Annotated in this window: 54 protein-coding genes, 2 pseudogenes and 1 riboswitch; of the genes and pseudogenes, 18 read left to right on the forward strand and 38 right to left on the reverse strand. The window is 43.2% G+C overall.

Annotated features, from left to right (window positions below; translation table 11 throughout):
* Positions 1-218: 218 nt before the first annotated feature.
* The 12 genes and pseudogenes from tnpA to PGQ38_RS12885 form a co-directional block, all read right to left on the reverse strand.
* A complete protein-coding gene (gene tnpA / locus PGQ38_RS12830; RefSeq protein ID WP_270432022.1) occupies positions 219-695 on the reverse strand; it encodes an IS200/IS605 family transposase in 477 nt (158 codons plus the stop codon).
* Positions 696-1033: 338 nt separating this feature from the next.
* Positions 1034-1375 carry an arsenate reductase family protein gene (locus PGQ38_RS12835; protein WP_148462480.1) on the reverse strand — a complete coding sequence of 114 codons (342 nt, stop codon included), beginning with the start codon at positions 1373-1375 and terminating at the stop codon, positions 1034-1036.
* Positions 1376-1517: 142 nt separating this feature from the next.
* Entirely contained in the window at positions 1518-2552 is a 1035-nt protein-coding gene (locus tag PGQ38_RS12840) for an alcohol dehydrogenase (RefSeq protein ID WP_270432023.1), read from the reverse strand.
* A 37-nt stretch (positions 2553-2589) separates the two neighbouring features.
* A pseudogene (locus tag PGQ38_RS12845) lies at positions 2590-3898 on the reverse strand (Na+/H+ antiporter NhaC family protein).
* Positions 3899-4076: 178 nt separating this feature from the next.
* On the reverse strand, positions 4077-4829 hold the full coding sequence (locus PGQ38_RS12850; RefSeq protein WP_118583868.1) for an ABC transporter ATP-binding protein: 753 nt from the start codon (positions 4827-4829) through the stop codon (positions 4077-4079).
* Positions 4830-4943: 114 nt separating this feature from the next.
* A complete protein-coding gene (locus tag PGQ38_RS12855) occupies positions 4944-5951 on the reverse strand; it encodes an ABC transporter substrate-binding protein (RefSeq protein ID WP_204453902.1) in 1008 nt (335 codons plus the stop codon).
* Positions 5944-6726 carry an ABC transporter permease gene (locus PGQ38_RS12860; protein WP_118583866.1) on the reverse strand — a complete coding sequence of 261 codons (783 nt, stop codon included), beginning with the start codon at positions 6724-6726 and terminating at the stop codon, positions 5944-5946. Before PGQ38_RS12860 ends, PGQ38_RS12855 begins: the two co-directional genes overlap by 8 nt.
* Complete coding sequence (locus PGQ38_RS12865; protein ID WP_118583864.1) at positions 6695-6991, reverse strand: thiamine-binding protein; 297 nt, start codon at positions 6989-6991, stop codon at positions 6695-6697. Before PGQ38_RS12865 ends, PGQ38_RS12860 begins: the two co-directional genes overlap by 32 nt.
* 145 nt (positions 6992-7136) lie before the next feature.
* Positions 7137-7243: riboswitch (TPP riboswitch) on the reverse strand.
* A gap of 204 nt (positions 7244-7447) precedes the next feature.
* The gene (locus PGQ38_RS12870) at positions 7448-7954 is read right to left on the reverse strand and encodes an NUDIX hydrolase (protein WP_204453904.1); all 507 of its coding nucleotides are present in this window, start codon (positions 7952-7954) and stop codon (positions 7448-7450) included.
* Between the two features lie 92 nt (positions 7955-8046).
* Positions 8047-9531 carry an AAA family ATPase gene (locus tag PGQ38_RS12875; protein ID WP_118583860.1) on the reverse strand — a complete coding sequence of 495 codons (1485 nt, stop codon included), beginning with the start codon at positions 9529-9531 and terminating at the stop codon, positions 8047-8049.
* 451 nt (positions 9532-9982) lie between these two features.
* On the reverse strand, positions 9983-10654 hold the full coding sequence (locus tag PGQ38_RS12880) for a YkgJ family cysteine cluster protein (RefSeq protein WP_118583858.1): 672 nt from the start codon (positions 10652-10654) through the stop codon (positions 9983-9985).
* A gap of 214 nt (positions 10655-10868) precedes the next feature.
* Positions 10869-13067, reverse strand: coding sequence for a DNA topoisomerase III (locus tag PGQ38_RS12885; protein ID WP_270432025.1), 2199 nt, complete (start codon positions 13065-13067; stop codon positions 10869-10871).
* 305 nt (positions 13068-13372) lie between these two features.
* On the opposite strand from PGQ38_RS12885, the gene PGQ38_RS12890 reads away from it, so the two are divergent.
* From PGQ38_RS12890 to PGQ38_RS20775, 3 genes are all read left to right on the forward strand, one after another.
* Positions 13373-14305 (forward strand): diacylglycerol/lipid kinase family protein, encoded by a 933-nt coding sequence (locus PGQ38_RS12890; protein ID WP_270432027.1) that lies wholly within the window; start codon positions 13373-13375, stop codon positions 14303-14305.
* Between the two features lie 69 nt (positions 14306-14374).
* Positions 14375-15064, forward strand: coding sequence for a phosphatase PAP2 family protein (locus tag PGQ38_RS12895; RefSeq protein ID WP_148462491.1), 690 nt, complete (start codon positions 14375-14377; stop codon positions 15062-15064).
* A gap of 75 nt (positions 15065-15139) precedes the next feature.
* Positions 15140-15211 carry a DUF6783 domain-containing protein gene (locus PGQ38_RS20775; protein WP_368072542.1) on the forward strand — a complete coding sequence of 24 codons (72 nt, stop codon included), beginning with the start codon at positions 15140-15142 and terminating at the stop codon, positions 15209-15211.
* A 7-nt stretch (positions 15212-15218) separates the two neighbouring features.
* Here PGQ38_RS20775 and PGQ38_RS12900 read toward each other — a convergent pair whose 3' ends face one another.
* The 3 genes from PGQ38_RS12900 to sfsA all read right to left on the reverse strand — a co-directional run bounded on the left by PGQ38_RS12900 (position 15219) and on the right by sfsA (position 18076).
* Positions 15219-16235, reverse strand: coding sequence for a glycosyltransferase family 2 protein (locus PGQ38_RS12900; RefSeq protein ID WP_118583852.1), 1017 nt, complete (start codon positions 16233-16235; stop codon positions 15219-15221).
* A 111-nt stretch (positions 16236-16346) separates the two neighbouring features.
* On the reverse strand, positions 16347-17387 hold the full coding sequence (mutY, locus tag PGQ38_RS12905) for an A/G-specific adenine glycosylase (protein ID WP_118583850.1): 1041 nt from the start codon (positions 17385-17387) through the stop codon (positions 16347-16349).
* Complete coding sequence (sfsA, locus tag PGQ38_RS12910) at positions 17384-18076, reverse strand: DNA/RNA nuclease SfsA (protein ID WP_118583848.1); 693 nt, start codon at positions 18074-18076, stop codon at positions 17384-17386. The genes mutY and sfsA overlap by 4 nt, the downstream gene beginning before the upstream one ends.
* A 309-nt stretch (positions 18077-18385) precedes the next feature.
* Between sfsA and PGQ38_RS12915 the strand changes: the two genes are divergently transcribed.
* The gene (locus PGQ38_RS12915) at positions 18386-19000 is read left to right on the forward strand and encodes an HAD family hydrolase (protein ID WP_195991409.1); all 615 of its coding nucleotides are present in this window, start codon (positions 18386-18388) and stop codon (positions 18998-19000) included.
* 212 nt (positions 19001-19212) lie between these two features.
* Here PGQ38_RS12915 and PGQ38_RS12920 read toward each other — a convergent pair whose 3' ends face one another.
* The 3 genes from PGQ38_RS12920 to PGQ38_RS12930 form a co-directional block, all read right to left on the reverse strand.
* Positions 19213-19509, reverse strand: a complete 297-nt coding sequence (locus tag PGQ38_RS12920) for a DUF3784 domain-containing protein (RefSeq protein ID WP_226855285.1) — start codon at positions 19507-19509, stop codon at positions 19213-19215.
* Positions 19510-19650: 141 nt separating this feature from the next.
* Positions 19651-21681, reverse strand: a complete 2031-nt coding sequence (locus tag PGQ38_RS12925) for a L,D-transpeptidase family protein (protein WP_270432028.1) — start codon at positions 21679-21681, stop codon at positions 19651-19653.
* Between the two features lie 321 nt (positions 21682-22002).
* Positions 22003-23346 (reverse strand): MATE family efflux transporter, encoded by a 1344-nt coding sequence (locus tag PGQ38_RS12930; protein WP_173715630.1) that lies wholly within the window; start codon positions 23344-23346, stop codon positions 22003-22005.
* Positions 23347-23677: 331 nt separating this feature from the next.
* Here PGQ38_RS12930 and PGQ38_RS12935 point away from each other — a divergent pair, with 331 nt between their 5' ends.
* Together PGQ38_RS12935 and gpmI are read left to right on the forward strand one after the other, a co-directional pair.
* Positions 23678-24979 (forward strand): homoserine dehydrogenase, encoded by a 1302-nt coding sequence (locus PGQ38_RS12935; protein WP_204453910.1) that lies wholly within the window; start codon positions 23678-23680, stop codon positions 24977-24979.
* Positions 24980-25243: 264 nt separating this feature from the next.
* Positions 25244-26785, forward strand: coding sequence for a 2,3-bisphosphoglycerate-independent phosphoglycerate mutase (gene gpmI, locus PGQ38_RS12940; protein WP_173769744.1), 1542 nt, complete (start codon positions 25244-25246; stop codon positions 26783-26785).
* A 237-nt stretch (positions 26786-27022) separates the two neighbouring features.
* Here the strand turns inward: gpmI and PGQ38_RS12945 are convergent, their stop codons facing one another.
* Positions 27023-27238, reverse strand: coding sequence for a hypothetical protein (locus PGQ38_RS12945; protein WP_118580907.1), 216 nt, complete (start codon positions 27236-27238; stop codon positions 27023-27025).
* 105 nt (positions 27239-27343) lie between these two features.
* On the opposite strand from PGQ38_RS12945, the gene PGQ38_RS12950 reads away from it, so the two are divergent.
* Positions 27344-27622, forward strand: coding sequence for a helix-turn-helix domain-containing protein (locus tag PGQ38_RS12950; RefSeq protein ID WP_118580910.1), 279 nt, complete (start codon positions 27344-27346; stop codon positions 27620-27622).
* 321 nt (positions 27623-27943) lie between these two features.
* Here the strand turns inward: PGQ38_RS12950 and PGQ38_RS12955 are convergent, their stop codons facing one another.
* The 5 genes and pseudogenes from PGQ38_RS12955 to PGQ38_RS20780 form a co-directional block, all read right to left on the reverse strand.
* Positions 27944-29752, reverse strand: a complete 1809-nt coding sequence (locus tag PGQ38_RS12955) for a Na/Pi cotransporter family protein (protein WP_118580913.1) — start codon at positions 29750-29752, stop codon at positions 27944-27946.
* Between the two features lie 352 nt (positions 29753-30104).
* Positions 30105-30884, reverse strand: coding sequence for a YibE/F family protein (locus PGQ38_RS12960; protein ID WP_204453911.1), 780 nt, complete (start codon positions 30882-30884; stop codon positions 30105-30107).
* Positions 30884-31543 carry a YibE/F family protein gene (locus PGQ38_RS19535; protein WP_330674499.1) on the reverse strand — a complete coding sequence of 220 codons (660 nt, stop codon included), beginning with the start codon at positions 31541-31543 and terminating at the stop codon, positions 30884-30886. The genes PGQ38_RS12960 and PGQ38_RS19535 overlap by 1 nt, the downstream gene beginning before the upstream one ends.
* Positions 31467-31988: a hypothetical protein gene (locus PGQ38_RS19540; RefSeq protein ID WP_330674500.1), complete on the reverse strand. Its 522-nt coding sequence runs from the start codon at positions 31986-31988 to the stop codon at positions 31467-31469. Before PGQ38_RS19540 ends, PGQ38_RS19535 begins: the two co-directional genes overlap by 77 nt.
* A 577-nt stretch (positions 31989-32565) precedes the next feature.
* Positions 32566-32685: pseudogene (locus PGQ38_RS20780) on the reverse strand (ABC transporter substrate-binding protein); the annotation flags it as partial.
* Positions 32686-32996: 311 nt separating this feature from the next.
* Here PGQ38_RS20780 and PGQ38_RS12975 point away from each other — a divergent pair.
* Positions 32997-33431 (forward strand): Fur family transcriptional regulator, encoded by a 435-nt coding sequence (locus tag PGQ38_RS12975; RefSeq protein ID WP_195379687.1) that lies wholly within the window; start codon positions 32997-32999, stop codon positions 33429-33431.
* On the opposite strand, the gene PGQ38_RS12980 is transcribed toward PGQ38_RS12975, so the two are convergent.
* The 8 genes from PGQ38_RS12980 to PGQ38_RS13015 form a co-directional block, all read right to left on the reverse strand.
* Entirely contained in the window at positions 33416-33709 is a 294-nt protein-coding gene (locus tag PGQ38_RS12980) for a hypothetical protein (protein WP_270432031.1), read from the reverse strand. The two genes, PGQ38_RS12975 and PGQ38_RS12980, sit on opposite strands and share 16 nt — an antisense overlap.
* A 26-nt stretch (positions 33710-33735) precedes the next feature.
* Positions 33736-36597 carry a glycoside hydrolase family 3 C-terminal domain-containing protein gene (locus tag PGQ38_RS12985; protein WP_270432034.1) on the reverse strand — a complete coding sequence of 954 codons (2862 nt, stop codon included), beginning with the start codon at positions 36595-36597 and terminating at the stop codon, positions 33736-33738.
* Positions 36598-36630: 33 nt separating this feature from the next.
* On the reverse strand, positions 36631-37281 hold the full coding sequence (locus PGQ38_RS12990; RefSeq protein ID WP_118580925.1) for a DUF3786 domain-containing protein: 651 nt from the start codon (positions 37279-37281) through the stop codon (positions 36631-36633).
* 19 nt (positions 37282-37300) lie between these two features.
* Positions 37301-38050, reverse strand: a complete 750-nt coding sequence (locus tag PGQ38_RS12995) for an ATP-binding protein (RefSeq protein ID WP_270432036.1) — start codon at positions 38048-38050, stop codon at positions 37301-37303.
* A 67-nt stretch (positions 38051-38117) separates the two neighbouring features.
* Positions 38118-38312 carry a hypothetical protein gene (locus tag PGQ38_RS13000; RefSeq protein ID WP_118580931.1) on the reverse strand — a complete coding sequence of 65 codons (195 nt, stop codon included), beginning with the start codon at positions 38310-38312 and terminating at the stop codon, positions 38118-38120.
* 16 nt (positions 38313-38328) lie between these two features.
* Positions 38329-40146, reverse strand: coding sequence for a cobaltochelatase CobT-related protein (locus PGQ38_RS13005; protein ID WP_270432039.1), 1818 nt, complete (start codon positions 40144-40146; stop codon positions 38329-38331).
* A gap of 6 nt (positions 40147-40152) precedes the next feature.
* On the reverse strand, positions 40153-41085 hold the full coding sequence (locus PGQ38_RS13010) for an AAA family ATPase (RefSeq protein ID WP_270432041.1): 933 nt from the start codon (positions 41083-41085) through the stop codon (positions 40153-40155).
* A gap of 85 nt (positions 41086-41170) precedes the next feature.
* Complete coding sequence (locus PGQ38_RS13015) at positions 41171-41941, reverse strand: ATP-binding protein (RefSeq protein ID WP_270432044.1); 771 nt, start codon at positions 41939-41941, stop codon at positions 41171-41173.
* Between the two features lie 168 nt (positions 41942-42109).
* Between PGQ38_RS13015 and PGQ38_RS13020 the strand changes: the two genes are divergently transcribed.
* On the forward strand, positions 42110-42757 hold the full coding sequence (locus PGQ38_RS13020; protein ID WP_270432047.1) for a TetR/AcrR family transcriptional regulator: 648 nt from the start codon (positions 42110-42112) through the stop codon (positions 42755-42757).
* On the opposite strand, the gene PGQ38_RS13025 is transcribed toward PGQ38_RS13020, so the two are convergent.
* Both PGQ38_RS13025 and PGQ38_RS13030 read right to left on the reverse strand, forming a co-directional pair.
* Entirely contained in the window at positions 42679-43305 is a 627-nt protein-coding gene (locus PGQ38_RS13025) for a DUF3786 domain-containing protein (RefSeq protein WP_173771571.1), read from the reverse strand. The two genes, PGQ38_RS13020 and PGQ38_RS13025, sit on opposite strands and share 79 nt — an antisense overlap.
* Positions 43306-43345: 40 nt before the next feature.
* Positions 43346-43678: a nitrous oxide-stimulated promoter gene (locus PGQ38_RS13030; protein ID WP_187565776.1), complete on the reverse strand. Its 333-nt coding sequence runs from the start codon at positions 43676-43678 to the stop codon at positions 43346-43348.
* A 228-nt stretch (positions 43679-43906) separates the two neighbouring features.
* Here PGQ38_RS13030 and PGQ38_RS13035 point away from each other — a divergent pair, with 228 nt between their 5' ends.
* Complete coding sequence (locus PGQ38_RS13035) at positions 43907-44356, forward strand: Rrf2 family transcriptional regulator (RefSeq protein WP_148462504.1); 450 nt, start codon at positions 43907-43909, stop codon at positions 44354-44356.
* Positions 44357-45083: 727 nt separating this feature from the next.
* Here PGQ38_RS13035 and PGQ38_RS13040 read toward each other — a convergent pair.
* The 4 genes from PGQ38_RS13040 to PGQ38_RS13055 all read right to left on the reverse strand — a co-directional run bounded on the left by PGQ38_RS13040 (position 45084) and on the right by PGQ38_RS13055 (position 49096).
* Complete coding sequence (locus PGQ38_RS13040) at positions 45084-45569, reverse strand: hypothetical protein (RefSeq protein ID WP_204453922.1); 486 nt, start codon at positions 45567-45569, stop codon at positions 45084-45086.
* A gap of 198 nt (positions 45570-45767) precedes the next feature.
* The gene (locus tag PGQ38_RS13045) at positions 45768-47636 is read right to left on the reverse strand and encodes a DUF5906 domain-containing protein (RefSeq protein ID WP_270432051.1); all 1869 of its coding nucleotides are present in this window, start codon (positions 47634-47636) and stop codon (positions 45768-45770) included.
* Positions 47617-48117, reverse strand: a complete 501-nt coding sequence (locus tag PGQ38_RS13050) for a hypothetical protein (RefSeq protein WP_204453926.1) — start codon at positions 48115-48117, stop codon at positions 47617-47619. The genes PGQ38_RS13045 and PGQ38_RS13050 overlap by 20 nt, the downstream gene beginning before the upstream one ends.
* A gap of 331 nt (positions 48118-48448) precedes the next feature.
* Complete coding sequence (locus PGQ38_RS13055; protein ID WP_270432052.1) at positions 48449-49096, reverse strand: hypothetical protein; 648 nt, start codon at positions 49094-49096, stop codon at positions 48449-48451.
* A 229-nt stretch (positions 49097-49325) separates the two neighbouring features.
* On the opposite strand from PGQ38_RS13055, the gene PGQ38_RS13060 reads away from it, so the two are divergent.
* The 8 genes from PGQ38_RS13060 to PGQ38_RS13095 all read left to right on the forward strand — a co-directional run bounded on the left by PGQ38_RS13060 (position 49326) and on the right by PGQ38_RS13095 (position 56849).
* Entirely contained in the window at positions 49326-50699 is a 1374-nt protein-coding gene (locus PGQ38_RS13060; RefSeq protein WP_330418578.1) for a ParB/RepB/Spo0J family partition protein, read from the forward strand.
* 309 nt (positions 50700-51008) lie between these two features.
* Positions 51009-51365, forward strand: a complete 357-nt coding sequence (locus tag PGQ38_RS13065; protein WP_003500157.1) for a DUF7768 domain-containing protein — start codon at positions 51009-51011, stop codon at positions 51363-51365.
* A complete protein-coding gene (locus PGQ38_RS13070; protein ID WP_118203699.1) occupies positions 51352-52437 on the forward strand; it encodes a DNA cytosine methyltransferase in 1086 nt (361 codons plus the stop codon). The genes PGQ38_RS13065 and PGQ38_RS13070 overlap by 14 nt, the downstream gene beginning before the upstream one ends.
* Before the next feature lie 4 nt (positions 52438-52441).
* Positions 52442-53155: an antirestriction protein ArdA gene (locus tag PGQ38_RS13075; RefSeq protein WP_117762132.1), complete on the forward strand. Its 714-nt coding sequence runs from the start codon at positions 52442-52444 to the stop codon at positions 53153-53155.
* Positions 53156-53169: 14 nt separating this feature from the next.
* Complete coding sequence (locus PGQ38_RS13080; protein WP_118203698.1) at positions 53170-54219, forward strand: hypothetical protein; 1050 nt, start codon at positions 53170-53172, stop codon at positions 54217-54219.
* A gap of 91 nt (positions 54220-54310) precedes the next feature.
* Positions 54311-54781 carry a PcfB family protein gene (locus PGQ38_RS13085; RefSeq protein WP_007887898.1) on the forward strand — a complete coding sequence of 157 codons (471 nt, stop codon included), beginning with the start codon at positions 54311-54313 and terminating at the stop codon, positions 54779-54781.
* Positions 54778-56601 carry a VirD4-like conjugal transfer protein, CD1115 family gene (locus PGQ38_RS13090; protein ID WP_270432061.1) on the forward strand — a complete coding sequence of 608 codons (1824 nt, stop codon included), beginning with the start codon at positions 54778-54780 and terminating at the stop codon, positions 56599-56601. Before PGQ38_RS13085 ends, PGQ38_RS13090 begins: the two co-directional genes overlap by 4 nt.
* A gap of 89 nt (positions 56602-56690) precedes the next feature.
* Positions 56691-56849 (forward strand): Maff2 family mobile element protein, encoded by a 159-nt coding sequence (locus PGQ38_RS13095; protein ID WP_003500126.1) that lies wholly within the window; start codon positions 56691-56693, stop codon positions 56847-56849.
* Positions 56850-56860: the final 11 nt, after the last annotated feature.

Below are 56860 nucleotides of genomic sequence, written 5' to 3' on the forward strand. Positions count from 1 at the left end.
CTAATCTTAAGTTTATGATGTTGGGCTTAGCCGGTGGTTTGCACTGCCCCTATAAGGGGCTCATCCCTGCTTGCGCCCGGAAGGCGCACTGAGAGGGCCCGCCTCTTGCACTGCTTTTCACAGGCTGACCCTAAAGGGCCTTTCTCAGTGCCTCCTGCTTCCTGCGCATCCCCTTGGGATTTGCTTATTGCTTCTTTTACCGGCTTAGCCTTTTAGGCTTATTTTTTTCTGCCTTTTTTTACCGGCTCACCCGCGAACGGGTCGATGTATTCATTCAACGTTAACTGGTCATATTCCAAATCATTTTTTAACTGATTCTGAATATATTCCTGTATCTTCTTTGCATTTTTTCCTACCGTATCTACATAGTATCCTCGGCACCAGAAATGGCGGTTTCCATATTTGTATTTCAAATTTGCATGCTTCTCAAATATCATCAGCGATGACTTTCCTTTTAAGTACCCCATTATTTCTGATACACTATATTTAAGTGGTATTCTTACTAACATATGAACGTGATCTTTACAGCACTCTGCTTCTATTATTTCAATTCCTTTTCTTTTGCACAACAGACTTAATATTTCTGCTACATCTGCTTTTATCTGTCCATATATTACCTGCCTACGGTATTTTGGTGCAAAAACTAAATGATACTTGCATTCCCATGTTGTATGGCTTAAACTATTCTTATCCATTTTGGATACCTCCTTGATAATATTATGTGAGTTTTGCGGACCCACTTTTATATTATCACAGGAGGTTTTTTACTTGAAGCTAAAGCTACTCCCTCCACCTGCCGAGCAGGTGGTTTATTTTTCTGCCATACAAAAAGTCAAAAATCCTCTTGCAAGCTCGCTTGCAAGAGGATTTTTGGTCTCTTGACCCGCCAAAACATTCGTAATCCGCTGATTCGCTCAAGTATACGCATTGCGTTATTTAATGATACCCGATATATGCTATGTTGTCAGTCCACTATCATCTCACCTCTCATCATATTTTCGTCCATATATTTTTATAAGCATCGTATCGATCTTTATTTCCACGCTTTCCAGACATCCGGCTGATATCCAAGTGTAGATTGTTTTCCATTTCGAACCACTGGTGTTTTAATCACTTGGGGATTCTCAAGTATCTTTCCAAGTTTATCTTCATCTGCAATATATTTTATGAGTGCAAGCAAATCCTTGTCTTTTCCTTCCCAGTTGACCATGTTTTCCAAGCCACCATTTGCCTGGGCAACAGAATTGAATTCACCTTTGCTCATTCCCTTGTCCTTCATATCAACAAACTGATACTTAATACCACGTTCTTTGAAAAATCTTTCTGCTTTCTTGGTGTCATTGCACTTCTTCGTTCCAAAAATCTGTATGTTCAAATTCCTTCTCCTCTCTTAAAAATCAAGTGAAGTTTTTTTGATAACTTGATATAAAAAGACTGGAAGCACTTCAGAAATCATAACTTTTATAACTCCATGCATTCCGCTGCTTACATAGCTCTCTGATGCTCCCAGATCTTATTCAGCATTCCACAGCCACTTTGATCACGCCATCTTTCTTATTTTCAAAAAGCCCATACGCTTCCTCAATTCTGCAAAGCGGATAGGTATGAGTGAGCAGAGGCTCCGTATCAAGTCTGCCTTCTGCAATCAGCTTCAGTGTTTCCTCGCAGTGACAGCCATCCACTCCGCCGGTTTTAAATGTAAGATTCTTGCCGTACATATCCGGAAGAGGCAGTATCTGGGCTTTATCATAAAGTGCTACCACAGTCACAATTGCATTTGGTCTTGCGCATTCCCATGCCAGACGAAATGTAGCTTCCGCTCCTGCAACCTCAAGAACCACATCTGCTCCTCCATGCTCACTGTTAGCCAACGTAAACTTCTTGCATTCTTCTGGTGATACAGTAAGGACCTGCGGATAATGTTCCTTAATAAAGCCAATACGCTTTTCGTCTTTTTCGCACATAATGATCCGCTTCGGTTTCTTCAGCATCACACAAAGCAGCGTACAGATTCCGGTAGGACCGGCTCCGATGATCAGCACCGTATCATCTTCTGTAATCTGGGAAATATGTGCCGCCCAATAGCCTGTAGCCAGAACATCTCCTACCAGCAAAGCCTGCCTGTCAGTAACCTCATCCGGAATTTTGTTAAGCCCCTGATCTGCAAAAGGCACCCGCACGTACTCTGCCTGACCTCCGTCTATGCGGCAGCCAAGAGCCCAGCCCCCATTTTTATCCGTGCAATTATTAACATAGCCTTTTTTACAGAAAAAGCATTCCCCACAAAAAGTTTCCACGTTTACCGTTACTCTGTCTCCCGGTCTCACATTTGTTACACCACTTCCAACTTCTTCTACAATTCCTACCATCTCATGACCAACTGTTATCCCCGGAACCGCACGTGGAACACTTCCATGTTTGATATGAAGGTCACTTGAACAGATGCTGGCAAGAGTTACCTTTACAATAGCATCCCTGTCATCTATAAGCACAGGCTTAGGCTTTTCCATTAATTCAAATTTTCCTTTTGAAACATATGTATATGTCTGCATTTTTATCTCATCACTTTCTAAAAAGATTTTTAAGCATTCACTGTCTGCCATCCGTAACTTTCATAGTAGATATAAAAACAAGTGAACTAAGCAGCAGCATATAAGGATACAGCAGCATTGGAAGTATATCAAATGCGCTGACCACTTCTCCTAAACTGGCTGCAGCAGAAACAGCAACCAGCATTTGCGCTCCGTATGGTAAAATCCCCTGAAAAATACAGGAAAATGTATCCAGGATAGAAGCAGCTTTTCTGGCGCTGATACCGTAATCCTTTGACATTTCCTTTGCAATCGGGTTCGCCATAACGATCGCAACTGTATTATTGGCAGTTGCAATATCCATTAGCCCAACTAACAGTCCCATTCCCAGGAGCCCGCCTTTTTTTCCTTTAAACACTTTCTTTATCCAGTATAATAAAGCCCTTGATCAGGGCACAGATTGCAGCTACCAGAATCGCAACCATACTGGTTTCAAACATCCCGGCAGCACCGGTTCCCATATTTCCGATCAGGTCTGTGGGTGCTATCATTCCTGTTGCAATCATAATAACTGAGCCACTTAGAATACCTGTAATCAGCACGAAAAATACATTAAATCCGATGATTCCACCTATAAGAACCAGAATATAAGGAATGATCTGTATTAAATCATATTTTTCTTCGATGAATCCACCATTATAATTTTTAACAGACAAAACCAGCAGAATAATAATGCTGGCAATAGCAGCTGGCAGTGCAATAAAGAAATTCTCCTTAAATTTATCTTTCATTTCACAGCCTTGTCCATTACATGCGGCAATGGTTGTGTCTGATATAAATGACAGATTATCTCCAAACATGGCGCCGCTCATGACGGAACCAATACAAACCGGCAGTGCAAATCCGGATACTCTTGCCACTGCAACTCCAATTGGAACGATCAGCGTAATTGTTCCTACAGAGGTACCCATTGCAAGAGAAACAAAACAGCTGACCACAAAAAGCACAACAACTGCAAACTGAGGCGGAACCAGTGACAAAATAAAATATGCAACACTGTTTGCAGATGTTCTTCCGACTATACCTACAAAAATACCTGACAGCATAAAAATTATGATCATTGTAATAATGTTAGGATCACTGATTCCCATCCCCATAACTTCCAGCTTATCATCCAATTTAAGCTCGCGGTTCTGTATACAGGCAACAAGTAATGCAACCAGAAATATAACGACAACGGGAATTTTATAAAATCCCATCTCGATATCCAGACCATACTCAAATAATATGCCAAGCCCCAGATACAAAACAACAAACACTACTATAGGAAGCAGTGCTTTTCCATTTCTTTTTTCATTTTTCCTCATCCTACATTTTTCTCCTTCTTAGTTATAGTACTAATAGTATCATTTTTGTGTCCGCTTCACAATAGCAAGTCAACTGGATATTTTATATAAAAAGATCCCGGCAGGCTTCTGCTTCTGAGCGCTCAAACTCAAAAGTATGAAACCTGCCGGGAAGTTTTATTTTCATCAACCAAAAAAACTATAGCTTACTGATAATCCGTCTCTTATATTCCAAAAATTCTTCTGACAATGCAAAATCCGCTGCCCTGGGTTTTCTCTCCTGGATCACGATCTCATCTTTGATGGTTCCCGGAGTTCCGTTCAGAATGTAAATCCGGTCGGACAAAAGAATGGCCTCATCAATATCATGGGTGATAAACAAGGTAGACAGATCAATATGCTGCATAACTTCCAGATACCATTTATGCACGCTGGCCTTTGTCAATGTATCCAGTGCACTGAAAGGCTCATCCAGAAGGGCAACTCCGCTGGAACTTAAATAGGTTCGAAGCAAAGCCGCACGCTGACGCATACCACCGGACAGCTGGCTTGGATACTGATACTGGGTGCCTTCCAGACCAAATTCTGCAAAAAGCGGATTGGCCTTTTCCCTGGCTTCTGCTTTCTTCACGCCTTTCAGTACAAGGGGAAGTGCTACATTGTCGATCACTTTCTTGTGGGGAAGGAGAAGATCCTTCTGCAGCATGTAGCTGATGCTTCCAGGTGTGGAAGTCACATCCTGATCTTTCAGATAGACCTTTCCTTCATCAGGTGGGATAATACCGGAAAGCACATTGAACAATGTGGTCTTTCCGGAACCGCTGACTCCCAGAAGGGAAACCAGTTCCCCCTGCTCCAGATAAATGGAAATGTCCTCCAAAACCTTTTTTTCACCGTATGTTTTTGAAATATGTTCTGCTCTTAAAATCACTTTATTTTGTTCTGATGACATATTCGTTCCTTATACACAGTGCTACTTCTATAACCAGTTCCATTTTCCGCAAAAATCGGGGTAAATTTTCCTGACAGAATAGCTCTATGTGTTAATTTCTTTCTCTTTCATTCCTTACTGGGGAAGATAATCATTAGAGAAGCCGACTCCAGTAAGATCCTTGTCGCAAAGCTGGTTCTCATACAGCCATTTGTAGAATGCATTCCATCTGTCTGCGTCAATTACGCCCCAGCTTTCTGCGTCGTCAATGTATTTTGTGGAAAGGAATTCCTGGCTCTTCTTTACAAGGTCTTCAGCATCCTTCAGAGAACCTGTATTATCGCCGTCAATGAGGATCTGTGCTGCCTCATCCGGATTCTCTGCTGCAAACTCATATCCCTTTGCAGTTGCTTCCATAAATGCCTTCGCCTGATCCGGGTTCTCAGCAAGATAGTCGTTATTTGCAATGATAACCGGTGTGTAGTAGTCAAATACAGGGTTGATATCAGAGAATGCAAAATAGTCGCAGTCTACACCTTCTACATCAGCATTGATTCCGCCCCAGCCCTGGAATACCCAGATGGCATCCGTCTGCTTGGCAGCAAGTGCTGCTGGCTCATCTGTAATATCATTAGGGATCAGGGTAACCTGGCTGAAATCTCCGCCGTCACCGTTTACAACATTTTCCAGCATAGCAAGCTCGATTGGGGAATCCCATGTGGAATAGGTTTTTCCGGTAAGTCCGGCAGGTTTGTCAATTCCGTCACCTTTTCGGGAAAGGATTCCGGAGGTGTTGTGCTGAATGATTCCTGCAACCGCTGTGATTCCAAGAGGCTCGTCAAGTGCAAGGGAAGCAGCCATGGTATCCTGAGCCTCAATCGCAAACTGAGCCTGACCTGCTGCACACATAAGGGCTGCCCCATTTTCCGGTGGCTGAACGATCTCCACATCAAGACCAGCTTCTTCATAGTAGCCTTTTGCCTGTGCTACATAAAGTCCGGTGTGGTTGGTATTCGGTGTCCAGTCCAGGCAGAATGTGATTTTCTCCTGCGCACCATCTTCTGCGTATACACCTGTAGGAACTGCAAACACCATAGCTGCCGCTGCAACTGGTGCGATTACTTTTTTCAGATTCTTATTCATGATTTTTCTCCTTTTCTACCTGCAGCCATGGCATTGTGATCCGGCTGACAATATTTACTGCCAGAAGAAGTAAAAGGCTGATGATCACAATGAAGATAATAACTGCAAACATTTTATCAAAAGAATATGCTTTTTTTACACGGGTCATATAAACACCAAGTCCGTTAAATCCACCCAGCCACTCAGAAACAACGGCTCCTACAACTGCATAGGAAGCAGATATTTTCAGCCCGGAAAAAAACTGGGGCAAAGCACCTGGAAATTTCACATGGCGGAAAATCTGTGCCCGGCTGGCTCCCATGGCCTTCATCAGACGAATGGCATCCGGATCCACACTTTTATATCCATCCAGCAGTCCGATTGTAATTGGGAAAAAAGTGGTGATCACAACCAGAGTGATCTTCGGTGCCATTCCAAATCCCATCCAAAGCACCAGAATTGGCGCAATGGCAATAGTCGGTATGGTCTGCGTAATGATCATGATCGGATAAAATGCCTGATCCATTACACGGAACCGATCCATCATAGTTGCAAACACAAATGCCAGCGCGATTCCAATGAGAAGTCCGTAAAAGGATTCCAGCAAAGTGAATTTCGCATGGAAAAGTATGGTTGGCAGATCGCCAAACAGGGCTGTCAGCACTGCTACCGGAGAGGGAAGCATGTAGGAGGGAACAATTCCCGAAATGCTTACCACTTCCCAGCCAAGCAGAATCACGGCCATGGCTGCAATTGGAGGTATCTTACTGGTGATGTTTGGTAACTTTCTTTTCAATGGTAAGTACATCCCCTTCTGGTTTATATGCAATTTTAACATATACGCTCATAGCCTTGCAGCCTGCGCGCTCAGCTACATGCTGACACTCTTTTACAATATCCATCAGCTGGTCATAATCACCTTCAATGGTGGTCTCAAATGGTCCTACATAATAGTTCAGACCAGTAGATCTGATGTAGGCGATCACCTCGTCTACAATGCGGATAACTTCCTCTTCATCCTGTACATTTGGCAGTACCTGAATTGCTACACTTGCGTTCATTTTCTTTTCCTCCTATTTTCTGTCCCATAAACAGGACTTTGCGTTAAAAATCGAATAAGAACCATTCTTGAAACTGTGACGGAACTGAACAGGCTCTGTCAGTCAGTATGAAAAAAGAGCACCTGCCATCCAGACAAATGCTCCTAATTACATCGTTAAACACTTCCTACACTGGCATGATCCAACAGGTTAAAAGGGTCTAAGGACTACCTTACTCTCAGCTTCTCAATTGAAACTCCCCTGGTCTTTATTCAGATTTCGTTGCTTATTATAATACACCTTTCTTCAAATTACAAGAAACTATTTTTATCTCAATTATATTTTACATACCCTTAACAGAATTGTACTGCTCGCAGTCTGACCAGCACGCTCTAATTAATATTCCCATTTCATCAGAATTCGTAAAAAAAATCTCCCTGCATATCACAGTTATTTCCTGCAGAATATATAATAAATCTACAGATTCTCAAAGGCAGCCTGAATACTGTCATAGTGCAGGAATTTTCCCTGGGCTGCAAATTCCTTGATCTGATTCAGAGTGGCAAACATGTGGCCGTCTGTCTCTTCTTCCTGAAGGTGTAGATCTTCTTCTTTCACATCCATCACAAAGCGGTAAACATCTACGAAATAGTTGTCTCCCTCCCCTGGATTCTCTCTTTTGTAAGTAAAAAGATAGCCGCCCTGCGCATCGCTTACATCAAGGCCTGTCTCCTCTTTCACTTCGCGGAGTACAGCATCATAAGAAGATTCCCCTGCCTGTGCTGCACCGCCGGAAACTTCCCACCAGCCTGGTGCCCAGGCTTTTGTCATCACACGTTTGGTAATGAGAAACGTACCATCTGGTCTTGCCACTACTCCAAGTACGGTGAGATGGTATTCCCCGTCTTTTAAGCACCAGTCGTTTCGCTTCATGGTACGGCCTGTAGGTTTCTTGTTAATATCATAGATGTCCCAGAATTCCAATTTTTATCACTCCTGTTATATGTTTCTCTTGTATATTTTTATATTATGATTATTTTGCGAATATTGTTATCGAATATAATAATTCATCTTTTCTATTTCAGAAGTTCCTCCACCATCTCTCTGGTATACTCTACCTTCTCTACATGGTTGACCTCGATCTGATACAGTGCATTTGCCGCAATGTGCTCTGCTGCCTGCTCCAGATCACGAATACCTGAAGTATTGGAATAACGCTGGATGATTGCCTCCAGCGCCCCCTCTGTGATAATGCACTCACTCTCTTCCATATGCATTCTCTTAAGAACTTTCGGAAGAGAGAATCTGGAAAAGATTACTTTCTTCTCCTCAGCTGTATAATCCGGAATATCAATTACTGCGAATCTGGACATCAGCGGTGCACTGATCTGGTCACGGTCATTTGCAGTAGCAATTGGATAAACACCGCCAGTTGGGATCATACACTCCATATAGTTATCTGTAAATCCAAGATTGTCCAGAAGGGTAAGAAGTACGTCTGCCGGATTTCCATTTCCTTTGCCGGAATTTGCCTTATCAAGCTCGTTAATAATAAATACCAGATTAGAGGCACCAGCCATGGAAAATGCCTCCATAATAATTCCGGGCTTTGCATTTGCGTAAATACGGGGGCTTCCGGTAAGCTGCTTAGAGTCGTTAATTGAGCTCATGTCCAGCGTAGTCCACGGAAGTTTCAGGATTCTTGCAACTGCATAGGCTATCTGGGATTTGCCAGTACCGGCAGGTCCGATCAGAAGAAGTCCGTAGGCCGGAAGGGTATGTGTACGGTTGATCTGGATAATCGTCTCGATAATACGTTGTTTCACACGCTCCATTCCATAAAGCTCTTCATCCAGGATTCTCCTTGCCTCAACAGGATCGATTGCTTCAAAATAATTGTTCTTCCACTGGATATTCAACATAATAGAAAGAGCCCTCTGTGCATGATGGCGCTCTTCCTGAGAAACTTCACTGGATCTTGCCACTGCCAGATTTCTTCTGGTCCAGAGTCTGATATTATCCGGCAGTGTTTTGCCTGCGCAGGTCATAAAATCGGTAATACTCTGAATGCTGGTAAGCTTCATCTCATCACCGTTTTCCTCCTGTTCCTCATCCTCTTCTGCCTCAGCAGGTGCATTACTCTCCAGAAGTCTCTCAATCATAAACTGCAGAAAGCCATCCTCTGCAGAAAGCTTTGTGCCGCCGCCAAAAGCAGTTTCGCGAATGCGGTATACCGCATATCCGTCCTCCCTGTTAGTACCAGACAAACGTACATTGATCCTGCTGTCTCCCAGCCATTTCAAAAGACTGGTAAATCTGGAATCAATTTTCACCACATCTGCTGTATGGTTACCGTCTTCTTCCTTAAAATCAAAAGCAGTACGGTTTACCGGATTGGTAAACACACCGCAGGAATGATGTTTCCACTGTCTCTCTTTATTGTCAAGCACCATGATCGGCTGCTCCGGTGAAGGCTTCGTATGGCTGCTGTGAAATGTTGTGTAAGTACACTTTGCCTCCGCTTTGCTTGCAGAAGCACCGCTGAAATCAAATACTGGCATAGCTTTTTCCTCTTTCCTGTGTATTTAAAGGGATATATTTCTCTAATTTCTCTTACCTACTATAACAACATTTTTCTCTAATGTCCAGAATGAGTTGGCCTGTTTCATAATTCAGCATTGTCTTGTATTATTGTTCACTTTGTGACCAGTAACTATCTTATTTTTTATATATCTTGGCATTTCTTAGTTTTTTACAAAAAATCTCTTGCCAAAATGGAGAAATTCGTGTATTCTATTATACGGACTACTTTTCAACAATTTGATTTTCACTTAACATTTGATATATATTTCTGATTTTTAGTGCGCAGACACCATAGTCCCTCCCAAAGCTTCTAATGGAATACTGCAATCTAAAAATAAAAGACTCCCGGGCGCTCTAGAGCGTGTCTGAAAAAGCTTTCTGTAAGATTTTTCAAACAGGCTCAAGTGTTCCGGGAGTTTTTCAATTCATTTATGCCAGACTTAACAGCTGCTTTCCTTCTGTCAGTCTTTCTTCAAACTGCTCATAGAAATCTCTGCCCACTTCATATGTTTTCATATAAAAACGATTCACCACATATAAATTCAGATTTTTGATCAGCTGGGCATCTGTGGCATTATAAAGAACCTCTTGCACATCCAGCAAAAAATAATGCCAGTCAGCTACAAACTTTTCATACTGGCGAAGATCCGGAGTATCGATCCATTTCTTTACCTTGATCTTGCTCCGGCTTGTCTTCTTACATTCATGGATCTGCAGAAAGTACTTAAATCCACCATTTTCATAGAAACGTCCCAATGGGAAAAGTCTGCAGAAACCAGGACGGAAGTCATGGATGCTGCACCGTCCCTGTTCATTCAGGAAAACACAGCATTGGTTTTTTCCACTCATGCAAAGATGAGGCAGAATATTCCCATCCATGGCATCGAACTGAATCAGCCCGGTGCTTACCAGTTCCTGCGGTGTTTTTCCCAGATTCGTGCACAGACGGTACACATCCATAGGATCCAGCACAACTGAATCCCCCATTCCCTCACAGCAGTCATGACATCCTGCACAATCCTGGCAGTCTGCCTTTACCATATCGTTTAATTCATAAAGTCTTCCGTCGGAAATCTCTTCCAAAGATACTTCTCGGCGCATATGCAAATTCCTCTTTCTTTTATTTTTTGTGGACAAACAAGGTTACGGTTCACTTCGCGATGCACAGAAATCATGCATTCACATGATTTCCCGCTGAGATTCCCGTTTTTTCTGTAAACGATATTCACAAAAAACGTCTCGCGGAACATTGCCAGTGAACAGTAATATAACATGCTGCCATCAACAGCATCTCCGTATTATCTATCCTCTGTATTTACAGCTTAATTCCAGACAATGCCTGTGCAAAAGCATTATTCACCGGCTCATTTGCCTCTTTCTGCTGCCTGCGCAGATAGTTCTGCACGTCACGCTTGCCTACTCCTGCGCCCTCTTTCTGGCGTCTTGCCTGGAACGCGGAAAGCTTCTCTTTATAACCGCACTGGCAGACAAACGTCTCTTCCTTACCTTTCACATACATTTCCATACGTTTATGGCATTTCGGACAACGGGCATTGGTAGTGCGGGAAATCGTTTCACGGTAGCCGCACTCCCGGTCCTGGCATACCAGCATTTTGCTGTTTTTTCCATTGACAGCCAGAAGTTTTTTGCCGCACTGCGGACATACTTTATTTGTAAGATTGTCGTGGCGGAACGTGCCCTCCCCGGTCTTGATCTCATCTACAATTTCACAGGTATAGTCACGGATTTGGTGAAGAAAATCCCCCTGACGTATCCTGCCTTTTGCAATCTGGGAAAGCTTCATCTCCCAGTCAGCCGTGAGCTCAGGCTTTTTCAGGTCTTCCGGCACCAGCTCCAGAAGCTGTTTTGCCTTTGAGGTAATATGGATCTCATTGCCTTTTTTCTCCATCATAAAGGAATGGAAAAGTTTCTCAATAATGTCTGCTCTTGTGGCAACGGTTCCAAGCCCCCCAGTCTCTCCCAGGGTTTTCACCGCTTCTTTATCTCTTGTCTCCATAAATTTCACCGGATTTTCCATAGCTGCAAGAAGAGTTGCCTCTGTGAATCTTGCTGGCGGTTTTGTTTTTCCTGTATTTAAGGAAGTTTTCAAAATCTTTAGTCTGGTTCCGGTTTTCATCTCCGGAAGACGCTGGTCTTTCAGTTTTTTCTCATCATCCGCCTCATCTTCCAAATCATCATCTGCTCCGCCTTCGTAAACTTCCTTCCAGCCCATGCTCTTTATCACTTTGCCGCTGGCTGCAAAAGTTTCTCCTGCCGCTTTCGCCTCCATGGTCACCTGCTCATACTGGCTTGCAGGATAAAGAACTGCAAGGAAACGACGGACAACCATATCATAAATCTTCCGTTCTTCATTTGTCATGTGGTCCAGCTGAACAAACTGTTCTGTCAGAATGATCGCATGGTGGTCACTGACCCTCTTATCATCCACAAAACTTCCATTCACCTGCACAGGCTTATTCATAAGTGCGCCAGCAAGCTTTCTGTACGGACCGATTCCGCAGGCCTTCAGTCTTTCCTTAATAGTAGGAACAATGTCCTTTCCAATGTATCGGGAATCGGTTCTGGGATATGTGAGTACTTTGTGGTTTTCGTAAAGGCGCTGCATAATATTCAGGGTCTCTTTTGCAGAAAAACCATATTTCAGGTTGGCTTCCCTCTGCAAAGTTGTCAGGTCGTACAGGCCCGGGGCCATAGTCTTTTTTGCTTTTTTCTCTACACTGGTTATTTCAAGAGCAGCGTTCTCCAGCCTGCCTTTGATCTGCTCTGCCCTTTCCCTTGAAAAAGTACGGAAGCTCTTTGTTTTCTCATCTCTCCAGGTCCATTTCACATCCTGGGTCTCCAGAGAAATACCATAATATTCTTTTGGCACAAATTTGCGGATTTCTTCTTCGCGCTTTGCGATCATGGCAAGGGTGGGGGTCTGCACCCTGCCACAGGAAAGCTGGGCGTTGTATTTACAGGTGAGAGCTCTGGTACCATTCATTCCCACCAGCCAGTCTGCTTCTGCCCTTGCAACAGCTGCACGGTAAAGATTATCATAGTCATGCCCGTCTTTCAGATTGGCAAAGCCTTCTTTAATTGCTTTATCTGTGACTGAGGAAATCCACAGTCTCTTAATTGGCTTATGGCAGCCTGCTTTTTCCAGAATCCAGCGGGCAACAAGTTCCCCCTCCCGTCCTGCATCTGTGGCTATAATGATTTCTCCAATATCTTTTCGGAAAAGCTGAGTCTTTACTACGGAAAATTGCCTGCCTGTCTGGCGGATGACTACCAGCTTCATCTCCTTGGGGAGCATGGGCAAGGTCGCCATTTCCCATTTTTCATACTTTCTGTCATATTCTTCCGGGTCAGCCAGAGTTACAAGATGTCCAAGTGCCCAGGTTACTACATAGTTTTTGCCTTCGAGAATACCACCATTTTTCTGGTTTGCGCCAAGAACACGGGCAATGTCTCTGGCGACGGACGGTTTTTCCGCAATTACAAGTGATTTCATGTATACACTCCTGATTATTTTCGTATTTGATGATGTCTGCTTAAGCAAACAGTGAAATCCTCTCCATAATTGTTAAGGAATAGTTACATTATAACACACTTCAGAAATTTTTAAGAATATTTTGTTAAAATTAATTTGTAAAACGATCCCACCAATGCTATTATGTAACCATAAAAGACAGAGAATCTACATCGCAAGGCTTCAGGTTCTTTGCCTCAGAGCATGCCCCCAAATACTTTCCCTGATATGTGCTTCACAATTTATGGGAGATTTTGCAAACATGTTCTAAAAACCTAGGAGAAGTTATGTATTATTTTATTGTTAATCCCAATTCCCGCTCTGGCAGGGGACGTTCCATCTGGAATGAAATTCATCAGCAGCTTATGCTTCGGGGAATTGATTTCCAGTACTGCCTTACAAGATATTCCGGACATGCCGCAGAGATTGCTTCTGATGCCTGTGCTCTTGGCACTGAATCTGAGCCTGTATATATCATTGCAGTGGGAGGTGACGGCACCATTCACGAGGTGCTCACCGGCATCACCGATTTTGACCAGGTAGTCTTCGGATACATTCCAACCGGCTCTGGCAATGATTTCTGCAGAAGCATGAGACTCCCTTTTGATCCAATGGAATCACTGGAATATATCCTAAAGGCAGAGCATATCAGCAAAATGGATGTTCCTTACCTGCTCCGCAATAATAAGAAGTCCCGATTCGGTATCAGCACGGGAATCGGATATGACGCCGGCGTATGCCAGGAGGTTCTGGCAACGCCCTTAAAGAAGATATTCAATCGTCTTGGGCTGGGAAAGCTGATTTATCTTTTCATTGCATTGAAGCAGCTGATTTTTATTAATCCAGGAAAAATGACAGTGACCCTAGATGGAGAGAATACTTTTTCCTATGACCACGTATATTTTACAGCGGTTATGAATCAGAAATATGAAGGCGGCGGTTTTAAGTTCTGCCCGGATGCTCAGCCTGACGACCAGCTTCTGGACGTGATCCTTGTGGAAGGTATCCGTAAGATAAAGCTTTTATTTTGCCTGCCTACTGCTTTTTTCGGAAAGCATGTGGGCATCAGGGGAATACATATTCTCACCTGCAGCGATATCCATGTACATAGTGCGTCCGCTCTTCCCATTCATATTGACGGGGAATCTGGCGGAATTCGCGAAGATTTAACAGTTTCCATTGAAAAAAGCTCTTTAAAAATCATTTTACCTGTGGTATAATCTCTCACGATTTGGGGGATCCGGAATTACAAGACCGGTAACCCAGATTGGAAAAGGAGTGAAAAAGACTTGGTACAATTTATAAAAAAATACAGGCATGGTCTGATCATACTTGCGTATGCCATTGTTTATATGCTTTTTTTTGAGTATCTGGAGTGCAGGCCGGTATGGGGATTTCATGTGATCGACACTGTTTTTGATGATTACATACCATTTTGTGAGTATTTTATTGTCCCCTATCTATTATGGTTTCCGTATCAGATTCTCACAGTTTTATACTTTATCTTCAGGAACAAGAATAAAAAAGAATATTATCAGTTAATTTTCAATATGATGATGGGTATGACTGTTTTCCTGATCGTGTCTTATGCATATCCAAATGTACTGCACTTAAGACCATCGGAGTTTCCAAGGGAAAACGTGTTTACAGATATGGTAAGATGGCTGTATCGGACGGATACACCGACCAATGTTCTGCCAAGTATTCATGTATTTAATTCTCTGGCAGTTCATATGTCACTTACCAATTGTGAGGCGCTGAGAGACCACAAAGGGGTAAGGTATGGATCATTGGTTCTTACATTACTTATTATCATGTCTACTATGTTCCTGAAGCAGCATTCCGTAATTGATGTGTGCTGTGGTGCTACGCTGGCGCTGTTTGGATATCTGTTTTTCTATCCGCAGAAGGCAGGAGAAGAAGCAAGTGGCATGGCAGTAGAGAGAATTGGACGGAATAATCGCAGGAAACATTATTAAACAAAACGCGCACTTCCAGAAATGGGAAGGCGCGTTTTTTTTAACAAAAATACGAGCGGCGACAACCGAATATAGATAAAATATGCTGCAAAGTGGGGCGTACAGATTGCAGGAATGATTTTTCAAACAGTCTCCAGAGCGCCCTGATCATTAATCAGTTAAATCCGTAGAACTTCTGGCAAAGCTTGTATGCAGCTACAGACACCTTACGTCCGCCGCGGCCTGGAAGGTTCATGAAGTTACCCATGAGGCTGTGGCGAAGTTTTCCGTAGAGGGCACGGTTCGTGGAGCGGATATATTCCAGAAGCTCCTTCTTCTTGTCGAGAGCTTCCTTTGTGCCGGAGCGGATCAGCATAATGGAGGAAATGGTAGTAATAATATCCAGATAACTGATCATGTAGGCTCTGGTGCGTTTATTCATGCTGCCGCAGCTGGTGTAGGAATTTACCATCAGTTTATTTACGCGGAGCTGCTGGTCGATTCTGCGGATCATAACTGTCTCGTTTACGGACTGGTCATCGCGGCCGATAAAGTAACGGTAGAAATTAGTATCCAAGTAGTACATGTTCTGTACATACGGCAGCGGATCAAAGGCAAAAATATTATCTACGTAGAAGGTATGCTCCGGCAGAGTCAAGTTGCACTCAAGGAGAAGCTGGGTACGGTAGATCATGGAGTGCATGAGAAGATATTTTCCCTTTGGCATGTGACCTACTTCATTCCAGGTGAAAATCTGGTTCACTGGCAGGCAGTGACGATACTGCATAACCTTCTTGCGGGTAGCACCCTGTTTCTCGTATACAAAATTACTGATGAGAAGATCAACTGTTTTGGAGCCTTTTACCAACTCTTCCAGAGTTTTCAGGATCTCTTTGTAGGATTCTTCATTTACCCAGTCATCGCTGTCTACAACCTTGAAATAGAGCCCCTGGGCATTGTGGATACCGGTGTTTACGGCGCCGCCGTGGCCAAGGTTTGGCTGATGGATGGCGCGGACAATGCCTGGATATTTCTCCTGGTATTCATCTGCGATCTCGGCTGTTCTGTCCTTGGATCCATCGTCAATTACAAGGATCTCTACTTCATCTCCGCCTGGTAAAAGGGATTTGATGCAGTTCTCCATATAAGCTTCAGAATTATAACATGGAATTGCTATGCTCAGTAATTTCATTTATTTTCCTCCTCATGTAGTGTAACGATTCTGTATTTTAAAATTACGCACCTTGCGATGTATTTTCCTTTTTTTCTTTGAGTTATGTTCTCAAAAACGCCAGCTGAACCGTTACATATATTTTTCATAAGCGCCAAACGCAGAAGGTATGGCGTAGTTTCTCTCTGATTCTTTTTTATCTGCAAAAAGAATTCCCGGGGCATGTGTCTGCTCCAGGGAGGACACGCGGATCCGGTACGCTTTCATCCGCCACTCAATGTGGGAAAAAATATGCCTGGCCTCCGGCAGTTCTTCTATATATAAGGGCTCTGCGCCAAGCTCTTTCACGTATTCCAGGGCTTCCTCACGGTTCAGGTATCCTTCTGTATTGGGAAGCTCGTATAATCCGGCAAGGAGGCCTTTCGGCGGCCGCTTGCGGATCGCAGTGCAGCTTCCATCCTGAATAACCAGAACGGTTCGCTCTTCCACCACTCTTGGCTTCTTTGGTGCTTTCACCGGAAACTTTTCCATAGTGCCGTGAAGTCCCGCCTGGCAAAAGCCTCTCACCGGACAAAGGTCGCATTTGGGCTGTCCGTTGGGGACGCACACTACTGCTCCAAGCTCCATCATTGCCTGGTTAAAATCACCTGGACGGTCTTTCGGGATAATTTCTTGCAATGCGCTTTCTGTCTTTTTGCGAAATGCAGGTCTGGTAATGTCTTCCGAATCTTCCGTCATTCTGGTGACTACACGGAAAACATTTCCATCTACGGCTGGCACCGGAATGCCATACGCTATAGAAGCGATAGCTCCTGCAGTGTAACTTCCTATCCCCTTTAACGAGATAAGAAGGGAAAAGTCTTCGGGAAGTCTGCCATTATATTTTTCTACCATTTCCCTGGCTGCCAGCTGCATGTTCCGCACACGGCTATAGTATCCAAGACCTTCCCACAGCTTTAACAGCTTTTCCTCCGGACAGGCTGCCAGATCCCGGATATCCGGCAGTTCCCTGATAAATCTTTCAAAATAGGGCTTTACAGCTTCCACGCGGGTCTGCTGGAGCATGATCTCGGATACCCAGGTGTAATAGGCGTTGTGCTTATCCCTCCAGGGCAAAATCCTTTTATTCTCATCATACCAGGCAAGAAGAGGCTGTATAAACTCATCTGTCATCTAGTTTCCTCCAAACACACAGGCACTGGATTCTGTATTTCCATCCCGTCCGGCTCTACCAGACAGTCATAGGCCAGAATATGCACCCCTGCCTTTTTCGCTTTCTGTAAGGTTTCCCCAAATTCCCGGTGCGTATCCCAGTTTGGTTCAAATCTTGTAATTCCCTTCATCTGGATCACCAGAAGCAGATAAGCCTCATATCCTTCCCTCATGCAATGGATCAGCTCTTCCAGATGCTTCACGCCCCTCGCAGTAGGAGCATCTGGAAAACGGGCAATATTGTCTGCTTCCAGGGTTACACCCTTGACCTCAATAAAAGCCTTTCTCTTATCTGAACAGGCATACAGATCGAATCTGGAATTTCCATAAGTTTTCTCAGGAGTTACCTGCACTTCCTCCGGAAAAAGATGTCCTGCCCTTACCCATTCCAGGGCGGCTTTATTGGGAATCTGGGAATCCATATTGATCAGGCGTCCGCCTTTATTTACACAGACCAGATCGTATGCTGTTTTCCTTGCCGGATTACTGCTCTTTTCCAGAAAAACCTGAACACCAGGAATCAAAAGCTCCCTGCATCTGCCTGTGTTCTTTACATGAACCGTCTCTGTCTGTCCCGCAATCTCTACATGTGCGATAAATCGGTTCGGACGATCCAGGAAACGGCCTTCTGTAATATTTTCGTATTTCATAGTTCACCTCGTGCTGCTGCCTGACTCCCAAAACGTGTCTGAAAAAGGCTTTCTTCAATGACAGTCTTAAGAAATAATGTAACTATTTCACCGCAATATAAAACTGACCAATAGTTCAAAAGCAGCAGTCACCTTTCCTATCATAACATAAAATCTGCAAAAAGCCAGTTAAAATTGAAAAATCCCATATTAGGAGATTGATTTTTTTGATTTTCCTATATAGAATAGAAACCGTCAGGTTGCAAAACAGAATGAGAAAAGAAGTAATTTTAGAATTTTAAGCACACCAGAAAGGACTAAAAACCTCAAATGGACAGTATTATTTTTGATATTGACGGAACTATATGGAACTCCACCGACGTTGTAGCTATGGCGTGGAATAAGGCTTTAGAAAAAGAGAATCTTGATGTCCGTGTGACAGCTGATCAGCTGAAAGGGCTGTTTGGCAGACTTCTCCCGGATATTGCGAAGGCAATCCTTCCAGAACAGACCAAAGCGGAACAGCTTCGGGTTATCGATATCTGCTGCCAGGCTGAGCATGATCTGCTGCGTGCGATGGGCGCACCTGTTTACGACGGACTAGAAGAAACTTTGAAGGAGCTTAACAAACGCTACCCTCTTTTTGTAGTAAGCAACTGCCAGGCTGGATATATTGAGCTTGTTTTTGAGAAAACAGGGCTGGGAAAATACTTCACCGGTCATCTGTGTCCAGGAGACAGCGGGGAAGCCAAGGCAGCTAATATCCGTTCTATTGCTAAGAAATATCAGCTGAAAGCACCTGTTTATGTAGGAGACACCTTCGGGGATTACCAGGCATGTCAGGAGGCAGGGGTACCATTTGTATTTGCTTCCTATGGATTCGGACAGGTGGATACACCGGATTATATGATTGAGAAGCCAGCGGATCTGTTGAAATTATTCTAATTATTTATACAAATTTTTATTAGCAGTCCTTGCTTTTTCAAAAAATAGTGCGTCTAACTCATTACTGAAGTAACGAGAATGCGACACACAGTTATCCAACAGCAGATCGCCGGAATGATTTTTCAAACAGGCTCCAGTGCAGCTCAATATCCGGATTACAAAAGAAGCACCTGTATATCAATTTCCAGATATACAAGTGCTTCTTTTTCATCTCATTTCTTACATTTCTTGCGAATCACTACCACCATGATAATGAAGATAACAATTACTGCTGCCAGATAAATGATATCGTATACATAGCTCTTGACCACCATATCCAGACCGGTGAGGATTCCGAAAATGAGCAGAGTCACGCCGGAAACCAGCTGAACCTTTTTGTCATCGTAAAGCTTCTTACGCTCAGCGGCATTTCCGCCTTTCATAAGAATATCTCCATGACCGGTAAGAAGCATAACTCCCATTACAAGAGCTGCTATAGTCAGTATCATATCAAATGAATCCATATTCATATTAACTTATTCTCCACTTCTTTTGTGTTGTTCTGCTATCCGTAGCTTCAAAGACATGCAGCTGTCTTTTCATTCAGTACTCAGTGACCCAAAACTAATTGTTACTGCTCACTGAAATTTTCCGGTCAGATAAATGATCTTTTAGTAGAAGCACACGATCGGCACATTGGTATCAATAATGCTGTACAGAGTAGCTGCTGCATCCAGCGGCATATTGATACATCCATGGGATCCGGCGTAGGTATAACGGTCACCGCCGAAATATGCCTGCCAGGTAGCGTCATGGAAACCAATTCCGCCGTTAAACGGCATCCAGTAGGTAACCTGGGTTTCGTACTCGTAAGTGCCGTCCGGCTTCTTCTCTCCACGAAGCACATCCGGGCTCTTCTTATAATACAGGGTGAAAATTCCCGGAGGTGTGGCTCTGTCATCATAACGGATATCTCCGGAAACAATGTCAGAGTCAAAGATGATGCTGCCATTCTGGTAATAGTACATGTGCTGACTACTCAAATCTACCTCGATATAGGTACTTCCAATGTCATTGTATCCATAAGAATTGGCTCTCATGGAATATACCGGTTCCCGTGTAGTCTGAGTGCCTGTACGGATCTCTTCTGTCAGCTGTGCTGCTTCTGCGTCCTGATCGATCTTCCAGCCATATGCAGAGCCATAAACAGAAACGGTACGGCCACTGGTCGTATTAAAGGAACGTGTTGTTCCAACTGTATCATGCTCACTTGCCAGCTGTGCCACAAAATCCTTGATATGCTGGGTAAAGGAAGCATCATCCTGCACCAGCTGTCCCTTGTCATCAAACTGCAGCCATTCCTTAAGGGTGCTTCCGTCAAGAGTGACTGTCTGCTCTCCAAATGTATAGGTAATGCTGGCCTTGGTATAATTATTATAAGCATCCCTGGTGGCCTGAAGGGTAGGATCATCGCTGGTCACTGCTGCCACTGCATATACATCCGGCGTATTTCCCAGATCAATGGAGGTCTGGCTTCCGGAAATGGCGGTATCCAGCGCTTTATAGGCTTCCTTCACCTTCAGCTTGCTGCCCTCAGTCTCAGGAACAATGGTAAACTCGCTTCCCTCAAGCGCCACATATGCATTCTCCGGCTCAACCTGGTTTTCTGCCTGTGCACACTTTAATTCCTTTACTTCACTCTGAAGCAAACTCTTATCAAAAGTCACATTCTCCTGGGTGGTATAGCTTCTGGTCTCCATGAACCCTTTTACCCATTCATATGGCTTCTGCTGCTTCAAAAGATCCAGAACTTCTCCATCAGACACATAGCGGTAATTGATCTGGTTTCCGCTGATGGCCTGCGGCTCCTGGTTCCTCGCGGTAATCTCAATGGAATAATCCTCTACATTGCTTGCAATCAGCTGCTCTGTTTCGTAGGCAGTCTTATTGGAACAGTTGATTCCGTTAATATAGGTTCCCTCAAAGAATCTGTCTGCATAATAGTAACTCACTGCTCCATAAGCGCATCCTGCTGTCACCGCAAGAATAGCTGCCACAATTCCCGTAACTTTAAGTCCCTTATGCTTCTTCCTGGGAACAGGGATGATCTTCTCGTCCAGTTCCTCATCAGTAATAGGAACATAGGAAATCTTCGTCGGACGGGCAGATCTGGCTGCCGGCTTCGGAGACGGTCTGGCAGATTTCTTAGAAGTCTGCTTCTCAGGCTGGTTAGGTGCTGCCGCACCGGCAGAGTCTTTTCTTCGGTGCTTTCTGCCTTTATTTGAATGGGGCGGAATAATTTCCACCTGAAGCTCTTTTTCAGATGTTTCCGGTTCATCTGCAGATTCAGCGTCCTCTGAATCTTCGCTCTCTGAATCTTCTTCCTCTGAATTCTCTTCTTCAGATTCTGTCTCTTCCTCGTCCCAGAAGTCCTCTTCTTCCGTGCTCAGCTCTGCCTCATCCTGGTCGTACTCTTCTTCCTCTGGATACTCCTCTTCAGAATCCTGCTCAGCCAGTTCTTCTGCATCGGAATCGTCTTCACCTTCCCAGGAATCAAAATCGCTCTCCTGGTCATCTTCATCATAAAAGTCTGCGCCGTGGAATTCCTCGTCCAGATCTGCTTCAAGACCTGCCATAGCCGAATCTATTTTATCTTCAAAGTCTCCCGGGCTTCCCTGAGTATGCTTGTTGTCCTTACTCATGTATAAAACTCTCCTCTGATAAAAACACTGTTTGAACAAAGCTTCTCCATCTAATGGCGAAACCCTGTTTCATTATAACATATATTTTCCATTTTGTATCTTAAAATGTATATTTCCTTCAAAAGAATCCCTTTAATGTTAATTGCAATTCAAACTTCCACCCTAAGAGCTTATCCGTGAAAGTTAATTCTTCCGAAAGAATATGTGGAAGTTACCCTTTCAAACTGGAAACTCGGATTGCAATCGACCTTTTTTCAGCCTTAACAGTCTATAACAGATTCATTTTATTAAATCACGTTTACGGATTTGTAATCCTGGCTTTCACTGCAGACATAATTTTCTCTTCATATCCTTCATCACATAGAAGTAAAGTACAATAAGAAGGACTGTTGCTACAATCCATGCAAATGGACTGGCCATGCATGCCATTGTATAACTCCTGGCATCTGCTGCAACAACTGCCATCACACCTCTTCCAATAAGCTCTGCCACGCCTGAGAGCATAGGAAGAAGCCCATATCCCATTCCCTGAAAGCCATTACGGTAACAATTGACCACATAAAGGGGAATCATAAACATTCCAACACAGCGAAGATATGTATCCACCATAGGGATCACCGCCTCTGCATTATCAGAGATAAACAGATAAGAAAAGCTTTTTCCCACAAAAAACAGGACAAATCCTACAACAACAGCATATGCACAGCCGATCACATCTGCACACCGGAACCCCTGACGCACACGGTCCAGCTTACGCGCACCAACATTCTGTGCACTATATGTAGACATTGTAGTTCCTATAGCTACAAATGCCTGGGTAAAGATATTATCAATCTTAGAGCCTGCTGTAAAGGCCGCAACTGCATAAGAGCCAAGTATATTCAAAGAACTCTGTACCATCATGCCTCCAATGGCTGTAATGGAATACTGCAGTCCCATGGGAATTCCCACACTGATCTGTTTTACGGCAATATCACGGTTAAAATACCAGTCTTCTTTTTTCATCTTTAGTTCCGGCACGGCCTTCCACATATAAATCAGGCAAAGAACTCCTGACACTCCCTGTGAAATAACGGTAGCCCAGGCAGCTCCCGGCGCTCCCCAGTGAAAAAAGATAATAAATACAAGGTCAAGTACAATATTCAGTCCTGCCGCCAGAATCAAAAAGTAAAGAGGCGTTTTGCTGTTTCCCAGTGCCCTTAAGATACTGGACACCAGATTATACAATACCTGGGTAAAAATTCCGGCACAGATGATCATAATATAACCATATGCACCATCAAAAATATCTTCAGGTGTATGCATGAATACAAGAAGCCTGTGCATTCCCAACATGCTTACTGCAGTCATAACAACTGCGATCACAGCAGAAAGAATTGCTGCATTACCAACCGTCTTACGCATCTCATCCATTCTTCCTGCTCCGAACTTCTGAGAGGTAAGAACTGTAACTCCTGTTGTAACCCCCATCAGGAATCCAATAATAAGGAACGTAATGGTTCCAGTAGCGCCTACCGCTGCCAGCCCCTTGGTTCCAACAAACTTTCCAACAATAACTGCATCTGCCATACTGTACAGCTGTTGAAAAACATTTCCCAGAAATACAGGAATAGTAAAATTCAACAGCATTTTCATGGGCTTTCCCACAGTCATATCTGTCTGCATATTCAGTTTTCCTCCATAAGAAAAAATATCGTTTGAGAGGGATTATAGGCGATATTTTTTCTACTTTCAAGCCCCTTTTTTTATTATTTTGCAACTATTCAGCAGGTGCTGTTCCCCGAGGTGTTTATTTGTGAACGCAGTCCATAGGATTGTATTATTTTAAGCGCTTGACAAAAACCATTTTCTGCCATACTATAAGAACCACATAACGAAATGTTAACGTGTGAAAGACATCTGTCTTTTTTGTGCTTACGTTTATATCTGCTGCCAAACTATGAACGGGAACCACGAGCAAACGGCAGCACTACTATTTTTAAGAAAGGAGTTCCCCATGGGAGAAAAAGTTTTAAACGCAGCCCTGCTTGGGCTTGGAACAGTTGGAACCGGTGTTTACAAGGTTCTGAAGAACCAGGAAGAAGAAATGACAGCCAAGATCGGCTGCAAGGTTAAAATACGCAAAATACTTGTCCGCAACCTGGAAAAGGCAGCCGGCAAGGTAGATGATCCGGCTGTCCTTACCAATAGCTGGGAGGATATTAAAGCAGATCCTTCCATTGACATTATAATCGAACTGATCGGAGGAATCGAACCTGCCAGAACCTATATTCTGGATGCTCTTCACGCAGGCAAACACGTAGTAACAGCAAACAAAGATCTGATTGCCGTCCACGGAAAAGAACTTATGGACACAGCCAGGGCTTCCCATGTGGATTTTCTCTTTGAAGCAGCTGTAGCAGGCGGAATCCCTATTATCCGTCCTTTGAAGCAGTGCCTGGCAGGCAACCACATGAGCGAGGTTATGGGGATTGTAAACGGTACTACCAACTTTATCCTCACAAAAATGTCCCAGGAGAATATGGAATTTAAAGATGCCCTGGCACTTGCCACAGAGCTTGGCTATGCAGAAGCGGATCCTACTGCAGATATTGATGGCCTTGATGCAGGACGCAAGGTGGCTATTCTCGCCAGCGTTGCATTTAATTCCAGAGTGGTATTTGATGATGTTTATATCGAGGGAATCACAAAAATTTCTGCCAAGGACATCCGCTATGCAAAAGAGATGGGCTGTGCCATCAAGCTTCTTGGTGTTGCCCGCAATACTGAGTCCGGTGTAGAAGCTTACGTCTGCCCGATGCTGATTCCAAATGATCATCCTCTTGCAACCGTTAATGATTCCTATAATGCGGTCTTTGTCCATGGAGATGCTGTAGAGGATGCCATGTTCTTCGGACGGGGTGCAGGCGAGCTTCCTACTGCAAGTGCTGTAGTTGGAGATATTTTTGATATTGTGCGCAATATGGAAGCAGGCTGCTGCGGCCGTATCGGATGTACCTGCTATAAACAGCTTCCTGTGAAAAAAATGGAAGATACCTACAACCGTTACTTCCTTCGCCTTCATGTAGAAGACCGCTGCGGTGTACTTGCTGAAATGACAGAGGTTTTCGCCAAATATCACGTAAGCATTGCCCAGATCATCCAGAAGGACAGCCAGAACCAGGACGACCATCTTGCAGAGGTTGTTGTGATCACTTCCAAGGTTCGTGAGGGTGACTTCAAGACAGCGGTACAGGAGCTTTCCAATAAGTCTTCGGTAAAGCGTATTTCAAAGACTATCCGAGTTTATAGGAAGTAATTAGAAAAATCAAAATTATATTGTACATATGTTTATCTTAAGCATACAGTCAAAGGCACGATTCGTTCGTGCCTTTTTTATGTAATAAGCTGTTATATAAAAAGCCTGCCAAGGCAGAATTCTTTCTCATCAGAACTCCCATAGTAAATACTGCTAAAAATAGTTTCCAGAAATAAAAAAAATTGTGATTGAAAAATCCCAGATTTTTGATACTATATATAAGGAACAACAAAAGGGAAATTTTATCATATAAAGGAGCACATTATGAGCAAAAAACCAACGGTTTTAATGATTCTTGACGGATATGGCCTGAATGAAAGACATGACGCAAACGCTGTATACGAAGCGAACACACCTGTCATGGACAAGCTGATGGCTGAATATCCTTTTGTAAAAGGTAATGCAAGCGGACTGGCTGTAGGTCTTCCGGACGGTCAGATGGGTAACTCCGAGGTTGGTCATATGAATATGGGTGCAGGCCGTATCGTATACCAGGAGCTTACCAGAATCACCAAAGAGATTCAGGACGGAGACTTCTTCAAAAATGAAGCACTTCTTGCAGCTATGAAGAATGCCAAAGAAAATGATTCCGCGATCCACTTCATGGGTCTTCTTTCTGATGGTGGTGTTCACAGCCACATTACTCACCTTTTTGGTCTTCTTGAAATGGCTAAGAAAGAGGGACTTAAGAAAGTTTATGTACACTGCTTCCTGGACGGCCGTGACACCCCTCCGGCTTCCGGAAAAGGATATATCCAGCAGCTCCAGGCGAAGATGGATGAGCTTGGCGTAGGTGAGATTGGTGTTGTTTCCGGACGTTATTACGCAATGGACCGTGACAACCGCTGGGATCGTGTTGAGCTTGCTTACAACGCACTTACCAAGGGCGAGGGTGTTAAGGGAACCGACGCAGCTGAGGCTGTACAGGCATCCTATGACGACGGCAAGACAGACGAATTCGTTCTTCCAACAGTCATTGAGAAAGATGGAAAACCAGTTGCCGTTGTTTCTGATAAAGATTCTGTTGTATTTTTCAACTTCCGTCCTGACCGTGCACGTGAGATCACAAGAGCATTCTGCGATGACGAATTTACAGGTTTCGCAAGAGAGAAACGCCTTGACCTCACATATGTATGCTTCACAGATTACGATGACACCATCGGAAATAAGCTGGTTGCATTCCACAAGGTTCAGCTTCACAACACATTCGGCGAGTACCTTGCAGCTCACAACATGACTCAGGCACGTATCGCTGAGACAGAGAAATATGCTCACGTAACCTTCTTCTTCAACGGTGGCGTTGAGGAGCCAAACAAAGGCGAGGACAGAATCCTTGTGAAGTCCCCGAAGGTTCCGACTTACGACCTGCAGCCAGAGATGAGCGCTCCGGAAGTATGCGAGAAGCTTGTTGCAGCAATCAAATCTGAGAAATATGATGTGATCATCATCAACTTCGCCAACCCGGATATGGTTGGTCATACAGGTGTTGAAGCTGCAGCTATCAAAGCTGTTGAGGCTGTTGATGAGTGCGTAGGAAAGGCTGTAGAGGCTCTGAAGGAGGTTGACGGACAGATGTTCATCTGTGCTGACCACGGTAACGCAGAGCAGCTTGTAGACTATGAGACAGGCGAGCCATATACTGCTCATACCACCAATCCGGTACCGTTCATTCTGGTTAATGCAGACCCGAAATATACTCTTCGTGAGAACGGCTGCCTGGCAGACATCATCCCGACTCTGATCCAGCTTATGGGCATGGAGCAGCCAGCTGAGATGACTGGTAAATCACTTCTGGTGGAGAAATAATCCGCTTATACAGCTCTGTTGCTTTAAAGGGTGCTGGCTTAAATGCCAGCGCCTTTTTTATTATGTCCTTTTTTATTATGGCACAAAAAGAACAGCTCTGACAGATTTTCCATCCATCACAGCTGTTCTATTATTCCTGATACCTATTGTCGCCAGCTCTTTCTGAATTATTGTTTCCCTTATACAACAACACGATCTAAATCGTACTTCCACTGTTTACTACTTCTTATATAAAAACTACTTCTCACTGAGCTCCTTCAAAAGCTTCTGAAGATGGCGGATATAATGAAACCCTGCACACAGAGTTACCGAAATAATAACAGACAACAGTGCAGCCATGACCACATATACCACAGCGCCAGATTTCGCCCCTGCTACCATACAGTAAAACAGACACGAAGACAATGCAGCTGCAAATACAGTGGAACCTGCTATTTTTAATCCTTTTCGCATATCTTAGTCCTCCCAGATAGGGTGACTATAATCACCCTGTTATGTTTTTCATTTTAAACCCATAATAGAGATATGGCAAGAACAAAATGGACAGGAATTTGAGTGATGATAAAATACGACAGATTCTGGGAGACATTGAAAAAACGCCATATTTCACAGTACTATCTCATTAATGAGTGTGGAATCGAAAAAAGGTTATTGCGCAGACTTCGGGACAATGAAAATGTAGAAATCTTTTCATTAGACCGAATATGCACTGTTCTTAACTGTGATCTGGATGATATAGTAGAATACGTACCCAATAACCCTGATATCATTGAGGATGCGAAAACAGCCCAAAAAGAGGCAGCCGCATCACATCCTGTTCACACTCCATCGAAATAACTGGTGCTTCAGACTCCCACAGTATAAACCATACATAAACTATACGTGTCTCAGCTCTGATAAACACGTTTTTTTGAAAAAGAATAAAAATACTTACATTTTTATTTTTTTGCACGGATGCCTAATTCTTTGTTTCGGCTGAGTGGATAGAGTCTGGAATTATTTTTAGAGCATTTTGTTCTTTTTTTTATATTGTTTTTTAATTAATCCAGGGTATTAATTTTTCCATAAAGAACCCTGCTGCATAAAAAACACCGCCAGGTGACTTTCGCATTTTATCTGCGAATTTTCATCTGACGGTGTTTTTATCTTAAAAATTATTTATTCAACCTCTTCCGGCTCCATACTCAGCTTATGCTCCACTTCTGTGCCAATATCATACTTCTGTCTGTATTCCTTAAAATAAGTGTAATATTCCAGACTGTCTGTAGGATAAATTCTGGAGTTGTGAATGTGGATATCGGTTGTCTCTTCCCCACTTTTCATAAGTGCTGTCATAGCACTTGCACAGTGGGAAGCAATACGTCCAAAGCTGTTCAGAATATCGCTGAACACAGTTCCCTCTTCCAGTCCGCATTTGCCCTGGCTGAGGCGCTCTGCATGGCGCATCTTCAGTTCATCACAAAGTCTGGTGATTACCACGCCAAGTGGTGCAACACGCTGTGCGGCTTCTCTGTCATCGTTCATAAATGCATTGCAGGTCACATTGATTTCCTCACGGACTGCATCCATAACTACATTCAGCTCATCCCATGCTGTCTGAGAGAAATTCGTGTGGTTGTCATGCATTTCGTTGGACATATGTGCGATGTAGGAAGCGTGATCGCCAATTCTCTCAAAGTCATTGATAGTGTGCAGATAAAGGGAGGTCTGGCGCGTCTGGGCGGTGTTCATCTCACGTTTAGTGAGCTGGATCAGATACTCTCCAAGACGGCTCTCATATTTGTCGATCAGGTCTTCCTTACGCTGTACCTTGTCATATTTATCCTGCTGATAATCATTCAGAAGGTTCATAGCTCTGTTTACATTCTTACGAAGCTTCTTGGCCATACCATTCATAGCACGATGACACTGTCCGATTGCAAGTGCAGGATAATTTAACAGACGCTCTTCCAGAAGATCGAAGTCTGCCTCGTCCTCCAGCTCCTCTGCGCTGTCCTTAACCAGATAGCAAACCAGTTTCTCCAGCTTGGAAATAAACGGGAAAAGCACCACAACGGTAGCCACACGGAAAATGGTGTTCAAAAATGCGATGGATACCGGAGTCATGATCATATCCAAAAATCCAAAATGAATGAACGCATTCAAGGTATAGAATACAATGGACCACAAGATCAGACCGAATAAGTCATTCAGCAAATATACAAGAGCTGTTCTCTTACCGTTCTTATTCGCTCCAACTGCAGAGATCAGTACCGGACATGCAGCACCAACACCGATACCAAGAACAATTGGAAATGCACTTGCAAAGGTGAGGATTCCGGTTACGGAAAGAGCCTGCAGCACACCAACTGTTGCAGATGCACTCTGAAGCACTGCGGTAAATGCAATACCTACCAGGATACCTGCAATTGGATTGGAAAACATTGTCAGCATATCAATGAATACAGGACTTTCACGAAGAGGAGAAACTGCTCCACTCATCATCTGCATACCATTCATCAAAATGGCAAAACCCAGCATAATGTTTCCAATATTTCGGTATACAGATCTCTTACAGACCATACGAAGCATGATACCGATTACAGCAACTACTGCTGAAATAGTGGCTGTAGAAAGAATACTTGCAATTCCACCGGAGCCCTGGATATAAGACAGACACAGAATCCATCCTGTAATACTGGTTCCGATATTTGCGCCCATGATAATACCAATTGCCTGTTTCAGCTTCATCATACCGGAGTTTACAAAACCGATTACCATAACGGTAGTGGCGGATGATGACTGGATTACACTGGTAACACCTGTTCCAAGTGCTACTCCCTTCAGCGGGGTATTGGTCATTTTGTAAAGGAATGCTTCCAGCTTATTACCAGCAACGGATTTCAGTCCGTCTCCCATCAGCGACATTCCAAAAAGGAAAAATGATACTCCGCACAGCAAAGATAAAACCATTGAAAAAATTGCCATGTTCTAATCCTCTGTTGTCGTTTCCCTCTGCCAATTCTGCAGAGGCGACCTTTCTTTTCAAAGTATTTTCTTTTGTTAACGTGGATTTTTCTCAATTTTTACATATCCTTAATCATTATGCCATAATCATAGGCTGATTACAATATTTGATTAATTTCAAATTGTAATTTTTTGCGGTTCAAAATTTCCATTTTTCTGTATAATCTGACGAAATATATGGTAATTTTTATTTCTATTCAGCTTACTGACGATAAGTAGATACCATTATGCAAGAATCTTACACACAACCGGCATCTCTCTTATCAGTGACATCACTATATATGAAATTCCCATCTTCTGATTACCATGTAATTTAAGCGTTTAATTGCTTTTTATCTGGATTAATATGTCTGATCTGCCAGATAATGCATTTAATTGATACTGGAACTGCAACAAGACAGGCAATAGCACCAAATAGCATAATCGCAACATCCTGAAAGAGGAATCTGGAATTGAGAATGATTTCCAGACTATATTTTTGTGTCTGCACATAGGAAAACAATAAAATACTCCCTCCAAGATATGCAAAAAGCAACGTGTTTACTGTTGTGCCTATAATTTCTTTTCCCACCTGATACCCTGTTGAAGTAAGTTCTTTCTCTACCAGACTGTTTTTATGAGTCCAGACTTCATACACAGATGACGTCACAGACAGTGCAGTATCAATGACAGCTCCCAGAGTGCTGAAAACACTTACAAAAACAGCCACATGAAGCATATTAATACTGATATCTGTGTTGTAATAGTACATAAAATCCTCTTCTGAAATCTGAAGTTCATTTAAGCCATAACTTCCTGTTCTCCACGTAATAGCAAAAATCGGAATAAACAGAATCAGCATTACAAACAGTGTAGCCAGAAAGGCAGCTCGCGTTTTGACATTATTTCCATTCTGATAAAACAGAGAATTATAACAGACACCTGCTCCTGCCGCCAGTATCAGAAGCAGTGCGGGAAAACCAGCTGACATCAATATAACCGAAAAAAACAGAATAATAATATTACCTGCCAGTGCCATGATTGAAACAGCTCCACGTTCTCCTCCAATTGTAATCATCAAAAAAAACAGCACTAATGTAAGAAAAAGAATCATTATTTTCCACTCCTTTTCAGTGATGGTATTTTCATAATAATCGAAGCAATTAAAACAGATACTGGTATTGCCAACACTATTCCAATACTTTCTATCAGAAAGCGACAGATATCATATGGAATGTGATATCTTACAAGCGTTATAAATCTGATCTCATTATTCATTTTAAGAATAAACATTGGAATCATGCCACTTACAAGAACAAATAGCAGTACATTTATCATGGTTCCCATAATATCATATCCGATTTCCCTTCCCGAATGTATCAGCTTTCTTATAGAAACTGATGGATTTTTGCGAACAATTTCACCAGTTGCTGCACTTATAGTGACTGTTACATCCATAATCGCTCCAAGCCCTGTCAGCATAATATCTGTCCAGAATATGTCGGCTGAATTACTCATGCTTCCAAGGTATTCCAGATTAGAATAATCTAAATCTCCATACCTGTGAATAGAAAAATCAAACAGCATCATAATCAGGAAAAGAACACATAAAGTCGAAAGAACAGCAGCCCATGTTTTCCTGTGAATTCCATTCAGACAGATCAATGTAGTCAACGAAAAAAGAAGTGCAATTACATTACATATTCTCAGAATATTCTTTCCATCTCCCAACAGTTGAAATCCGTACGCAAAAATCAATGTATTCAGTATCACTGATACGATCTACGATCGTATAACCCCCCTGTTTTCTCGTAATATAGATCAGAAGAATAATCAGACCACCCACCAGTACGACCAGATAGATGTCACGTTTTACAGAACGTATAGTTTTTCCAGGTCTGTCTTTTGACCCATTCAGAAGTACCGTATCTCCTTTATGGTATTTCTGCGTCTGAACCTGTGAAGAAGTGTATTCGTTAGAAAGTGTAATTTCTTTACCTTTATATGCACCGTTCAATATCCGGGCTGTAATTTTCTGAGTATAATAGTGTTCTTCTGCACCTCTGGTTCCTTCTCTGCTCATGGTTTCCATTTCTGATACAGAACATATTTTTGCCAGAGGAGTGTGATAGAATCTGGCATTAAAACAGGTAAATATAACACAGATAATATAAATGCCAGCTAAAAGATATTTTTTATGAGATAGACAAAATTTCATTGAATTTATTTTCTCCTTCCAGATTAATATTTCTGCCAATATCGCATTGTACGCTTTTATTCGATGTTGGTCAATGTAAATTGCAGATTATTTGCAAATATTGTTGGCATTTTGATACTGTTCACTGGTAACGTTCCGCGAGGTGTTTTTTGTGAACAAAGGTCACAGAAAACCCGAGAGTTGCAGCGCGAAATCATGCAAAGCATGATTTCTGTGCATCGCGAAGCGCGTTACTGTGAACGGAGTGAACAGTAACGGCATTTTTTTCTGTCCCGCGCCAGCATCTATAATACAAATAGTTTGCATTTACACAAAATTATTTTCTATTTCCGGAGTTAATAAATGATAGATAAAAGGCCCCAAAGCTCTGTTTCAAACATTCTGATGGAGCAAAATATATACCTTATAAATAGTTTTCTTGAATCAAGCTATCTCTGTTTAATAAGCAGGATAAACATATTCCTCTTCTGACGGCTCTGCGTCTTCTATATCAGTGACAGTAATTTCCATCCCTTTATGTTTGTCATAGTGATATGTACCTGTTACATTTATCCATGCATCCTGCGTCAAATCAGAAGGCAGGTACCATATTGGTAACCTCAATCTTATCCCCTCCAACCTTTGTTGCAAAATCATACATAGGATAAAAGCTTGCCATAACATTTAGTTTTTTTCCAGAAGAAGTATCCTCAGTTTCTGCTGCATATGCCAGATTAAAAGAACCAATGCCAAGTGCTATTGTAGCTGCAAGTGCTGTTCTAGTTAATAATTTTTTTCTCATAATAAAATCCTTTCTGCACAAACCTGATGTGCCTGAAAATAAAATTTCAAAAGCATATTATCTCATCCGCTTAAAATAAATGCAAATCGTTTGCGTTTATTAAAATAACGCATAGAATATCAGCTGTCAATAATATTTGCAAATTATTTGCATTTTTGGAGCATAATTGACTTAGGAGAAATAAAAAGATACAATAGAAAAAAGCACATATGAAAGGAATAAAGAAAATGGCTGAGCGAAAACCCTATACTACAAAAACACGACAGATTATTCTGGAGTATTTGAAGTCCCAGAAGGCTGTCACTGTCAGTGTGGCTGATATTGAAAAATATTTAAAAACTGAAGGAATTAAGGTAAACACAACAACTGTATACCGATATCTTGACAAGCTTTGCGCCGAGCATATTGTAATCAAATATCCGGATCTGAACAGTGATAAAGCTGTGTTTCAGTTTGCAGGAGAAGAAAAAAAATGCACAGAACACCTACATCTGAAATGCATCAGATGTGGCAAGGTTGTGCATCTTGACTGTGACTTTATGGATGAATTTAAAGAGCATTTGTATAAAGATCATGGCTTCCGGCTGCATTGCAGCGGAGATATGCTTCATGGCATCTGTCAGGACTGTGAAAACAAAAAAATTTCTTATCCACAGAGCTGACTGTCTTTTCCTGAGTGTATTGCCGGTTCTGCACATAGGAAAACCTTCTTTTTCACAGAAAAAATGGCACACAAGAGAATATTCGCCTCTGGTGCTGTCAGCGAAACATTCCATACATCCTCAGCACTCATAATCAGACGGCCATTTTCCTTTGTTTCAGCAGCACAACACGAGATGGAAAACCTGTCAATTTCTCTGGTCTGCCAGACAGTTTTTCCACTGAGTATCGCTGCCTTTTCTTCTATTGTCATCTTTTCAACCAATTTTTGCTGTTTCATAACTGTTTTCCATCCCACTTTCATCCTTATTCAGCATTCTTTCTTTTCTTATATTCTCTGATTACCAGTACTTCCATTCCTGCCATGAAAAGTGCTATTACAATGTCGATACCAATTCCTGCTTTTTTCCAATTTTCCATACCTGTTTTTTCGTGTTCTCCATCATAAGCCCAGCTGCTTACAACTGTATACATGACATTTTTGCAGGCATTTCTCATCTGAAGTACAGATGTTGGATGCTCTGGATTGGCTACATTGTTCTCTTCTCCATTGAATGTAGACAACATTACATCTACTCCATTCGCCAAAGCTGCATCTGCATTCATAAATCCATGACCATTGTTTCGGAAGAAGTCTGTAAGCGCCATTCCCCTGAATCCCCATTCATCTCTGAGAACTGTATTCATAAGGTTACTGCATTCTCCCGTCCATTTATCTCCAAGGAAACTCCAGGAAACCATAACCGCATTTGCTCCACCTTGTTTTACAGAAATCTCGAATGGTTTCAGATAAATTTCCCGGATTGCCTGCTCATTCGACCAGACACTTACCATTTTGGCATTACCTTCATACATAGCAAAATGTTTAATGTAAGAATAAACTCCGTATTTTCTTGCTCCTTCTACTGCTTTTGCTCCCATATTTCCTGAAAGAATTCCATCTTCTGAGAAATATTCATAGTTTCTTGCACCAAATGCGGTTCTATGAGTATTCATTCCTGGTGCATACCAGCCCTCTGCACCCATTTCCTGACTGATCTTGCCCATGCATTCACCCCAGGTTTGTGCAAGTTCCTTATTCCATGTGGAAGCAATCACAACTTCAATCGGAAATCCAATAGAACCAACCCCTGTAAAGTTGTTATTAATTGCTGCCGGTCCATCGAAATCAAGTGTAGCCACTTTTCCCACAGAATCCATGGCTGCTGTCTGATAACCAGCCATTGCAATCATATTTGCCATTTCATCAACAGAAAGCTGATCCAGAAGTTTTTCCCAACGAGGGTCGTCATAATCAGCATCTCGCATATCCTCTAATGTAAGTCCGTTATCTGCTCCCGTTGTCGGCATTACATCCTCATCATTAAGATATGTAGTCTTATCAAAATTACTGTTCAGATGATATTCAGAAGCATATGGCTCACCCAGCTCTGCAGATGCCGGTTCTGCTGTAGCCTCTTTATAATTTGCAAAATGATCTGCACGTGACAGATATGTCACATCGCCTTTTGCATCTTCAAATACATTTGTTGCTGCAGTATCATCTGATACTCTTTTATTTTCTTCCTCATATACTACATCAGTATCTGCAGTATAAGTTTTCTGATCCAGCACAGTGTGTGAATCGCTGTTGATAGAGATCACATAATCGCCTTTTTCAAGAACATACGCTTTTGCATTATTCTCATCATAAGAGGCCATATCTTCTATACTGAATGTAACTGTAACGGTCTGAGATTCTCCCGGCTGAAGCAGATCTGTTTTTGCAAACTCGATCAGATTTGCAGAAGATTTCTCAATTCCTCCATTTGTATATGGCGGTTTATAATACACTTCTACTACATCTTTTCCGGCAACATCTCCGGAGTTGGTTACTTCTACATCTACAGAAATCTGTCCGTCTTTTTCCTCCAGTTCACCCATTTTCTGTTCAAATTCTGTGTAACTCAGACCATATCCAAATGGATACTGTACAGTCTTGTCGTAATCAATCGCACCTTCCTGTGCAGCTGTTTCATAGTACTTGTATCCTACATAAATGCCTTCCACATAATTGGTAAATGCCGGAGCATACACCTGCGCAGTTCCTGCGTTCATTCCTTCAACAGCCATATCTGCCAGATTTGTATACTCTGTTTTTTCTGCATTATTCCACCACGGAGCAGTCGTCATATCATAAATAAATGTATCCGGTGTTTTTCCGGAAGGATTGACTTCACCTGAAAATACTTTACCAAGTGCATTAAATCCCACATTTCCCGTTCCTGGGCACCATACAACAGATTTAATCTGAGGATATTCATCTGCGAAACCAAGTTCAAACTGATTTGCTCCATTATAAATTACAATGACATTATCAAAGTTTGAGCAAACCATATCCACCATATCTCTCTCAGTTTGTGAAAGCTGTAAATAATGCTCTCCCTCAGGAAAATCATCATATTCATCAGAATTATTATCATATGCTGCTTTTCTTACATCCATAGGAATATCATTATGACCTTCACCTGCTTTTCTGGAAAGAACCACAACTGCCACATCAGAATACTCTTTCGCACTTTTAATAAGCTCATCACTGTAAGTATCTACAGGTGGCTCCGGTAATGTCCAGCTCTGTTTCTGGATAGACATTTCCGGATCATCTGCACCATAATTGTTATAAAAATCAACCAGTTTCTGGTTAATAGAAAATCCGGCATTTTCAAGTCCCTGATTCAGACTGACAATATCATACAGATCATTAATTCCACCGGAACCAGCTCCTCCGTAAGCCGGATTAATAGATTCCCAGCCAAAAATATTCAGTTTTTTTGTTTCATTTAAAGGAAGCAAGCTTTCATTCTTCAGAAGAACAATTCCGTCTTCCATAATTTCTTCTGCCACTTCCGCAGCTTCTTCATTTGTTTCATCGCTTAAAGTTCCATTTCCCGTTGCAAGTCCAATCAATGTAGCCATTGGTCCAAAACAGATCATATTCACGCAGACAACAACAGCAAGAACCATTGCGATCACAGCTTCTCCTCTTATCAGAAATCTTTTGTCCCTGGACATCCTGCGGCATGCAACCATAATTACGATTCCAATTACAAGTGCAGCAATAATACCGATAATATATGGTTTGCATAATTGTAATACCGCCAAAACATCTTCCATTTCAACACTGATCATTCTCTTTTTCCTCCTTTAACTCCCTCGTCTTTTTCAGGTATCCTTTTCTTCTTGTTTCATATAATCTAATATAACATCTCCAAGATACGCTACATCCTCAGCTGCAAATGCCATTGGAAAATTATCAGAGAAAAGAATTTGTGCAGAAGGTGGAAATTCCTCATCACCTGACCATAAAATAAAACATAATTTTAATTCACGAAAAACTTCAAATTCGTAGGATACATCTCCATACTTTTGGCGTATCCCTGCCAATTTTTCCATTAATCTTTCAAAAACATCTTGTCTATTTCCATATGTTTTCGCGAGCCTCATAATACAACGCCCATAAAACTGCCTATAATAAACCTCTCCCCAAGGAAGATCACGATAGGACAAAAAATTCCCCGTAGCTTTCATATAATCTCCCTCCGAAAAATATCGTAACATCAAGATTTTTGCATGAATATCATTACACAAAATCGCATCTTTATCTGATTTATCTATGCAATGAATTTCGAACTCTGGATAACTGATCGTGTATGTGTTCTGCATAAACTTTATTATAAATGACTTGCTATTATCATCAAATGGTATATCCAGCCGACTTGTAACACCCTCTGGATTTACATTCTGAAACTCCGCAAGGTAGTATTCATATGGTTTCATTTCCAGATTATGTTTTTCATAGTAATCCTGTAACATTCTAAATCTCCTTATTCTGTTAAATAGAAAGTAGGAATTCTGTTAAGTTTTCAATAGCATCTGGTTTTTCTGACAGTTCTTTCCCCATCAGCCCCTCTCCCATAATGCCAGGATCCGCACTAAGAGATACAGCGACTCGATTTGAATTCCATACAGTTTCATACATCATTTCCTGATTCTCTTTTGTTACTTTATTGAGAACGTAATAAAATGGTTTTCGAATACTTTCCGATAATTCCCCGATTTTTTTGGAAAGCTGTAGGGATTCATAGGATGGATCTATGATTATCAATATCAAATCTACACCGTTATCAATTCCACGTCCAAAGTGTTCAATACCAGCCTCCATATCCATTAGCGCAAATTGGTCTTCTGTAAGCCTGAGATTTTGGATAAATTGAGTCATAACAGTTCCCATAGCACAAGAACACCCTTCATTTGCTTGATGAATTTTTCCACTGGTCATCAGTTTTACACCGTCCTTCAGACTATAATAATCTTCCGGTATATCATCTATAGTCCAGGTTTTCTCAAAAAACTGATGAGTAAATTTTGATAACATCATATCATTTAAAACATTTTGCTTACCACCGAAATAGTCTGTAAAATCTCTGGGAAGCTTCATACCTAGCTGTCGGTGCAGACCATAATTAGATTCATCGGAATCAATTACCAAAATTTCTTTTCCTCGTCTGGCTAAAGCCTTAGCCAACAGACTGGTTACTGTACTTTTTCCACATCCACCTTTTCCACAAACTGCTATTTTCATCTCTATATTTACTCCTCTTCTTTTTTCTAAATAATAAGAATTACATATGACCATACTTCAAACTGTCTTACTCCACTTCCTCCAGTTCTGTTCCTTCTGAAAGAATATATCCGCAGTTATCGCATACTCCGTCCTCTGCTAGTATCCCGTCTTTCACAAAGGCTTCAATGCCTCCCTGTTCATGACAGCGTGGACAATCTAATTCCTGTATCTTTTTCTGATTTCTTACATCCTGGCAAGTGGAAAATTCAATTTTACCCATAGTGATTCCTCCATTTTCATTCCATATCAATTTGTCTTCGCAAAAAAGTTCCTACCATACGGGAAAAATTACTGATATTACGAATATAGGCAAAGTCTTTTCCATAAATTCTCTTTTCCACAGAGAGCTCTTCTTCATTCCCTACAAAAATACCAATTACGAAAATTCCCTGATTTCTGGCCCGACGCACCTCATATGCAGTATCTTTCACAGCTCCTTCTCCGTCATAGATCCTGGGCTGGCGGGTTCCTGGTCGTTGTATGCTCATATCACAGGGTTTTCCATCACTTAATACGATTAAAATCTTATTTTTTTCCGGTCGCTCCATGAGAGAGGAAGAGACTGTTTTCAGTGCAAGCCCGTCTCTGTTATTGGCATATGCCCGAAATTGAAAGATTCTTTCATTTGTTTCCCTTGGATCTTCATAATCCCGAAATCTCTGAAGTACTGTATATCCCCAGAAAGCACAGTATCCTGTCACCCGATGAGGAATTCCTGCCTGGCTTAATGCTTCACTGATAATATATCCCTGCGCCGCTACCTGAGCCTGTCTGCCAGCCTGGGAACCACTGGAATCAATCAGGACGTCTATTACAAACTCAGAATCTTCTGATCTCTTTTTTCTATTAAATAACTTGTCATCGTCTGTTCTTCCAATTTTCCATAACCTCTCAGGAACAAGCTGCCCTGCATCAGATCTGCTGACAAAATCATCCTTTCGGATTATAAACGCCCGTTTCAGTGACTCTGCCAACACAGAAATATTTCTTTTGATGATCCAGTGATTATTTCCATAATAGGCTTTATTTTTTTCAAACTGCAGCTGAGAAAAACGGTATTGATTATTTTTTATCACAGGGTTCTGTAAAATTCCATCTGTAAGATACAGGATACAGTTTTTGTGGATTCCTGTACAAAATTTCCGGTTGACTCTGGCCTGCTCCGATTCACTTAGATACGATTTTCCGTAATTCAGTTCCACATATTCCCGTATCCGTCGCACTGCCTGTGGATTTATATTCTCCGAGCTTTCCGGAACTTCTTCATTTTCCGGAGAGAAATAAAATCTTTTTTTCTTTTTGTTTCTGATATCCAGACTCATCATCTTTTTTTTGAGATTAGAAAGATATTTTTGAATGATGTCTTCCATCTGTTCATCCGTCATGCATTCCTGCCACGCGTCATTGGCCAATGCCATATCCGGTAAATTCAGAATTTTCTCCAGATTTCCATTTCTTTTTTCAAAAGAGGGATCCAGAACATGATTATAAATCTCCTCTATCACGTTTATGACATCTTCCGTATTTTCCGCATCCTTCAGAGAAAGAATTTTGTACAATGCAATCTCTGCCTGTGGATCCGTTCCCTCATCGTTTGTGTTCTCCAGAACATGCCTTATATACAGAAGCCTAATCCTGTGAATCAGGTCTGTTCCAGCTTTGTCTGATACCTGTTCTTTCTCGGCCTTTTCCAATTCTCTGAACGCTCGTTCTCTGATTTCCTTTGTTCCCAAACGTTCTCGAATGATAAAACGATTCACTGCAGCATCCATGCATAATCCAGCAAGAGGCAAAAGCATATCTTCTCCAGCAGAAAAATATAATTTTTTCATCAAATACATGCCAAGTTTCTTCTGATCAAAATATCGTGCAAAGGCACCCTGCTTCACTGCCTCATATAGAACCGTTTGTTTTGAATAAACATATTTTTCTGTGTCCGGTTCAAATTCTATATCATAATCACCACTGACTGTCCAAAAAAGATTTCTGATACGATTGCTGACCTCCAGACGATGTTCTTCCAGTTGTTCCGCCGGCCATCTGACATCCTCCATACAAGTTTACCCCCATATGTCTTTTCCGGTCCAGGAAGATGGGATTCTGGTAGAAACCACATCTTCTACGATCTCTTTTTCAAATACATCAAAACTTTTATTTATGATTCCCATCTGGATTGCATCAATTGGAGAAAGTCCGCTTCTTGTGGCTTTTACAGCAGAAACCAATCCTCTCAGGTCAAGAGATTTTGTTGAGATTTCTCCATGATAAGCTTTGATCTGCAAATCCAGAAACAGTCCTGCAAAAGCTTTCAGTGCACTTTTTTTCCCATCTGGAAAATGTTCTCTTAATACAAAAAGGACACTATCCTCATCCATTTCAGGCATATCAATTACCATAAACCTTGAAACCAATGCTTCATTTAGCTCTCTGGTACCTGCGTAACCATAATTCATCGTACCGATAAATCGTGTTGCCGGATGAAGTAAAATCCTGTTATATCCTGGAATATCGATTCTGCGCCGATGATCCAGTGTGGCATGCAGTACAGAAACCGCATCATTTTTTGCCATATTGATTTCGTCCAAGATTCCAAATCCTCCAAATTCCGCGCATTGATAGATGGGGCCTTTCCGAAGGCGAACCTCATTATTTATAAAGGTATCCGTTCCAATCAGATCGGCACTGTCTGTATTTACATGAAAAGAAATGTCGTATTCCGGTCTTCCGAATATCCATGCCAGTGTCTCACATAGTACATTTTTTCCTGTAGCTTTCGCACCGGAAAGTAACAGATTATCTCCCTGAAGAAGCGCTGCTGTTGACATTTCCAGAATCTTTTTCCCATAAAATAAGATATCCGGTTTTTCTACCCGTTCCTTTACCTGATCCTTTACCTCATAACGCATGTGAAAATCTCTCAGTTCTCCAATCAGTTCCTGCGCTATCTTCTGGTCTTCTAAATATTTTTCTATTTCTGTCCAATGACTTCTCATGAAGATTTTCCTTTCTTTGCAATTGGTTATATCAAATCAGATAATATTTCTGTTCACTCAATCTTCAAACTTTCAATCCTCCAACTCACAATCCTATCTTCTTTACAATTTCTCCCAGTGCACTTCTTACAGGAGAATCTTTCGGAAGCCGTATGATTGGTTTTCCAGCACAGTCATACTGATATACCTGGTCATCATGTGGTACAACCCCTAACAGTTCCAATCCCTGATTTCGGATTTCTTCCAGAGTTCCGGCATCCAGTTTTCCATCCGGAACACGATTCACGATTAATCCAGTTTTCTGTGGTTTAAAGTTTAACTCCTTCATCAGCTTTGCAATACGTCCGGCTGCCTGAACACCTCTTCTGGAACAGTCACTCACAAGAATGGCAACTTCCATCATTGGCAGGATTCCTCTGCTGATATGTTCCATACCTGCTTCGTTATCAACCACAATATATGGATAATGGCTTTGCAGTTTCTGAACCTGGGTCTGCACAAGACCATTTACAAAACAATAGCAGCCTTGTCCCTGGGTTCGTCCCATTACCATCAGATCATAATCGTCTTCTTCTGCAATCGCATCAGAAAGACGCATTTCCAGATATGCCTGTTTTGTCATACCGGAGGGAATCTGATATCGTGGGTCTACGCCTGCCCGCTCAATTTCTTCTCTCAGCTCCCCAAGTGTGATCTCCGGCTCAACACCGAGCACTTCGTTCAAATTTGCGTTTGCATCTGCATCCACCGCCAGGACCGGACGTTTTCCGCTTTCACATAAATACTGGATCAACAATCCACAAAGAGTTGTTTTTCCTACGCCACCTTTTCCTGATACTGCAATTACATGTCCCATGTTTTTCCTCCTAAAATTCTGAACAATCTGTTGACTTTTTCTTTAAACCTCATTATAGTTGTTACTATATAAATTACAATAATCAATCTGTGAGATTTGTATAGCTGCTCAACACATCAGAAAAATTGTTGAGGAATCATATGATCCCAAATAATACAGGAGTATATAATGTCAGAAAAAACGAGAAAACAAGATCGCCGTACCCGCTATACCAGACAAACCATAAAAGATACGTTCTTAGAATTGTTAAAGCAGAAAAGTTTTACGAAAATTACAGTTACTGAGATCTGCAAAAATGCTGAAATCAACCGTGGCACTTTTTATCTTCATTACTACGATATCCATGATGTATTAACAGATATTTTTGATGATATGACTCAGGATATGTTAACAACTGTAGATCATTTATTCTGTCTAAATCAAAAGAGCTGTTCCTATCCGTTCTGTCAGAAAATACAGATGGAATCACAATACAGGGCATTGTTTCTGGATGATGCAATTGCCCCTATTCTTCTGGAAAAATTAGCAGAAAATACAAAAGAAGGCTATGTGACCTGGCTTATGTCACACAGCCTCCTGACCTTTGAACAGGCAGAATCGGTTTTTTATTTTCAAATGAACGGCTGCCTTTCCATCAACAGACTGATGCTCCGCAATCACTGTAATGACTGGAAACAGATTCAGACAGTAATCGACAAATTTATCAAAGCCGGACTGGAAAGTTTTCTGATTCATGATCAGAGGGAAGAAAATGCTTCCGATAATTTTTGCAGCAAAATTTCTCCAACTGTTACCGCATCTTCTACACTTAGATAATGATCGGCATGATCCTGAAGAAATATTTTGCCAGATACAGGAAATTCTTCATCTGCAAACCATATCTTTAAAGTTACCGGATATCTTGGCAGAACTGGAAAAACAGCACACAAATCCGCCTTTGTCTCTGTAAATTCTGCACCCAGGTTTTTACATGCTTTCTGAATTTTCTCAGGATCTTTATCCCGCAAAAGCTTTTCCAGTTTCTGCTCTGCGGTCCGGTCAAACTTGGTTCCTCGAATCAATCCATCTTTCAGGTTACCAAAAGTAATGAGCTTCTGTGAACCTTCTGTTCCATCGGCCATATCCAGATAATGCAGCAATGTCAGATAATGCCATTCGTCCATGTCTGAGTTAATACGAAACTCAGGGAGTTGAATTTCAATCTTTTCGTAAAAGCTCTGTACTTCAAGCACATTTCGGCTGCTTTGAAAAACAGCCCCACTTTTTGCAGCAAGATCCTCTCCGGAGCGATTTTGCAGCCGTTTTACTGCTGCCTGCAACATTTCCTGAAATGCACGATTTTCTGTTTGATTTTTGTATTCCATAAGCTCTCCTTTGTGAATGTTTTATCGCATCATATAATAATCAATGTTTATGCAAGGATTTGGGTGGTTTCATAAATCTGGCTTTGTCCGGATTCTCTTTCATCCATTCCCGGGCAAAATCCATTACCTCAGTCATAGTTTCATAATCTTTTCCACAAAAACAGCAACTTGGGCATGTTGGACATGGCCATCCCTTATTTTTGAATCTGCATGCGTCTAAATGTCGGTATGCTCTTAATAAATTTGCTTCATATTCTTCTTTAGACTGTGAAGCTTCCCTGTTTTCACGATAATAAAGGTAATACATTTTTTTAGTCATATGTTTTTTGATTCTGGTATATAAATTTCCTTTTAATTTGTCCACAATCAGCATATTATACAATCCTCCGTAAGTTTTATTACTATGTTGACTTTTCCTTTAAATTTCATTATAGTTGTAATTATATTATTTACAATCATCAAAATAAAAAATATGTACAGTTTCTCAACACATTAAAAAGAGCTGTTGAGAACTTGGGATGTTTTCGACAAACCAGAAATATTTTCGCCTCAAAAACGTGAAACCAAAATCATTATATCATACTACAAGGAGTTTCTTATCATGAAATACTCAACGAAATTAAGCGATACTGTCCATGTAATGGTTCTGATTGCTATCAACCAGGAAAACTCACTCTCCAGTGCCTCAATTGCAGAAAGTATCCATACAAATCCCGGCTTTGTACGCCAGCTCATGTTAAAACTAAAAAAGGCCGAACTTATGACCAGTGTAGCCGGACATGCCCGTCCTTCTCTTTCAAAACCAGCAGACCAGATTACGTTGCTGGATATTTATAAAGCAGTGGAGGGCGAGAAACCGCTACTTCATTTAGATACTCATACCAACCCTGATTGTGGCGTTGGCATTAATATTCAGTTGTCCTTGCAGGGATTCTATAATGAAATTCAAAAAAACACTGAAGAAAAGATGAATACAATTACTTTACAGGATATCATAAATACTTATTATCAGCGAACATCCATGCAAAATGATTTACAAAATATTATATAGCAGGAGAAACGAGAATGGACTTCCAGATATGGATTATCTTCTAAATGATGAAGAATCTGATAACGATTTGGCGAGTAAAATTTTATATTTTCTAATCCAGGGATTTTCTTGTTATCATGCCCGCCTCCGTGCGGGCATTTTTAAATTCAGCAGCGCACCACAGGCGGTCTTTCCTGTGCAGAAAAAAAGAAGCGCTCCTACAGGCGCTTCTTCTTACCATATTAGGACTTCGATCAAAAGTTAGTGGGCCACAAAGTGGGCCATTTTTCAAAAAATCACATGAATTTATATAGAGTTTTATCCAAGTCGGAAATCCGCTAAATGCTCTAGCTATCAGCATTTAAAGGCATTTAACAACTTATATGGACATTTATGAAATCGGCCTCGTAATAACGATACCTAATTTCATTATTTCTGCTTATTTGAATGACAGTGATTTTTCCTTCCAAAAGTGATACCAAAAGGTGATAGTAGGTAAATTATAAAACGCCCCTACCCACAATTCAATTGGTAATATTTACCAATCATCCTTGTGTTTAGGGGCGTTTAATTACTTCTCGCTTGGACACATTAGCTAAAAAATAGCTATTATTTTATTATTTGTTATAGTTTACGATGTCGCATAAACAGTGCGTAAACCCATTGATTTTGCTAATGTTACGCACATCTTTTTTCAAAAGTGATACCACAACGTGATACTTCAAACAGTTCCTAACACATCAAAACATCATATGTAAACTTCCTTACCTACCATGTTTTTCACAAATTCTTCCTGGGCTTTCTGAGACACATAGTATTCTTTCCCAATTTTATTTCCGTATCCCATCTGGAACATCAACTTTAGGATTCTTAACGCCTTATCGCTCTCGCAATGATAAATGTCCATAATCTCTTTCTTGCCAATCATCTTAGGGAACTGCTCTCTAAGGGATTTAACACAGGACTCTATTACTGCATCCTTATCTATACACACAGCCATCAACTGTTCTTTAGTTAAGATAGCATAGTTCTGCCCATCATTCAAGCTAACTATTGACTTTTTTACTGCTTGATTACCGGATCGGTCTGATTCTTGTTTCGCAGTTGAAATTTCTTCACATTCGTGAGAAATATCTTTACCATACGATGTGATTGTAAATAGTCCCATATCGTCATCTGTCGCATAGTTTTCAAAATCATTCCGTAACGCCAACTCGCTCAGTCCATAGTTCATGTCTTGTCCTCCTCGTATTTTTCTCATCATTTTATGATTCTCCTTTCTGCGCTTTTATCATCGCAACTTAATTGAAATGATTCTTTTCAAACTGTGATCATCGTTCTTGAAGCACTGCATTTCATAAAAATGATATATCACAGTTTATGCAGACATTACGTCCATAGCGCGTGTGCCACTTGTGCCACTGTGCCACCCCTAATCCAACAGGCGAATTCCGGTTAATCTTCTCACTGGATTTTTGAATTGTTCGTTGCCATAATTGCGACTACGAACGCTTTTCACGCGACCTTGGCTATTAAAGATTATCTGCTCGTCAAGATTTTTTTCAAAAGCCGTTTTTTGAAGCAAAATATAGTTTCCTCTTACAGAAGCTGTTTTGTATTTCACCCAAAAGTAATTCTTATATGCTTCATACAATTCTTTTTTGCTTGTATAATCATTTTCATCACCAGTAACCTCGATACGCTCTTCGCAAAATTCCGTAAAGAATGAATTGCAAGTAGTCCAGTCATACTTCAATTGCCTTGACAGATTAGACTCCTTGATTACAATACTTCCATCCTGAGTAACAACCTCTTTCATACGGCGTAGTATCTTCGTCACAATCTTATCCTTTTCACTTTGTAGCTTTTCTGGCAGATCTGCGCATTGATCTTCCTCTTTTGTTTCGCAGACAAAAGGTAAAACCAACATTCGATTTACCAGGCCTGCATCGTATTTTTCCGAAGCAAACCCGAAATTAGTTGCAAAAACGAACTTGAATCTGGCAATAATTTCTTTGGCTGATTTATATTTTGCCTCACCTGAAACTTTGCCATCTCCAGTCACACGCTTTATGACTCCCAGGGACTTTGAAGATAATACTTTCTCGTCAATATCAAGACATGATATTAGAAGTTTATCCTCACAGTCTCCCAAGGCAAACCTACCGCCCAGCTTGGAAGAATCTATTCTTGATATCCGTGAGCCATCAAAAAGGCTCTCAAAAAACTGTCCAAATAATACCGACTTTCCAGAATTTGAAGCATTCCCGGCAACCACAAATTTCTTGCATTTATTCGGCAATAGCAACATTCCCAGAGCATACTCAATCATACGAATAGACGCCTCGTCTCCACCTGTCGCATCCCTTAAAAGCTTGTCGAAATTTGGTGTACATAATTCCATATCCATTTTTTCTTTCAGATATTTAGCCTTTATTTGATAATAATATGGCTTCTCAGAAGTAAACTGCTTCTGAAATGTGCCTGTCATAACGTCATAAATTCCGTTTTCCAGAACCACCTGGCCATATATACTGCGAATATCCTTTTCACAGAATGTCTTGTAATACTTTCCGGATTTTTCGATATCCAATGGATTAGCTGTACACTCCCGGACAATGTAATCCGCAACGTTTTCTATGATTTTTTTGCAAGATTTTGTCGTAAGCTTAATTTCCTTTGGAAGTTCCGCATATATAAGATCACCAAGCTTTTTGTCATTCAACGGCTCATAGCATCTTCCATTGTAGATCCAAAGTGCCCAATCGGACGGATCAAGATGCCATATGCTATATTTGTCCAAAATTATCTTGGCAAACTCATAGCTGTTAAATTCTTCAGCGGAAATTTTTTTCTCTTTTGATGCCTTGGCAGCATCACCTGTAGCTTTCGCTACAGATGATGCTAATGATGATTCAATTCCAGAATTAGGGACTGAATTTTTCCTGAAGACAGGAACTATCATTGGGTTAGACTTTGTTTCCCTGATTTCAGCAGTTCCTGTAAATGTATTTGCGTTCTCTGCTTCTGCAACTCTCACACCCACATCTGAATCACTCATTTCCTCATAGCCCGCTTTTGATGCTTCGTCTACCTGTTCTTCCATCCGCATCATTGTTTCAGTTGCCGTGTCAGTTTTTTCGCGCTCGTAGTTCTCTTTTAAGGCTTGGCTCAGATCTGCTTCCATCTGCATCATTGCTTCACCTGCCGTGTCAGTTTCTTCGCACTCGTAGTTCTCTTTTCTAAAATAAGGATTCGTATCAAATACATTTTTATTCTTCTTATTCTTCTTTTTCTTCATTATCCTCTTTTACCTCCAATAAATTAACAGCAGCTCTGCCTATTTCCAGATTTGTTCCAAATACTTCCTTACACCCAAATGAAAGCATCTGTCTTACTAATCTATCATTTTTCTCAGACTCCGGCCAAATAAGTCCTATCTCTACTAATTTCATTTTATCTTGTTTTTTCTCAGTTCCCGCTAAAATTATGGCTCGCATATACCCTCCAGGCAAACACCATAAGAGAACTATGTTCTGTAAGTACTCTGATTCTTTATCTGCAATTTTAACAATACCACTGGACTTCTTTCGGTTTATCCCAATCCAATAATCTTCTTCCGGAGCACATTCATTACTATAAGTATTACATTTTTGCTCGTTATCGCAGACTAGCATATAGTAAAACTCAATAGGTTCCGGTTCGTCACCGAAGCTATAGTATGTGCTTTCATTCTTGTTGATTCTGATTACTTCCTTGTAATAAGGTCTGTTTTTCTTCATGTTTTTTTCTCCTTTTTTTGTTGTTTATTCAACAGTCATATCCACACCTCTAGTACCGCAAATCCATACTGAACGTATAATTTTCCATCAGCGACGTTGTCGTAGGTATCCGTAGCCACCGCTATCCCCTTACTTCTCCGCCTTGCTAATGAAGAAATCATTCTGCATCAATATAGCAGAAACTTAATTTTCACTGCACTGGTGTGATTACTGCTTTACGTTTTCAATTCTCTCACTTTATTGCAAAAAAATAAGGGTCAAAAAATCGCTCTTTTTATCTGGATTTTTCGTCCCTCATTTTTATCAAATTGATATTTGATTAACGTTTTCGTTATCTCGTTTTTTCGTTTTTCTTTTCTATCTTCTCGAATCCTTTCACCGTATGCGCAACATCCCTGAAATTTGCGATTTTACATTCATCTCCCACATATCCCAAATAAATCCCATTATTTTTCATAAGCTCCTTCTCACACCGTTCACAAATTTGCTTTCTGCATCTCTGAAGTTCTTCAACTATAATCTTATTAATTCTTATATAGCCATCCGCTCTTGCATACTCCCTTCCTGGTTCTATATACCTCTCGATTTCCCTATTTAACCTTTGACGCTCTCTGGCTACAACTGACATTGACGCGTAATATCTCTTTTCAAAACACTCATCTATATCAGATTCCGATAATGGACATTTTTTATCATGCGCCCAATCCAGTAATATGTTATAGACTTTTACAACAATACTTATTGGTATATCTTCAAATTTGCCTTTTCTCATATCCTTATTCCACTCTTGTGAGCAAGAATTCATCAATTCATTCATTTTTATCAGCATTCCTGCTTCAAATTTATATTTGCCTTTTTTCTTTAATTTGCCAAACTTATCCTTTCCTAAACAAGCCTCAAAAATCTTTTTAATTTTCTTATCTCTTTTTATACTATTACTTTCTTCATTATCATCTATAACACCTGTTTGTTGCCACATCTTAATTGTGTCATCAATACTTTTGTCTTCCGGTAGGTTTGCAACGGTGTACAAAGGGAACATAATAAAAAACTTAATAATGGACTGCCAATCTTACACAAAGTACCGCCCAAACGAGACTACGGGCGGTATTTTTGTATCATGGCGGAGAAAGGAGGAACTTCCCACGGGGGCTTGACTGAAAAGTTGAGCCCCTTTTTTCATGCCAAAAAACAGGAGGTAAATGCTTATGGCAGATGATAAAACCACAAAAACGCCGGAACAGCCGGTAACGGATAGCGGGCCGGGCAAGGAAACGCCTCCCGCTCCCCCAAAAGAGCCGGAGAAGGTTTCCGTTTCCCCGGAGCCGGAAAAAAAGACGGAACCAGAAGTAAAGAACCCACAGGTTTCTGTCTATAACTTCGCTGAAATTATGAAGGAAAAGAAAGCCGAGGAACGGGCGGCAACTCCCAGCGGGGAAAAGCCTGACCCGACAAAAGCGGAGAAACCGGAAAAGCAGCCGGAGGCTCCGAAGAAAGCGGAGGAAAAACCCAAAGAGCCGGAACAGCCGAAGCGCCGGGGCCGTCCCCCGAAAGCAGATAAGGACAAGGCCGCAACCCCGAAGCCCGAAGCTCCCGCACAGAAACCGGAAAATGCGGTCAAAAAGGAACCGGAGAAAAAAACGGCGCCAACGGTACAGGCCGCTCCCGCTCCGAAGGAACCCGAAAAACCGAAGGATGCACCACGCCGGGGCAAGGAACAGATCGTCTATATCAAGCTGAACGAGCTTCACGCCTTCAAGAACCATCCCTTTGAGGTTCGGGATGATGAAGAAATGCGGGCTATGGTGTCCAGCGTCAAGGACAAGGGCGTGACCCAGCCCGCTATCGTCCGTCCCCGTGAGGATGGCGGCTATGAGATCGTGTCCGGCCACCGCCGCCAGAAGGCCAGCGAGCTTGCCGGATATGCGGATATGCCCTGTATTGTTCGCAATCTGACGGACGATGAAGCCATCACGCAGATGGTCGAGGACAATCTCAACCAGCGTGAAGAAATCCTCCCCAGTGAGCGGGCCAAAGCCTTGAAAATGCAGCTTGAGGCCATCAAGCACCAGGGCTCCCGCACTTCGGGCCAGATTGACCCGAAGGACGCAGGAAAACGCTCCAACGAAATTGTAGCCGAGCGCAATAAGATGGCGGTCAAGCAGGTGCAGCGGTATATCCGGCTCAATGAGCTGGTTCCCGACCTGATGAAGCTGATGGATGAAAAAAAGCTGGGCTTTACTACGGCGGTGGAGCTTTCCTATATCGGCAAGAAGAACCAGAACTATATCGCCGTCGCCATTGACAGCCAGCAGTCCTCGCCTTCACAGGCGCAGGCAAAGCGTATGCGTGAGCTGGACGAAAAGAAGCTGCTCAACGGGGATGTGATCGACGGCATTATGATGGAGGACAAAAAGGAGGTAGACAAAGTGATTTTGACAGGTGCGGAACTGAGCAAGTATTTCGGCAAGGAAACTACGCCGAGGGAAATGAAGGACCAGATCATCAAGCTGCTGGACGACTGGAAGGGTCAGCAGAAGGAACATGAAAAGCCGGAGAAGAAAACCGAACAGGAAAAGTAAGCCCAAACTTCGGGTCAGCATGGCCCGAGGATTGCGGGGCTCTGCCCCGCGCCCCGAAGCTCTGGAGATATAAATGATTCCCCGTCGCCAGTTATTCCGTAGCATAGCCGGGAAAATCAGTCAAGGGCAGCGCCGCCGCAGGCGGTGCCAGAGGCACCCTTGACGGATTTCTCCCGGTTATGCTTTTTCCCGGTCAAGCGACGGGGATATAAATTCTCCAGAGCCGTTCCCCTTCCCGGGGGAAGGGGCGGAGGGGTTGGGCGAACTCTTGCTTTTCCCTAAACCAAAACAGAAATGGAGGCTCAACCAATGAAACGACCTTTAGCATACCTGACCGCCGCATGGAGCGGCGAGCCGGATGTTGATATGGAGCTGGCGGCCCACTACTGCCGTCTTGCTTATGAGGCGGGCTTTTCCCCGATCTGCCCGCTCTTGTATCTGCCGCTGTTTTTGAATGACAGCGTTCCCGAGGAACACAAGGCTGGGATTGATATGCGCCGGGATATGCTGCGGCGCTCCCACACCCTGATTGTCTGCGGCAGCGCTGTGGACGAGGATGTAAAAAATGATATTGCGGTTGCCGGGCGGCTGGGCATTGCGGCGACCACACTGGAAGGGGTGCTTGCCGTGAAGGGACACGGCACCCCGGGCCATGCCGGACATTAAGCTGGGAAGCCTTTTCGACGGGATTGGCGTGTTCCCTCTGGCTGCTTCCCGGTGCGGTATCCGTCCGGTATGGGCCAGTGAGATTGAAAAAGCGCCCATCTCTATAACCAAAAGGCACTTTCCCGACATGGTGCATTTGGGGGATATTACGAAGGTGGACGGCGGGAAAATCCCGCCGGTTCATGTAATTACCTTCGGTTCCCCCTGTCAGAACCTTTCTCTGATCGGCAACCGCTCCGGCCTTGCCGGGGCAAAATCAAGCCTGTTCTATCAGGCGTTTCGTATCATACAGGAAATGAGGGATGCTACTGATAACCTATATCCAGCTATCGCTGTTTGGGAAAACGTCATGGGAGCGTTTTCTACAAATGACCGGATGGACTTTAGAGCCGTCTTATCCGCCTTCTCGGACACCGAAGTTCCAATGCCTCCTTCGGGAAGATGGGGAAACGCCGGAATGGTGCGAGGGGGAACGCCTGATGTGTGCTGGCGACTCATGGACGCCCAGTATTGGGCAGGCTCCCGAAGGCTGGCACGAAGGCAGCGGATTTTCGTCGTGGCGGATTTTGGAGGCAGACGTGCCGCAGACATACTATTTAAGCCCCGTCCAATGCTCCCACTTCCTCCGCCTTGCGGAGAGGGCGGGTGGGCCGCCGCCGAAGGAGATCGAACAGCTTCTTTTGAAACAGGGCGGCAGATACCAGTCATCCACCCCTTTCAGTGCTTCCGTATGCGGGGAGCGGCAAAAAGGCAGGAAGAAACGGCCTTCCGAAACAGCTTCGGATTACCAACTGACCCTTTTCCCACTCTTTTAGCCAGTGATGTAACGCCCTTTGCCTTCTGGTATGAGGGCGACCCGAAGGGCGGCTGTATCCGTTTTCTGACGGAAACGGAAAGCGAACGGCTGATGGGGCTGCCAGAGGGCTGGACAAAGTACGGGGCGGACGGCATGGAGATCCGGCCTCTGCAACGCTACAAGGCACTGGGAAACGCGATTGCCCTCCCTTGCGCCGATTACATTATGGCCGGGATTTATGAGGTGCTGGCTGACCGGGCCGGAAAGGAGGAATGAGCCCATGTTTGAAGCCTATATAACCAATACAGCCCTATACCCCTTAATGGGGATTGAGGTAGGGACAACGGTACATTTCCCCATGACGACACAGGAGTTGCAGGCCGCCCTTGCCAAAATCGGGATAGACGGGAAACGGTACAGCGAAGTGTTCTTTACCAGCTTTGACAGTGATGTGCTGGGGCTCTACGATTATCTCTACGAATGTGAGAACATCGACGAGCTGAACGAGCTGGGCCACGCCCTGCTGGAAGTACGGGATAAGGGCGGACTGGAAACCTTTGAAGCCGCTCTTGTCTTGGGAAACCACACAAGGAGCGTGAAGGATTTGATAAACCTGACGCAGAACCTTGACCTTTACCGCTTTTACCCGGATATTTCCGATGATGAAGGGCTGGGCCGTCTTTACGCCGACGAGCTTGGGACTATCGACATACCGGAGCACATTCAGAACTACTTCGATTATGAGGCATACGGGCGGGATGTGCGTATCAACGAGGGCGGCGTATTCGCTCCCGGTGGGTATGTGTCGGCAGTCCCGGAGGGCTTCAAGGAGTATTACCACGGGCCGCAGGACATTCCGCCGGAACACCGGATATTTGCCTATCCTGAAAAGGCCGAGCCTGTCCACTCCATTCTCGCTACACTCAAACGGTTTCAAGAAGCCCCACCCGCTCCGAAAAAGGACAAGACGGAGACTTCCCATGAAGAACGGTAAGACTTCGGGCCAGCATGGCCCGAAGCATGAAGGAGGTGCATACCATCAACTATTACCCTATCAATGAAGGGGCCGCCCGCCGGGCAAAAGAAATGAACAGCTTTTCCGACTACAAGGAAGGGAGCGCAACGGCGGAATACCGGGCAATGGTGGACAAGGCCGCCGCCATAGCGGAACAGCAGAAATCCCGGGTGGACCCCATGTACCATGAGAAGATCGACCATCTGTTAGACACCTACGCCCGCAAGCTGGCCGAAAACATGAACCAGGGCTTTGCCATTGACGCAAGGGTTCCCTCTGTGATGATCGCCGGACCTGCCAATTTCCCGGTGGGAAAGAAGGAAAAACAGAACCGGGCCCGGGACAGCAACATGGAGGAATGGCGGTATATTCAAGGGCTGCTGGATAAGATACGCAGTACCGGCATGGGCGGGATCAGCGCCGATGACCCGGCAGCGATTGAAAAGCTCCAGAAGAAGCTGGACGGGCTGGAACGCTCCCAGCTCATTATGAAGGAGGTCAACGCCTATTACTGCAAGCATGGCAAGCTGGACGGCTGTGCGCTGCTGTCGCTGGACCAGATTGAAAAGCTGAAAGCAAGCATGGCGTCAAGTTGGCGAAGCGACCCGAGGCCCTTTGAAAGCTACCAGCTAACCAACAACAATGCGGAGATCCGCCGGGTAAAGGCCCGTATCGAACAGCTTTCCAAACAGGCACAGCAGGAATTTTCCGGCTGGGAGTTCGATGGGGGTCGTGTGGAAATGAACCGGGAGGACAACCGCTTGCAGGTGTTCTTTGACGGAAAGCCTGACGCGGACACCCGGGCCGAGCTGAAAAGCAGCGGCTTTCGTTGGGCTCCCAGCGTGGGCGCATGGCAGAGGCAGCTCACAGACAACGCCATCCGGGCGGCTGACCGTCTGGAATGTATCAAGCCGCTGTCCGGCGAAAAGCCCTCCCGGCTTCAAAAGAAGCCCTCTATCTTGCAGACCATGCGGGAACAGGGCGAAAAAGTCCAGACGGAGCCGGAAAAGAAAGCTCCGTCCGGCAGAGATGCCGAGCGGTAAGCCTCGGGCCACATTGGCCCGAGGTTTTCTGTTCCCCGAGATTGTACGGGGGCCTCCCGGATAGCGGGAACCCCGACGGAAAGGAGGTTTTATGCAGGAAGAAGTAAACCAAAAAACGGTTGCCCTTTCGATCAGGACAACGAAGCTCACGGGAAAAGTGCTGGCTGCCGCCCTTGGCAAGGTGGCGCGGGCGGTGCAAAAGCACCACCGGAAGGCGCTGACCCCGCAGGGACGCCAGAGCGTAAAAAAGCTGATGAACCACTATGGCGGCAAAAGCGCCATGCCCTATGTGGGAGCCCCAAAGGATTTTGACCGGATCGCGAAGGAGTTCCATGTGGACTACGCTTTCCATAAAGTGAGTCCCGGCCATTACCTGCTGTTTTTCAAAGCCAATCAGGCGGACGCCATCACGGCGGCATTCCAGAAGTACAGCGCAAAGGTGCTGAATAAAGAGCAGGACAAGGCTTCCATCCTCGGCCAGCTTCGGAAATTCACGGAGCAGATCAGGACACAAGCAAAGGAAAAGCAGCGGACCAGAGAGGCGGTGAAGGACGGACGTTGAGTGACAAGATCAGAAAATATGTGCTCCCAAACCTGCCGTACCTCTTTGTGTTCTGGTTCTTCTCCAAAATCGGGACGGCATACCGGATCGCCCCCGGCACAGACTTCGGGACAAAGCTCATGGGGATGCTCGATACCTTCCCCAAAGCCTTTGAAACCTACTGGCCGGGGCTGGGAGGTATTGACCTGCTGGTGGGCCTTGCCGGTGCGGCTGGGGTGTATCTGCTGATACAGTCAAAGATCAGGCAGGCGAAAAAATTCCGGCGGGATGCAGAGTACGGCACTGCCCGCTTTGGAACAAAGGAGGATATAAAGCCGTTTGTAGACCCTAAATTTCAGAACAATGTCATTCTGACCGGGACGGAGTTCCTTACCATGAACACCCGTCCGAAGATACCCGCCAATGCCCGGAACCTAAACGCCTGTGTCATCGGATCGTCCGGCTCGGGAAAGACAAGGTTCTGGTTGACCCCGCAGCTCCTTCAAGCCCATTCCTCGTATGTGGTGGTAGACCCGAAGGGTGGCACCCTCGACCAGTGCGGACGGTTTCTGCAACGGGAGAAATACAGGGTGCGGGTGTTCAACAGTATCGACTTTTCAAAATCCATGCACTACAATCCGCTGGCCTATATCAAGACAGAAAGCGACGTTTTGAAATTTGTTACCGCCCTGATTGCCAACACCAAAGGCGACGGTAAGGAGGGCGACGAGTTCTGGACCAAAGCCGAAACCCTCTTGTACTGCGCCCTTGTGGCCTACATCGTCTTTGAGGGGCCGGAAGAAGAACGCAACATGAATACGCTGGTGGAAATGATAAGCAGCATGGAAGTCCGGGAGGATGACGAAACCTTCAAAAATGCGGTGGACTATATGTTTGACGGGCTGGAACGCCGCAGCCCCCAGCACTTCGCCGTGAGGCAGTATAAGAAATACAAGCTCGCCAGCGGCAAGACAGCCAAAAGCATTTTGATTTCCTGCGGTGCAAGGCTGGCTCCCTTTGACATTCCACAGCTCCGGGAGATCATGTCCTATGACGAGCTGGAACTTGATAAGCTGGGGGATGAAAAATCGGCTCTGTTCTTCCTTATCAGCGACACGGACACCACCTACAACTTTTTGGTTGCCCTTGCTTTTTCGCAGATGTTCAACCTTCTGTGTGAACGGGCTGACAACACCTATGGCGGGCGTCTGCCCTACCATGTGCGGGTGCTGTGGGACGAGGCTGCCAACACCGGACAGGTGCCGGGGCTGGAAAAGATCGTGGCCGTCATCCGCTCCCGTGAGATCAGCCTGACGCTCTTTTATCAGGCTATGAGCCAGTGCAAGGCATTGTACAAAGACCATTCCGAAACCATCATGGGCAACATGGACAGTATCGTATTCCTCGGAGGCCGGGAGGCTTCCACCCTAAAGGATATTTCGGAAAACTGGCTGGGCAAGGCCACCATCTCTATGCAGACCGAGGGCCGAAGCCGGGGTCAGTCTGAAAGTTACAGCCAGAACATGCAGCGGCTTGGCCGGGAGCTGATGACCACCAGCGAGATCACCACCATGCCCGGAGATAAATGTATCTTGCAGCTTCGGGGACTCCCGCCCTTCCTGTCCCCGAAGTATGACTTGAAAAAGCACCCGAATTACAAGTATACAGCCGAATTTGATAAAAAGAAAAACGCCTTCCGCTTGGAAAGCCTGTTCCGCCACCGGCCATTGAGACTAAAGCCGGAGGACGAATACACGGTGTACGAAGTGGACGGCTCCGACACGGACGAAGAAGCTGACCTGTTGAACTTCGATGATCTGGACAGCGACGAGTTTGTGTAACTTCGGGCCATGATGACCCGAAGCGCCGCCGATGTGGGCGGCTTTTTTTGTACCCAAAACCATCAAACAAACAAAATGGAGGAACGTATATGGAATTTTTCAATCAGGCAATCGACATTCTTAAAATTCTGGTCATGGCTCTTGGCGCCGGTCTGGCGGTGTGGGGCGTCATCAACCTTCTGGAAGGTTACGGGTCGGACAACCCTGCGGCAAAAAGCCAGGGCATTAAGCAGTTCATGGCTAATTAAAGGGAACAAAA

This window comes from Blautia faecis, assembly GCF_027662325.1.
Lineage (GTDB): Bacteria > Bacillota > Clostridia > Lachnospirales > Lachnospiraceae > Blautia_A > Blautia_A faecis.

Coding starts and splice junctions, on each gene's coding strand:
- tnpA (WP_270432022.1), bottom strand. CDS start 695: ATGGATAAGAATAGTTTAAGCCATACAACATGGGAATGCAAGTATCAT.
- PGQ38_RS12840 (WP_270432023.1), bottom strand. CDS start 2,552: ATGCAGACATATACATATGTTTCAAAAGGAAAATTTGAATTAATGGAA.
- PGQ38_RS12850 (WP_118583868.1), bottom strand. CDS start 4,829: ATGTCATCAGAACAAAATAAAGTGATTTTAAGAGCAGAACATATTTCA.
- PGQ38_RS12855 (WP_204453902.1), bottom strand. CDS start 5,951: ATGAATAAGAATCTGAAAAAAGTAATCGCACCAGTTGCAGCGGCAGCT.
- PGQ38_RS12865 (WP_118583864.1), bottom strand. CDS start 6,991: ATGAACGCAAGTGTAGCAATTCAGGTACTGCCAAATGTACAGGATGAA.
- PGQ38_RS12875 (WP_118583860.1), bottom strand. CDS start 9,531: ATGCCAGTATTTGATTTCAGCGGTGCTTCTGCAAGCAAAGCGGAGGCA.
- PGQ38_RS12880 (WP_118583858.1), bottom strand. CDS start 10,654: ATGCGCCGAGAAGTATCTTTGGAAGAGATTTCCGACGGAAGACTTTAT.
- PGQ38_RS12885 (WP_270432025.1), bottom strand. CDS start 13,067: ATGAAATCACTTGTAATTGCGGAAAAACCGTCCGTCGCCAGAGACATT.
- PGQ38_RS12890 (WP_270432027.1), top strand. CDS start 13,373: ATGTATTATTTTATTGTTAATCCCAATTCCCGCTCTGGCAGGGGACGT.
- PGQ38_RS12900 (WP_118583852.1), bottom strand. CDS start 16,235: ATGAAATTACTGAGCATAGCAATTCCATGTTATAATTCTGAAGCTTAT.
- mutY (WP_118583850.1), bottom strand. CDS start 17,387: ATGACAGATGAGTTTATACAGCCTCTTCTTGCCTGGTATGATGAGAAT.
- sfsA (WP_118583848.1), bottom strand. CDS start 18,076: ATGAAATACGAAAATATTACAGAAGGCCGTTTCCTGGATCGTCCGAAC.
- PGQ38_RS12915 (WP_195991409.1), top strand. CDS start 18,386: ATGGACAGTATTATTTTTGATATTGACGGAACTATATGGAACTCCACC.
- PGQ38_RS12920 (WP_226855285.1), bottom strand. CDS start 19,509: ATGAATATGGATTCATTTGATATGATACTGACTATAGCAGCTCTTGTA.
- PGQ38_RS12925 (WP_270432028.1), bottom strand. CDS start 21,681: ATGAGTAAGGACAACAAGCATACTCAGGGAAGCCCGGGAGACTTTGAA.
- PGQ38_RS12930 (WP_173715630.1), bottom strand. CDS start 23,346: ATGCAGACAGATATGACTGTGGGAAAGCCCATGAAAATGCTGTTGAAT.
- PGQ38_RS12935 (WP_204453910.1), top strand. CDS start 23,678: ATGGGAGAAAAAGTTTTAAACGCAGCCCTGCTTGGGCTTGGAACAGTT.
- gpmI (WP_173769744.1), top strand. CDS start 25,244: ATGAGCAAAAAACCAACGGTTTTAATGATTCTTGACGGATATGGCCTG.
- PGQ38_RS12945 (WP_118580907.1), bottom strand. CDS start 27,238: ATGCGAAAAGGATTAAAAATAGCAGGTTCCACTGTATTTGCAGCTGCA.
- PGQ38_RS12950 (WP_118580910.1), top strand. CDS start 27,344: ATGATAAAATACGACAGATTCTGGGAGACATTGAAAAAACGCCATATT.
- PGQ38_RS12955 (WP_118580913.1), bottom strand. CDS start 29,752: ATGGCAATTTTTTCAATGGTTTTATCTTTGCTGTGCGGAGTATCATTT.
- PGQ38_RS12960 (WP_204453911.1), bottom strand. CDS start 30,884: ATGATTCTTTTTCTTACATTAGTGCTGTTTTTTTTGATGATTACAATT.
- PGQ38_RS19540 (WP_330674500.1), bottom strand. CDS start 31,988: ATGAAATTTTGTCTATCTCATAAAAAATATCTTTTAGCTGGCATTTAT.
- PGQ38_RS12975 (WP_195379687.1), top strand. CDS start 32,997: ATGGCTGAGCGAAAACCCTATACTACAAAAACACGACAGATTATTCTG.
- PGQ38_RS12980 (WP_270432031.1), bottom strand. CDS start 33,709: ATGAAACAGCAAAAATTGGTTGAAAAGATGACAATAGAAGAAAAGGCA.
- PGQ38_RS12985 (WP_270432034.1), bottom strand. CDS start 36,597: ATGATCAGTGTTGAAATGGAAGATGTTTTGGCGGTATTACAATTATGC.
- PGQ38_RS12990 (WP_118580925.1), bottom strand. CDS start 37,281: ATGTTACAGGATTACTATGAAAAACATAATCTGGAAATGAAACCATAT.
- PGQ38_RS12995 (WP_270432036.1), bottom strand. CDS start 38,050: ATGAAAATAGCAGTTTGTGGAAAAGGTGGATGTGGAAAAAGTACAGTA.
- PGQ38_RS13000 (WP_118580931.1), bottom strand. CDS start 38,312: ATGGGTAAAATTGAATTTTCCACTTGCCAGGATGTAAGAAATCAGAAA.
- PGQ38_RS13005 (WP_270432039.1), bottom strand. CDS start 40,146: ATGGAGGATGTCAGATGGCCGGCGGAACAACTGGAAGAACATCGTCTG.
- PGQ38_RS13010 (WP_270432041.1), bottom strand. CDS start 41,085: ATGAGAAGTCATTGGACAGAAATAGAAAAATATTTAGAAGACCAGAAG.
- PGQ38_RS13015 (WP_270432044.1), bottom strand. CDS start 41,941: ATGGGACATGTAATTGCAGTATCAGGAAAAGGTGGCGTAGGAAAAACA.
- PGQ38_RS13020 (WP_270432047.1), top strand. CDS start 42,110: ATGTCAGAAAAAACGAGAAAACAAGATCGCCGTACCCGCTATACCAGA.
- PGQ38_RS13025 (WP_173771571.1), bottom strand. CDS start 43,305: ATGGAATACAAAAATCAAACAGAAAATCGTGCATTTCAGGAAATGTTG.
- PGQ38_RS13030 (WP_187565776.1), bottom strand. CDS start 43,678: ATGCTGATTGTGGACAAATTAAAAGGAAATTTATATACCAGAATCAAA.
- PGQ38_RS13035 (WP_148462504.1), top strand. CDS start 43,907: ATGAAATACTCAACGAAATTAAGCGATACTGTCCATGTAATGGTTCTG.
- PGQ38_RS13040 (WP_204453922.1), bottom strand. CDS start 45,569: ATGAACTATGGACTGAGCGAGTTGGCGTTACGGAATGATTTTGAAAAC.
- PGQ38_RS13045 (WP_270432051.1), bottom strand. CDS start 47,636: ATGAAGAAAAAGAAGAATAAGAAGAATAAAAATGTATTTGATACGAAT.
- PGQ38_RS13050 (WP_204453926.1), bottom strand. CDS start 48,117: ATGAAGAAAAACAGACCTTATTACAAGGAAGTAATCAGAATCAACAAG.
- PGQ38_RS13055 (WP_270432052.1), bottom strand. CDS start 49,096: ATGTGGCAACAAACAGGTGTTATAGATGATAATGAAGAAAGTAATAGT.
- PGQ38_RS13060 (WP_330418578.1), top strand. CDS start 49,326: ATGGCAGATGATAAAACCACAAAAACGCCGGAACAGCCGGTAACGGAT.
- PGQ38_RS13065 (WP_003500157.1), top strand. CDS start 51,009: ATGAAACGACCTTTAGCATACCTGACCGCCGCATGGAGCGGCGAGCCG.
- PGQ38_RS13070 (WP_118203699.1), top strand. CDS start 51,352: ATGCCGGACATTAAGCTGGGAAGCCTTTTCGACGGGATTGGCGTGTTC.
- PGQ38_RS13075 (WP_117762132.1), top strand. CDS start 52,442: ATGTTTGAAGCCTATATAACCAATACAGCCCTATACCCCTTAATGGGG.
- PGQ38_RS13080 (WP_118203698.1), top strand. CDS start 53,170: ATGGCCCGAAGCATGAAGGAGGTGCATACCATCAACTATTACCCTATC.
- PGQ38_RS13085 (WP_007887898.1), top strand. CDS start 54,311: ATGCAGGAAGAAGTAAACCAAAAAACGGTTGCCCTTTCGATCAGGACA.
- PGQ38_RS13095 (WP_003500126.1), top strand. CDS start 56,691: ATGGAATTTTTCAATCAGGCAATCGACATTCTTAAAATTCTGGTCATG.